Source organism: Corynebacterium kalidii, assembly GCF_022869005.1.
Lineage (GTDB): Bacteria > Actinomycetota > Actinomycetes > Mycobacteriales > Mycobacteriaceae > Corynebacterium > Corynebacterium kalidii.
This window is the reverse complement of the sequence record NZ_JALIEA010000012.1, coordinates 343236-400284: the sequence shown is the minus strand read 5'-3', so window position 1 is coordinate 400284 and position 57049 is coordinate 343236. Positions and strand designations below refer to the sequence as shown.

Genomic DNA, 57049 nt, shown 5'->3' with positions numbered 1-57049 from the left:
CGCCCCCGAGCACGATGAGCTCCGGGTCGAGGATCTCCTGCACCGCGGACAGCCCGCGCCCGAGCCACAGGGCGAAGTCGTCGATGACCTCCTTCGCCAGCGGGTCACCGTCACGGGCGAGCCGGACCACGCTCCGCCCGGTGATCTCCTCCGGTCGCGAATGGAAGATCCCGGCCAGCATGCTGTCCGGGTGGCGCCCGGTGGCGATGTACTCCAGCGCCGTGGTCTCCAGGGCACTCCCCGAGCAGTACCGCTCCAGGCAGCCCCGCTTACCGCACGGGCACGCGCGGCCGCCGGGCACGACGGTCAGGTGACCGAACTCCGGGGCCGTCCCGTACGCCCCACGGTAGAGGGCCCCGTCGTGCACCAGGGCGCCCCCGATCCCGGTGCCGACGGCGAAGAGGACCCAGGTGTCCGCCTCCTGGCCGGGGCCCAGGATCTGCTCCCCCCAGGCCGCGGCGTTCGCGTCATGCTCCAGGACCACCGGGAGTCCGAGCCGGTGGGACAGCCTGGTGCGCACGTCACGGTCGCGCCACGGCAGGTGCGGGGCGAAACGGACCCGCTGCTGGTCGCCGGTGATGAAGCCGGCGACGGCGAGCCCCACCGCACTGACCGTGTGCCGTTGCCGAAGGGTGCCGACGGCATGCGCGATCGCCGTCTCGAGTGAGTCGACCGTGGACGGGGTGGGGAGCTGCTCGACGTCGAGCACCTTCCCGGCCCGGTCGACCACCGCAGCACGGAGATTGGTCCCCCCGATGTCGATGCCGATGGTCAGTTGCGTCACTTGCTCCTCCTGTACCTCGCGCGCCGGTGTCCCGGCACAACCTGTCCAGGCTATCGGTCACACCCGCCAGTTCCAACTGTGCCGACCCGGACGGCGGGCGTCACCGTCGAGCACCGCCTCCAGCTGGGCCCCCAGGACGTCCCAGTTCCACGCGTCCCGGACGTAGGCCTGTCCCGCCAGGGAATAGCGACGGGCGCGCTCCGTGTCGCCGAGGAGCGCCGACACGGTGTCGACGACGGCGGTGAGGTCCCCGCCGTCGACGACATCGCCGGTCACCCCGTCCTGCACCGTCTCGGGGGCGCCTCCGCCGGATCCCGCGACCGTCGGGACCCCGCACGCCTGGGCCTCGAGGAACACGATCCCGAGCCCCTCGACGCTGAACCCCCCGCCCTGGGTCCGCACCGGCATCGCGAACACGTCACCGGCGCAGAAGTGCGCGACGAGCTCGTCGTAGTCGACGGGACCGGTGAGGGTGACCCGGTCCGAGACGCCGAGTTCGGCCGCCCGCGCGGCCAACGTCCGGGCGTAGTCGCCTGGTCCGACGATCACCAGGTGCGCCGCGGGCTCCTTCCCGAGGATCCCCGGCATCGCCTCGACGAGGGTGTCCTGCCCCTTCCGCGGCACGACGCGCGACACGCACACGACGACACGACGGTCGGAGACACCGAGCCGGGCGCGGATCCGCTCCCTCCCGTCGGGGTCCGGGCGGAACACCGAGGTGTCCACGCCGCCGGGCATCGGCTCCCACGCCACGTCCGGCCCGAAGGCCGAGGCGAACCTGCCGCGTGCGTACCGGGACACGTACGTCAGGCAGTCCGTCTGCCGGCCGATCCGACGCAGCACACCGCGGCCGCCGGGGACCATCGACCACCCGACCTCGTGCCCGTGGGTGGAGGCGACGATCCGTCGGGCACCGGCCCGGCGGGCGGCACCGGCGAGCAGCCCCAGGGGCGTCGACGAGCCGAACCAGACGGTGTCGATCCCCCGCTCCCGGATGATCGATGCCATCCGTCGTGCGGTGGCGACGGTGGGCAGCATGACCGACCGCGGCCACCGGACGACGTCGAACGGGAGGCCGGCGTCGTAAGCCGCCGCGTCCGACGCGTCCTGGGTCGAGGCGAAGACGGTGAGCCGGCCCGGCTGACGGCGTTCCAGTTCCGCGCAGTAGTCGCGCAGGTAGCTCTGGATCCCGCCGACCGTCGGCGGAAAGTCGTTGGTGACGAGGAGAACCCTGGAACCCACGGTGGAGACGCCTGCCCCTAGTAGCGGGCGGCGCCGGCGAACGGCATGCTGTCGACGCTGACGACCTGGACGGGAATACCGTAGTCGGAGGCGTGGACGATCTTGCCGTCACCGATGTACATCCCGACGTGCGTCACGCCCGGGTAGAAACCGACGATGTCGCCCGGCTGGAGCGCGTCGCGGGAGACCGACGTCCCTCCCGCCACCTGGGCCGAGGAGGTGCGTGGCACCGACACGCCGATCTGCTGGTAGGCCCAGTACATCAGACCGGAGCAGTCGAAGGCGTCCGGACCGGTGGCGCCCCACGAATACGGGGAGCCGAGCTTGCCCATCGCCGCACCGACGGCGCCGCCGGCCTCGGTGACCGAGCCGAGGAACTCCTCGACGTCAACGTCGATCGGACCGTTGCGGTCCACCCAGCGCTGCTTCTGCTCGGGGCTGAGACCGTCCACCGCCGTGGAGATCTCCTTCTTCATGCCGTCGAGCAGGCCGATCCGCTCGTCGAGGTCCGCCTGGCGCGCCTCGACCTGCTTCAACTGGAAGTCCGCCGTCACCTTCGAGCGGTTCGCGCGGGACTCGAGGTCGGCCGCCTGCCGCAGACCGTCCTGGAACGAGGAGAGGGTGTTCGTACGGTCGGCGTTCAAGGCGCTGGCGAAGGCACGGCGGTCGATGGCGTCCTGCGGACTCCGGGAGCCGGCGACCGCCGAGACCGGGTCGATGACGGCACCACGGTAGAGGGACCGGGACAGTTCCGTGACGGGGCCGCGGTTGGCCTCGACCTCGGCGCGGGCACGCTGCGCCTCGCCCGCGTAGTACTCGGCAGCGCGGTTCGCGCGGTCCAGCGAGGCGCGGAGGTCGTCGAGGGTGCGGGAGTTCTCCTGCACCTCGTCGCTGGCTTCCTGGGCCTGACGGGACACCGTGGCGAGCCGTTCCAGCAGGCCGTCGGCGTCGTCCGGGAGGGGTGAGGTGTCGACGGCGTCGGCGTCGGCGCCGGCGGACGGCGCGGGGCCCGACGGGTCGGCGGCGACGACGGACGTCGAGGCCACGGTCAGTGCCACTGCGGTGCCGATACCGGCGACGAAACGGACCGACGTACCGACGTCGGACCGGCGGGACCCGAAGGCGCGCAACATGCTCACTGTCTCTGAAACCTCTTCGCTCGTGTCTCTACACAACATCGTTATACTGCCACAACTGAGCAGCGGAGACGTACTCGGACACACGACACGCCCCGTGGAAAGGCACCCCGCGTCGGGGGCCACGTCACCGGGGCGTCACGGGCGGTCTGACGTCCTAGAAGCGGACCGCGTTGTTGACCGGCATGTAGTGCAGGTCGTTGACCTGGACCGGCGAACCCTCGTTGAGCGCGTGGACGATCTTGCCGCCGCCGATGTAGATACCCACGTGCGATGCGCCGGAGTAGTAGGAGACGACGTCGCCGGGCTGCAGTGCGTCCAGGGAGACCGGGGTGCCGGAGGCGGCCTGTGCACCGGAGGTACGCGGGATGGACTTGCCGACCTGCTGGTGTGCCCAGGTGGTCAGGCCGGAGCAGTCGAAGGCGTTGGGGCCGGCGGCACCCCAGGCGTAGGGGGCACCCTGCTTCGACAGGGCGGCGTCAGCGATCTTCTGGCCGACGCTGTTCGGCGCGGCGCTCGGGGCGCTGCCGTCGGCGGCGGGGACGGCCGCCTGGCCGGCTGCCGCGAGGAAGGGGTCCACGTCCACGTGCTGCTTGGCGAAGTCGACGGCCTCGTTCGGGACATCGACGCTGATGTCGGTGTTCGGAACCTGGACAGTGACGGCCTGTGCGGTGGCAGGCAGGGCGATGACGGCGCCCATGCCCACTGCGGCGACGGCGACTGCGTTGCGGCGGGAGTGGTCCTTCTTCATACGGTGCTTGCCCATGAGGGTTGTAGCCTTTCCTGATTGCTGTCGGGGAGCCGGGAACGTCACGTCGCTCCCCTTAAGGTCACGAGAAGATTACGAAACGTCGCGAATCTTGTCCAGCCACGAGACCGTGATCTCGCCGTGAGCGCTTCGTTATCCAACCGTTATCGAATCGCGACCAAAGCTTGACCGGGTCCGCCCTTCCGGACCGCGCCCACCTTGCCGAAGCCCGTCACCTGCAGAGATGCTGGACGCGAAGGCCGTCCGCGACGGTCACGACATCCGGACGTCCACCCCGGGAGAAATGATATTGTGATTCCCATCACATCCAGGTCGTCCCCGGGCGTGTCCACCTCAGAAGTCACACCAGTCCCGTCCTACTCCCCCACTGCGGAGCCTCCGTGTCCGGCCCACCCCGTAGACTCCGTGACTGTGGCAACCACACTTCAACGACGCCTCGACGCTGCGCTGGCAGACAGCGTCATCATCGACTGCGAGACGACCGGCCTGGACCCCGAGGGCGCCCGGATCATCGAGATCGCGGCCCTGCACGTCCACGAGGGCCGTCCGGTGGCCGAGTTCCACTCGTTCGTCGACCCCGGGCTTCCCGTCCCCCGGGAGATCACGGACCTCACCGGGATCACCTCCGACGACGTCGAGGGCCAACCGGCCTTCGCCGACATCCTCGACGCGGTGACTCCTCTGGTGTCGGGACGGACGGTCGTGGGCCATAACGTCGCCTTCGACATCGCCTTCGTCGCGGCGGAGTGCCGCCGTAGCGGCACCCCGAGCCCATTGGAGACCACCGACGTGGTCTGCACGGCCACTGCGGCCCGCTCGCTGATCCCCCGGGAGCGGGTCGGCCGCTACCGTCTCGCCACCCTGGCCGAGCGGCTCGACCTCGAACACCGTCCCGCCCACCGTGCGGCCGACGACGCGCTCGCCACGGCGGACCTGCTGGCGTACCTGCGCAGCATCTCCGGTTAGACAGAGAGACACCCCGCCTCCCCACCGCCGTGCTGGCGGCGGGGAGGCGGGGTGTCAGCCTCGGAGGGCGGGATCAGGGGTTCTGGTGTCCCTCGTCACCGAGCTGGCGACGGTTCTCCTCCTGGAGACGCAGCAGCATCTCCTTGTGCTCGTGCTCGTTCGCTTCCTCGATCTTCTCGACCTGGGCGACGATGTCCTCGGGATCCGGGGTGAACAGCGAGCCACGGCCGGGCTGGCCGGCGAACCCGAGCTGGTTGAGGCGCCGCGGAACCTGGGTTCCGGCGTACTCCAGCGGGATCGGGTGGCCGTGCTCGTCCACCGGTCCGAGGGGCTGGTGCACCTCGATGAACCCGCCGGACGGCAGCTGCTTGATCGTACCGGTCTCGATACCGTGCTCCAGCACCTCGCGGTCCGCACGCTGCAGGCCGAGGCAGATCCGGTAAGTGACGAAGTACGCGATCGGGGGCAGCAGGATGAACCCGATACGGCCGATCCAGGTCATCGCGTTCAGCGAGATGTGGAAGTACACCGCGACATGGTCGTTACCACCGGAGATCGTGAGGATCGCGTACGAGACCAGTGCCATGACACCCAGCGAGGTGCGGACCGGCACGTCACGCGGACGCTGCAGCAGGTTGTGGTGCGCCGTGTCCTTCGTGAAGCGCTGCTCGATCCAGGGGTAGGCGAACAGCAGCATCACGAGGATACCGAGCAGGATCGCGACCCAGAACACCGCCGGGATCGTGTAACTGCCGATGTAGAGCTCCCAGGCCGGCATAATACGCGCGGCACCGTCCGTCCACAGCATGTAGATGTCAGGCTGCGAACCTGCCGACACCTGCGACGGGTTGTACGGCCCCAGGTTCCAGATCGCGTTGATCTGGAAAACACCGGCCAGCAGTGCCACGAAACCGAAGGTGATCAGGCCGAATGCCATGGAGTGCACGGCGAACACCGGGATCACACGGGCACCGACGACGTTGCGCTCGGTACGGCCCGGTCCGGGGAACTGGGTGTGCTTCTGGTACCAGACCAGTGCCAGGTGCGCAGCGATCAGCGCCAGCAGGATGGCCGGGATCAGCAGCACGTGGGCGATGTAGAGGCGCGGGATGATGATGTCGCCCGGGAAGTCGCCGGCGAACATGATCCAGTGCAGCCAGGTGCCGATGATCGGCAGCCCGATGATGATCGCGGACATGATGCGCAGGCCGACGCCCGACAGCAGGTCGTCCGGCAGGGAGTAGCCCATGAAGCCCTCGGCGACGGACAGCAGCAGCAGGACGCAGCCGATGACCCAGTTCGCCTCACGCGGCTTGCGGAACGCACCGGTGAAGAAGATGCGCATCATGTGGACCATGATCGACACCGCGAACAGCAGCGCCGCCCAGTGGTGCACCTGGCGGATGAAGAGTCCGCCACGAACCTCGAACGAGATGTTCAGTGCCGTTTCGTAGGCGCGGGACATCTCCACGCCGTTGAGCGGCGCGTAGGCACCCTGGTAGATGACCTTCGACAGGGAGGGGTCGAAGAACAGGGTGAGGTAGACACCCGACAGCAGCAGGATGATGAAGGAGTAGAGCGCGATCTCACCGAGCATGAAGGACCAGTGGCTCGGGAAGACCTTGTTCATCTGCTTCCGCAGCCCACTTGCAGCGGTGTAGCGCTCATCGAAGTTGTTGGCCGCCTGGGCCAGGTGGGAAGGCTTTGTGGATGTGCTCATGACTGACGCTCCCAGAAGGCAGGGCCGACGGGCTCGACGAAGTTCTTGTCCGCGTACAGGAACCCGTCCTCATCGACGTTGATGGACAGCTCGGGCAGGGCACGTGCAGCCGGACCGAACACCGGCTTACCCCAGTGCAGTGCATCGAACTGCGACTGGTGGCACGGGCAGAGGATACGGTTGGTCTGCTGCTCATACAGCGAGGTGGGGCAGCCGATGTGGGTGCAGATCTTCGAGTAGGCGTAGTAGTCGCCGTAGTGGAAGTCCTCCTGGCCCTCACGCTGGACCGCCTTGAGGGCGTCGGCATGACGCAGGCGGATCAGCATGACCGCGTTGCGGGAACCGTGGATCGAGTGCATCTGCTCCTCGTACACGTCTCGCGAGGGATCGAAGTTGTCGTGGTCGTTGACCATGTCTTCGGTCATCGGGAACACGGTCTCCATCGCACCGGCGTCGAGGTCCTCCGGGCGGACCCGGATCAGGCGGTTGACACCCTGGGTGCTCCAGTGGCCGTGGTGCTCCTCGGCGATGGCACCGGTGTCGCGCCCGAGGTAGACCTTCTCGCCCTTCTCGACGAGGGTCCACCCGGTGGTCCACAGCGTGCCGTCGCCGTCGATGCCCATGGCACGCGGCTTCCAGGGGTTCTTGACGATACCGCCGAGGGGAAGCGCGATGGCCACGCCGGCCAGGGCGACGCCTGCGCCACCCAGACCCATGAGGACCTTGCGGCGACCCAGGGTGGAGGTCTTCCACGCGTCGTTGAGCAGAGCCGTCATCGTGCGACGGTCGACCTCGTCCGACGGTCCGTCGTGACGCTTCTGGACCGCGATCTCCTCGGGGATGAACTTCTTGGAGAACTGGACCGCGCCGATACCGAGGGTGATGATCGACAGACCCGAGGTGACACCCAGCAGCGGGGTGTAGATGGTGTACAGCCAGAGGCCGTCCTCCGCCAGGTGCTTGTACTCCCACGGCCAGAACAGGTAGACCGCGATGAACGCGAGGCCGAAGATGACCGACAGTGCCCACCAGAAGCCGATACCGCGGGCGGCACGCTTCTCGGCCGGGTCGCCCTCGACCGGGAAACGCTCCTTGCGGTATGCGACGGTGACGCCGTCCATCTCGGTACCGAGACGGGCGAGCTCATCGTCGCTCATGCGCTTGATCTCTTCTTCAGAGTAGCTGCTCTTGATCTCACTCATGAACGGGTTCCAATCCACATGGCCGTGCCGATGAGCACGACGATCCCGACGATCCACATCAACATGCCCTCACTGACCGGGCCGAGGCCACCGAGACCGAGGCCACCGGGGTTCGGGCTCTCCTTGGTCGACTTGATGAAGGCGATGATGTCCTTCTTCTCGTCGGCGGTGAGCTGACGGTCCGAGAACTTGGGCATGTTCTGCGGGCCGGTGAGCATCGCCTGGTAGATCTCCTGCTCGTTGGCGGCATCCAGGTTCGGCGCGTACTTACCGCCGGACAGGGCGCCACCACGGCCAGTGAAGTTGTGGCACGACGCGCAGTTCAGACGGAAGAGATCGGAACCACGGGACACGTCGGCGGGGTCGATCTCGCCGTTGTTGTTGTGCGAACCGCGCAGCGACTCCATGGCGATGGTGCCGTCGTCGTTCTTGACGATCCCGGGGCCACCGCCGTTGGCGTTGACGTAGGCGGCGAGCGCCAGCGTCTGTGCCTCGTTGAAGCGGGCGTCCTTGCGGTCGGCCTGCGCCTCGTTACGCTTCATCGGCATACGGCCGGAGTGCACCTGGAAGTACACCGCGCCCTCGCCGACACCGACCAGGGACGGACCGCGGTCCTCGACACCCTGGAGGTTCGCACCGTGGCAGGTGATGCAGGCGACCTCGTAGATGTCCTGGCCCTGGTTGATCATCGACTGCGCGTCCTGCTGCGCGGTCGCGGACTGCGGATCCGGGGTGAAGGCCTGGGCGACCAGGCCGGCACCGGTCAGGCCGAGCACGAGCGCGAGCGCTCCAGCCATGGTCCGGCGCAGCTTACGTCGGGTACGACGTTTCTTGCCTGTTGCGGATGCCGGGGCGGAGTCCACCACCGGGTTCTCCCCCTCGGGAGTTGGATTGTTCGTATCCATCTTGTTCCCTTAACTCGTCATTTGGAAGGCGATGGGCTTAACGGCCGACCGTCACACATCGGCCCGTCCGGCCTACTGGATGAAGTAAATGGTGATCCACAGTCCGATCCACACGACGTCGACGAAGTGCCAGTAGTACGACACCACGACGGCGGCGGTGGCCTGGGCCGGCGTGAACTTCGACTTCACCGTCCGGAGCAGGACCACGACGAAAGCCAGCACGCCGGCGAGGACGTGTGCCCCATGGAAGCCGGTGGTGATGTAGAACACCGACCCGTAGACGCTGCTCGAGATCGTGGTGCCGTGCTGCACAAGGTGGATGTACTCGTAGGTCTGCCCGGCGAGGAAGATCGCGCCGAGGACGACCGTGAGTGCGTACCACTTGCGCAGACCGAACACGTCGCCACGCTCTGCGGCGAACACGCCCCACTGGGCCGTGAACGACGACGACACCAGAATCACGGTGATCGCCAGAGCGAACGGCACGTTCAGCTCGGTCGGCTCGGAGGGCCAGTTTCCGTTCGAGTTCGCCTTAGAGACGAAGTACATCGCGAACAGGCCCGCGAAGAACATCAATTCCTGGGACAGGAACACAATCGTGCCGACGCTGACCATGTTCGGTCGGTTCAGCGTCACGGCACGCTGCGGTGCTGCCATGCTTTGGTTTCCAACTGCGCTCGTCACGCGTACAAGTATGACGGACCCTGGCCGCCGAGTCGATTCGCAACCCCGACAAGATCCAGGCTTTCTGCAAAACCCCTGGTAGTCGCTTCACGTTTCCTGGCAACTCACCACAAACGGGGTTAGCCGGGAACTCTTGCCCGGGAAATACGACGGGCCAGTGTCTGTGCAGGTCGCCCGTCCGCCGGCCCGCCACTCCCCCGTCCCGGCGGCCAGCTCCGCCGGGCGTAGCCACCCCCGTTCGGGGGTCTGTCCTCCCGGCATTCCCCGGGGCCCCGGAACCGGCCCCACTTCCCTACCGCGGATTCTACCTGGGCGGCCACAGCCGGACGAATCCACCGCCGCCCCTGCCCCCGGGCCACACTCCGCCGGTCAGTGGCCGTCAGAGCCGTAATAGGATGGACAGCGTCCACACGCGCCCGCCCACGGGCCCCGGACACCGACACCCAACTTCGAGAGGACGACACCGATGCCGGACGAGCTGAGGCTGACCACCCCGGACCATATCGCCCCACTGGGCTCCGACCGACTGCCGGGGAGCTACTTCACCTGGCCGGGTGTGCTCGACCGCATCGGCCGGCACGAGGAGCTCAGCGAGTCGCAGATCACCTGGGCCGTCAGCCGGATCATGGAGGGCGGCGCCACCGACGCGCAGCTCGCCGCGTTCGCCTTCGGGCTCCGGGTCAAGGGCATCACCGCCGCGGAGCTCTCCGCCGCCGCGTCGGCGATGCGCGCCTACGCCACCCCCGTCGACTTCAGCGACATCCCCGACGCCGTCGACATCGTCGGGACCGGTGGCGACGGCCACCACACGGTGAACATCTCCACGATGGCCTCCTTCGTCGTCGCCGCCACCGGGGTACCGGTGGTCAAGCACGGCAACCGCGCCGCGTCGTCGAAGTGCGGCGGGGCGGACGTGCTCGAGGTGCTCGGGCTGGACATCGACCGGTCCCCCGAGACCATCCACGACGACGCCCTACGCACCGGCTTCGCCTTCATGTTCGCCAAGACCTACCATCCCGCGATGCGCTTCGCCGGGCCGGTGCGCTCCGAGTTGGCCGTCCCGACCCTGTTCAACCTGCTCGGACCGATGACCAACCCGGCCGGCCCGAAGTTCGGGCTCATCGGCTGCGCGTTCCGGGACATGATGCCGATCATGGGCGGCGCCTTCGCCCACCAGGGCGTCCGGGCGCTCATCGTCCGCGGGCTCGACGGCATGGACGAGATCAGCGTCTGCGCCCCGACGGAGGTCGTCACGGTGGACGAGTCGGGGCGCACCGGTGAGTTCACCATCAACCCGCGGACCTTCGGGCTGGATGTCTACGACGACGACGCACTCAAGGGCGGTGACCCCCGGTACAACGCCGATATCGCCCGGAAACTCATGGCCGGGGAACTCAGCGGCGCAATCAAGGACGCTGTCTTGATCAACGCGGCTGCCGCCTTGACCGCCGTCCACGGCTGGGAGGGCGACGACCTGAAGTCCGCCCTCGCGACCCAGCTCGCCGTCGCACGCGAGGCCCTGGAGTCCGGCGCCGCCGAGCGGAAGATGTACGACATCGTCAGCCTCTGAGCCTTCACCACGGCGCCTCACAGGGCGCCACACACACGAAGAAGCCCCCGCGAGGAAGATGCGGGGGCTTGTCCGGTGGTGCATCCGCCGTCTGCGGTGTGGGGACGGCGGTGTGGTGCTACTCCTTCTCCGGCGGGAGACCGTACTGGAGGTTGAGCATCGTGGTGGACCAGATGAGCATCGCAGCACCCAGCAGGATCACCCAGATCAGGAAGAAGGCGATACCGTAGCCCATGATCACGATGGCCATCGACATGATGAAGGGCCAGCCGGAGTGGGGCGAGAAGAACCCGAGCACACCTGCGCCGTCCTCGATCTCCGCTTCCTCCCAGTCCTTCGGCTCGATGTCGGCCTTGGAGTTGGTGAGGTGGAAGTACACGCCGAGGAAGAGCGTCAGCAGCGTCGCCAGGACAAGCCCGGTCCCGCCTGCCCACTCGATACCCTGCTGGTTCGCGCCGTCGTTGAGCTGTGCCGTGGCGTAGAAGTACACGACCGTCATCAGCGTGAGGAACAGTGCCAGTCCGTACATCAACTTGGCTGTCTGCCGCATTGTCGTCTCCTAGTGTCTCTTCGCCGGCTTAGGCGGAACGGTCGATGAAGTTGTCACCCTCGACTCCCCGGGTGGCCTCGCGGCCGGGGAGGAAAGGCTGGGTGGACGTGGCGTAGGGGTCCTCGCCGATCTCCGCCAACGCCTCGGCGTTGCTGGCCTCCGGGTTGGCCTCGCGGTACGCCAGGTACGCCGCGAAGTTCTCCGGGCTCACGGCACGGACCTCGAAGTTCATCATCGCGTGGTAGGTACCGCACATCTCGGCACAGCGCCCGACGAAGGCACCCTCACTGTCGATGCCCTCGATCTGGAACCGACGCTCGGACTGGTTCGCCTCCGGGTGCGGGAACACGTCGCGCTTGAAGAGGAACTCAGGGACCCAGAAGGAGTGGATCACGTCAGAAGACGCGAGGTTGAACTCGATCGGGGTGTTCGTCGGCAGGACGAGCACCGGGACCTCCTCGGAGGTACCGAGGGTCTCGATCTTGTCGTAGTTCAGGTAGGTGAAGTCCTCCGACGACTTTCCGTGGATCGGGCCGACGGCCTGGCCGTGCCCACCACGGTCGTCCTGCGGCACCGCGGCGTTCGCCTCGGCGGCCTCGGAACGCTCCGCGTCCTCGCCCACGTACTCCTGGCCGTCCTGGGTGAGGTCGCCGCTGACGTTGCCGTAGCCGAACTTCCAGTTCCACTGGTAGGCGGTGACGTCGACGGTGACCTGGGGGTCCTTGTCCAGGGCCGTGACCTTGTCCTGGGTCTGCACCGTGAAGAAGAACAGGCCCATCACGATCAGCACCGGGATCACGGTCAACGTCAGCTCGAGGGGGACGTTGTACGCCGTCTGCCGGGGGAACTCCGACTTGCCCTTCTTGGCCGCCCGCTTGTCGCTGTCGCGGAAGATGACCAGGAACATGAGCGCCCACATGATGATGCCGATAATCCAGGCGACGACCCAGGTCCACACCCAGAAGTTACCCATGGACTGGGACTCCGGGGTGATTCCTTCGGGCCATCCCATGCGCAGGGCATGGAAGAATCCGTTGTCGGGGGGTGCGACATCGCAGCCGACCAGGGCAAGGGAACCGAGTCCCAGCACTCCGGCGAGGCCGATCTTGCGACCTCTTCCGTGAACTTTTCGCTGTACCACGCGAGTATGCCTTCCTCAATCACACGTCGTGTTCATCGGGGCCACCGGGTCCGTCGCCTGCAGAGGACGGACACCAGCCCCGTGTCATCTTCCGACAATAGTGCATGGAGGGGGATGCCCCCGCATCATGCACACCATTGTGATTCTCTGTCGGCCCTATTCGGGGTTGCTGGACGCCGCCTGAGGAGCACACCACCGTCCGGCATGTCCCGTCTGGGTCGGCGCGACCTCGACGAGTAGTCTTGTGTGCTTACGCACGCGGCCGGCGGTCCACCGTCTCGTCACCCCTCCCCGGGGGCCAGACACGCCGGCCCCCGACGACACTTACGGAGATGATCCCAGAGCACATGTGTGGACTTCTTGGAATTCTGACCGCCCAGGGTGACGCCCCCCGCTTCGTGGACACCACCGCACGTGCACTCCCCTGCATGCGGCACCGTGGCCCCGACGAGGACGGCACCTGGAACGACGACGACGTCGTCTTCGGGTTCAACCGCCTGTCGATCATCGACCTCGAGCACTCGCACCAGCCCCTGCAGTGGGGTCCGTCCGGCGAACCGGACCGCTACTCGATGACCTTCAACGGCGAGATCTACAACTACCTCGAGCTGCGCGAGGAGCTGCGCGCCGAGGGCTACGAGTTCGCCACCTCCGGGGACTCCGAGACGATCGTCGTCGGCTTCCACCACTGGGGTTCGGACGTGGTCAACCACCTGCGCGGCATGTTCGCCTTCGCGGTGTGGGACTCCGTCGAACGGACCATGTTCCTGGCCCGTGACCCCTTCGGCATCAAGCCGCTGTTCTACGCGACGACCGACGCCGGCACGGTGTTCAGCAGCGAGAAGAAGTCGATCCTGGCCATGGCCCAGGACATCGGTCTCGGCCTGGGCCTTGACGACAGGGCCATCGCCCACTACACCGACCTCCAGTACGTCCCGGAGCCCGAGACCCTGCACGCCGGCGTCCGTCGTCTGGAGTCCGGCTGCCACGCCACCCTGCGCCCCGGCGACGAAGTCACCGCCGTTCGCTACTTCGAGCCGACGTTCCCGGTCACCCCGGTACCGTCGGGCCAGGAGAACGCGCTCTTCACCCGGATCGCCGACGCGCTGCAGGACTCGGTCGCCAAGCACATGCGTGCCGACGTCACCGTCGGGTCCTTCCTGTCCGGGGGCATCGACTCCACCGCCATCGCCTCCCTGGCCAAGCAGCACAACCCGGACCTGATCACCTTCACCACCGGTTTCGAGCGCGAGGGCTACTCGGAGGTCGACGTCGCCGCGGAGTCCGCCGCGGCGATCGGCGTGGAGCACGTCGTCAAGGTCGTCTCCCCCGAGGAGTTCGCCGCCGCCGTCCCCAAGATCATCTGGTACCTCGACGACCCGGTCGCCGACCCGGCACTGGTGCCGTTGTACTTCGTGGCCGCCGAGGCCCGGAAGCACGTCAAGGTGGTGCTGTCCGGCGAGGGTGCCGACGAGTTGTTCGGCGGGTACACGATCTACAAGGAACCCCTGTCGCTGGCCCCGTTCGAGAAGGTCCCCTCCCCGATCAAGAAGGTGCTCCGCACGCTGGGTGACGCACTGCCGGACGGCGTGCGCGGCAAGTCGCTGCTGCAGCGAGGCACCACCCCCATGGAGGAGCGCTACTACGGCAACGCACGGTCCTTCAACTACGAGCAGCTGGAGCGGGTCCTGCGCATCGCCCGACCGGAGTGGGACCACCGCGAGGTGACCGCACCGGTCTACGCCAAGTCACGGGACATGGACCCGGTGTCGCGGATGCAGCACCTCGACATGTTCACCTGGCTGCGGGGCGACATCCTGGTCAAGGCCGACAAGATCACCATGGCCAACTCGCTGGAGCTGCGTGTGCCGTTCCTCGACCGCGTGGTCTTCGACGTCGCCCGCACCATCCCCCACGAGCTCAAGGTCGGTAACGGCACCACCAAGTACGCCCTGCGGCGTGCCCTGGAGCTCATCGTCCCGGAACACGTCATCAACCGGAAGAAGCTCGGCTTCCCGGTGCCCCTGCGCCACTGGCTCGCCGGCGACGAGCTCTACGACTGGGCGAGGAAGAACATCGAGGACTCGGCCACCGACCACATCTTCGACAAGGCACAGGTCCTGGCGATGCTGGACGAGCACCGGGTGTCCATGAACTCCGGGTCGGGCCCCGACCACTCCCGGCGCCTGTGGACCGTCATCGCCTTCATGATCTGGCACGGTATCTTCGTCGAACACCGGATCACCCCCGACATCGACGAGCGGGACTACCCCGTCCAGCTCTGAGTCGTCCACCGACGACAGAACTCCCCGTCCCTGTCAGTCCAGGGGCGGGGAGTTCTCGTCTCTCCGGTGACGGTCGGGGACGGTCAGCTGAAGGAGTCGCCGCAGGCGCAGGAACCGCCGGCGTTCGGGTTGTCGATGGTGAACCCCTGGGACTCGATGGTGTCGGAGAAATCGATCTTCGCACCGGTCAGGTACGGGGCGGACATCTTGTCCACGACGAGACGGACGCCCTCGACCTCGTCGACGAGGTCGCCGTCCAGCGTACGGTCGTCGAAAAAGAGCTGGTAACGCAGGCCGGCGCAGCCACCCGGCTGGACGGCGATACGCAGGGCCAGATCGTCCCGGCCCTCCTGTGCGAGCAGCCCGGCGGCCTTCCCGGCAGCGGCGCTGGTCAGTTCGACGCCGGTGGACTTCTCGGCGGTTGCCTCGGCAGCAGTCATCGTTTCCTCCTCGGTAATGCGGATATGCCCAAACTACTCGTGTAGAACCATGAAATCCAGTGATCTATTCCCGACAGGCTCACCCTCGTTGGTCCCCCTGTCCACCGGTGCTCTAGCCTGTGAGGTGTGAAACTCCCGTGGAAGAAAGACGATGACAGTGCCGCCGCCGACAGCGACGTCACCGCTGCAGCCAACCCGGTCGACGAGGGCGACGCCGGGCACACGCCGAAGGGCTACACCCCCAAGAAGGGACGGCCGACGCCGAAGCGCAACGAGGTCGAGCGCGCCACCGGTGTCCGCCGCGTCCACTACGACGCCCCGCTGACGCCGAAGGAGGCCCGCCAGCGCCGCAAGGACGTCAAGAACTCCATGTCCAAGGAGGAGTTCAAGGAGGCCAAGCGCAAGCAGCGGGAGGAGGCCGCCGAGGCCCGGCGCAAGGCCAACGACCGGATGATGGCCGGTGACCCCGCCTACCTGCTGGCCAGGGACCAGGGCAAGGAGAAGCTCTTCGTCCGCAACTACGTGGACTCCCACCGCTACCTGATGAACTACTTCCTGCCTATCGCGCTGGTCGTGGTCGTCGTCATGATCCTCGGTACGCGTATGCCGGCGGTCGCCAACTACCTCAGCCTGTTCATGCTCGTCGTGATCGTCATCCTGGTGATCGAGGGCCTCTTCCTCGGCAGGAAGGTCAACCGGCTCGTCAACGAGCGGTTCCCGGACAACTCCTTCGGGAAGTGGGCCATCGGGTTCTACTCGTTCACCCGTGCCACCATGATCCGCAAGATGCGCACCCCCGCTCCCCAGGTGAATATCGGCGACGCGGTCTGATGGTCACCCGTCCGGTTCTGCAGCGTCTCGGCGAATGGGCCAGTGCCACCGGTTGTGCCGGGGCCCTGGGCAGCGACCGGGACTCCGGGGGGCGTCCGGAACTCCTCGTCACCGCGGCGGACCACGCTGTCGCCGCTCCGGTGTCGGGCCCACTGAGCCCGGTGTCGACCCTGCCGTGGGGACACGGCAGTGCCGAGGCCGCCCGGATCAACGACGGGGAGTCACCGCTGTGTTCCCTCGCTGCACGGCAGGGCGTCGGCGTCACCGTCACCGAATTCCCCTACTCCAGGGAATCCGACGCACCACCGTCCAGCCGGGTGGACGAGGGGCGCGAGGCCGCCGACGGCGTCGCCGACGCCGGTACCCCCCTGCTGCTCACCGGCACCCTCGGCACGGGAGCGACCACGACGGCGGCAGCGGTCGTCGGGGTCCTGTGCAACATCGAGCCGGTGAAGGTCGTCGGGAAGGGCGGCGGTTCCCGGGGGATCACCGACGAGCAGTGGAAACACAAGACCGTCGCCATCCGTGACCTGATGTTCCGCGCCCGCCCCTACCGTCGCCGACCGGTCGACGCGACCGCCGCCACCGAGATCCTCGACATCCTCGGGTCACCGGACCTGGCTTTCACCGCCGGTCTGCTGGCACAGTCCGCCACCCGTCGCACACCTGTCGTCCTCGACGGAGTCAGCGGACTCGCCGCCGGGCTGCTCGCCGACGCCCTCACCCCGGGGGCGTCACGTTGGTGGCTGCTACCGGACATCCCCACGGAACCGGGCGCCGCGGCGGCGGCCCGTCGCCTGTCCCTGCAGCCGGTCGTCGACCACCCGCTCGGCGCACCGGCCGCGGCCTCCGGACTTGTCCTGCTGCCCCTCCTGGACGCCGCCGTGACGCTCACCCCGCAGGACTGACCGCCCGGCGCCTTAGGCGTCGACCAGCGTGTGGTTCCAGGAGTGGGTGTCCGCGCCGGTCCCCCGCTGGATGCCGGTGAGGCGCTCCCGCAGACGCATGGTGATCTCCCCGGGGCGTCCGCCGTTGATCCGGAACTCCCCGGTGCGGTCCTTCACGGTGCCCACCGGGGTGATGACGGCGGCGGTCCCGCAGGCGAACGCCTCGGTCATCTCCCCCGACGCCGCCGTCGACCGCCACTCGTCGACCGTGAAGCGGCGTTCCGTGACCGTCAGCCCCTCGTCGGCGGCGAGCTGCAGCAGGGAGTCGCGGGTGACCCCCGGCAGCAGGGAGCCGGAGAGTTCCGGGGTGACCAGTTCGTCCGGCCCGCCGTCCTGCCCACGGAGGACGAACGCCAGGTTCATCCCGCCCATCTCCTCGATGTAGGTGTGGTCCGCGGCGTCCAGCCACACGACCTGGTCGCAACCCTGCTTCTCCGCGTAGGACTGCGCTGCCAGGGACGCCGCGTAGTTCCCCGCGAACTTCGCGGCACCGGTGCCGCCCGGGGCCGCCCGGACGTACTCCGTGGACAGCCACACGCTGACCGGGGTGACCCCGCCCTTGAAGTAGGCGCCGGCCGGCGAGGCGATGACGTAGTAGCTGTAGCTCTGCGACGGGTGCACGCCCAGGCCCACCTCGGTGGAGATGATGAAGGGGCGCAGGTAGAGCGCCTCCTCGCCGCCGGAGGCGGGGACCCAGTCCCGGTCGGCGTCGACGAGCTGGCTCAACGACTCCAGGAAGAGGTCCTCGGGGACCTCCGGCATGGCGATACGCCGGGCGGAGGAGCGGATCCGCTCGGCGTTCTTCTCCGGGCGGAACGTGGCGATCGACCCGTCCGGCTGGCGGTACGCCTTGAGTCCCTCGAAGATGGCCTGACCGTAGTGCAGCACCGACGTCGCCGGGTCCATGGGGATCGGGGCGTAGGGGACGAGCCGCGCGTCGTGCCAGCCGGCGTCCTCGGTCCAGTCGACGACCACCATATGGTCGGTGAAGTACCTGCCGAAACCGGGGTTCGCGAGGATCTCGGCGATGCGCTCGGGCGGTGTCGGGTTCCCCGTCAAGGTACGGGTGAAGGTGGCGGACGAGGAGTTGGCGGGCGCGGAATCAGACATGGCCTGTATCTTAGACCCGTCGGTGCCGGTCCGGAACAGGAGCCCGGCAGGACCGCCGACGACGATCCCGAACAACCTTGAGGTGAGCGATGACATCCGCAGGACTGCCCAGGGGCACCATGCCTCCGCTGGAACTTCTCACGGACGCTATGGACACTACGGACGCCACGGCGGTCACGTCCGTCGCCGGTGTCGCCGGCACGGAGGTCGACGTCCTGGTCGTCCCGGCGTTCTCCGGCGAGAACGGGATCGAACTGTCGCTGGCGCCGGCGTCACCGCCCGACACCCCCGCCCTGTTCACCAGGGAGACCCAGGTCGCGCTCTGGAAGGCCCTTGTCGAGCTCGGGGCGCGCGGGCGCGCGGGCGAGACCCACCTGCTCCCCGCCGTCCCCGGCGTCTCCGCGACCCGCCTGCTCGTCGTCGGGCTCGGGGACGCCGACGCGCTGACCGACGAGGGGCTACGCGCCGCGGCCGGCACCGCGTCGCGTGCACTCGGACGGCTCCCCCGCTCCCGGTTCAGCGGCGACGTGACGGCACTGAGCCTGCTCGGCACGCTGGGCACCGGTCCGGCGACCGAGGGCCACGGGTTGGGCAGCTACACCTACCGCGGGACGAACGGCGGTGAGGACGGGGACGGTGACGGGGACCACCCGCGCCTGGCACGGATCCTCATCGCCCCGCCCGCCTCCCCGACGGCGGCGAAGGCCGCCGCCACCGACTTCGCCCGGGCCTGCGTCGCCATCGAGGCGGTCACCTGCGCCCGCGACCTCGTCAATGCGCCGGCGAACCTCCTTTACCCCGACAGCTACGCACGGGTGATCGCCGACCTCGGCTCCCGGGCGGGCCTCGAGGTGGAGATCCTGGACGAGCAACAGCTCAACGAGGAAGGCTTCGGTGCGCTCGTCGGCGTCGGCCAGGGGTCGCCGCGTCCACCCCGCCTGGTGCGTGTGACTTACCGGCCGGAGGACGCCGACACCACCGAACCGCCCCACGTCGCACTGGTCGGCAAGGGGGTCACGTTCGACACCGGCGGGATCTCCCTGAAGCCGTCGCCCCACATGGGCAACATGATCTCCGACATGGGCGGCTCGGCCGCCGTGGTCGCCGCCGTCATCGCCGCCTCGGAGCTCGACCTCCCGGTCTCGGTGACGGCCACGGTGCCGCTGGCGGAGAACATGCCGGACGGCACCGCGGTGCGCCCGGGGGACGTGTTGCGCCACTACGGGGGCCTGACCACCGAGGTCCTCAACACCGACGCCGAGGGGCGTCTGATCCTCGGCGACGCCATCGTCCGCGCCTGCGAGGACGACCCCGACTACCTCGTGGAGACCGCGACCCTGACCGGCGCGCAGGTCCGGGCCCTCGGGGACAGGACGCCCGCCGTCATGGGCACACCCGGTTTCCGCGACCGGGTGGCCTCGCTGTCACGCGACGCCGGCGAGGGCGCCTGGTCGATGCCGTTGCCGGCGGAACTCGCCGACGAGATCCGGTCCGACGTGGCCGACCTGCGCAACATCCCGAAGAAGAGCTGGGGAGGCATGGCCGCCGCCGGACACTACCTCGCCGCCTTCGTCCCCGAGGGCCTGCCCTGGGTCCACATCGACGTCGCCGGCCCGGCCTACAACACCGGTTCGCCGCACGGCTACACCCCGCGGCGCGCCACGGGAGTCCCCGTACGCACGCTCATCGCCGTTCTCGAGGACATCGCCGCGGAATCCACGGCGTAGGCGGCCCACCTACCGCCCGGGCTGTTCCCCTGACTCCCCGGCCGCCCGCCGCTGCTCGAACCTGGCGCGACGTTCCTGCTGTTCCAGGCGTTTACGGATGATCCGGTCCCGTTCGATCCGGTCCCGCATCCGCTGCGGGTAACCGGTCTTCTCGGCGTCGTGGAGCCGCACGCCGGTCGCCGCGGCGACGTCGTCGATCCCCCGTGGACCGCCGATACGCCGGCGCGTCCACTCCCCGGTGGCGTCGACGAACACGACGGACATCTCGTTGACCAACGTCTCCGGTTCGACGAACCCCTCCACACCCTGGCGCTGCGCAGCCCACCGGCGCAGGTAGTCGAGGTCGGCGGACCGTGCCCGCCCGCCCGGGGCCCGCGGAGGACGGGGGCCGGAGCGACGGGATCGACCGAATAAGTTGAACACCCCACCGATTCTAAGCGATTCTGCGACGGCACCGCGATCAGTCGACGGCGGCGGGCACACCCCGACCCCCTACGGCAGGACCACGGCGACAGCGGTATCATAGGTAGTATTCGGTCAGAGACCATATTCTCTGCTTGCTCTGCGTACTGCGGACCGATCCCCGTACTCCACATCTGTACCCCGTCGTTTAATAGGAGCTTCAACACCATGGCGCACTCCGTCGAAATGCCCGAGCTGGGCGAATCCGTCACAGAAGGCACTGTCACCCAGTGGCTGAAGAAGGTCGGCGACACCGTGGAGGTCGACGAACCGTTGCTCGAGGTCTCCACGGACAAGGTCGACACGGAGATCCCGTCTCCGGTGGCCGGAGTCCTGCTGAAGATCATCGCGGACGAGGACGAGACCGTCGACGTCGGCGCCGTGATCGCCGAGATCGGCGACGAAGGCGAGGAGAGCAGCAGCTCCGACTCCTCCGACTCCTCCGCCGCCGAGCCGGCTGAGTCGACTGAGTCGACTGAGTCCGCCGAGGAAGCCGCGTCCTCCGACGACGACAACACCGGTGCCGCCCAAGCACCCGCCTCCTCCGGTGGCGGAGCCGCCACCGACGTGACAATGCCCGAGCTCGGCGAGTCCGTCACCGAAGGCACCATCACGCAGTGGCTGAAGAAGGTCGGCGACGAGATCGAGGTCGACGAGCCCCTGCTCGAGGTCTCCACGGACAAGGTCGACACCGAGGTCCCCTCCCCCGTCGCAGGTACGCTGCTCGAGATCCTCGCCGACGAGGACGACACCATCGACGTCGGTGGCGTGATCGCCCGCGTGGGTGACGCCAACGCCGCACCGCAGGCGGCCGCAGAAGAGCCGGCGGCCGAGCCGGCGCAGGAAGAGACCGCACCGGAGCCCGCACCGGCCGAGCAGCCGAAGCAGGAGAAAGTCGAGAAGACCGAGGCGGTCGAGAAGCCGGCCTCCTCCGACGCCGGTGAGCCCTCCGAGGGCAACCTCCCCTACGTCACCCCGCTGGTGCGCAAGCTCGCGGAGAAGCACGGCGTGGACCTGTCCACGGTCGAGGGCACCGGCGTCGGCGGACGCATCCGCAAGCAGGACGTCCTCGCCGCCGCCGACGGTGGCTCCGCGAAGGAGTCCGCTCCGGCACCGGCCAAGGGTGTCGACCCGGAGAAGGCCGCGCTGCGCGGGACCACCCAGAAGGTCAACCGCATCCGTGCGATCACGGCGAAGACCACCCTGGAGTCCCTCCACGGCGCCGCACAGCTCACCCAGGTCCACGAGGTCGACATGACCCACGTCGCCGAGCTGCGCAAGGAGTCCAAGGCCGCGTTCCAGGACAAGCACGGCCTGAACCTCACCTTCCTGCCGTTCTTCGCCAAGGCCGTCGTCGAGGCACTCGTGGCACACCCGAACGTCAACGCCTCCTACAACGCCGACACCCAGGAGATGACCTACCACGGCAAGGTCAACCTCGGCATCGCCGTCGACACCAAGGACGGCCTGCTGTCCCCGGTGATCCACGATGCACAGGACATGTCCCTGCCTGAGCTGGCCGCGGCCATCGCCGACATCGCCGACCGCGCCCGGAACAAGAAGCTCAAGCCGAACGACATCACCGGCGGCACCTTCACCATCACCAACATCGGCTCCGAAGGCGCGCTCACCGACACGCCGATCCTCGTCCCGCCGCAGGCCGCGATGATCGGCACCGGCGCGATCCGCAAGCGCCCTGTCGTGATCACCGAGGACGGCTCGGACAGCATCGCGATCCGCAGCATGGTCTACCTGCCGATGACCTACGACCACCAGGTCATCGACGGTGCGGACGCCGGCCGGTTCCTGACCACCGTCAAGGACCGCCTCGAGAACAGCGACTTCTCCTCCGACCTGGAGATCTGAGAAGCCTAACCGCCCGTCCTCTACCCCGCCACCGCGATTCCGCGGTGGCGGGGTAGAGTCGTTAGGTATGGGATATCAGCACGGATCCATCCGGACCTCGGACGCCCCGGTCGTCGTCGAGGACCTCGGCACGGTGGACTACCTGACCACCTGGGACAGACAGGCCGACCTGGCACGCCGGCGCGCCGACGGGCAGATCGACGACACCGTCCTGCTGCTGCAGCACCCGCCGACCTACACGGCGGGCAAACGGACCCAGCCGGAGGACCTGCCCACCAACGGCCTACCCGTCGTCGACGTCGACCGCGGCGGCCGGATCACCTGGCACGGGCCGGGCCAGCTCGTGGCCTACCCGATCGTCAAACTCGACGACCCCATCGACGTCGTGGACTATGTCCGGCGTATCGAGGAGGCCGTCCTAGCGACGTGCCGCGAGGTCGGTCTCGACGCCGTGGGGCGGGTACCCGGCCGCTCAGGGGTCTGGCTGCCCGCCGGGCTGCGGCGCGGCGAGCTGCTCCCCGCCCGCAAGGTCGCCGCCGTCGGTATCCGGGTGACCCGCGGTGTCACCATGCACGGCGTCGCACTGAACTGCGACAACAGCCTGGAGTACTACGACCACATCGTGCCGTGCGGCCTGGCCGATACCGGGGTGACCACCCTGTCCGAGGAACTGGGCACACCGGTCAGCGTGTCCGACGTGACCGGGATCTTCACCGGTCACCTCCTCGCCGCCCTCGACGGCGACCTGGAGATGTCGGGCAACGACGTCCCCGAGGAGCTCGCCCACGGCGCCGTATCGCCCTGATCAGGCGTTTTTCCCGGCATCTCCGTGCCGGAAGGCGGTTAGCGTCACTGAACGATGCAGCGTAGGGTGGGTGCCGTGACTGTGACATCAGACGGACGACGACTTCTCCGCATCGAGGCGAAGAACTCCCAGACCCCCATCGAGCAGAAGCCACGCTGGATCCGCACCCAGGCCAAGATGGGCCCGGAATACCGCGACATGAAGAACCGTGTCGCCGGCGCCGGGCTCCACACGGTCTGCCAGGAAGCCGGTTGCCCCAACATCCACGAATGCTGGGAGGAACGCGAGGCCTCCTTCCTCATCGGCGGCGATACCTGCTCGCGTCGGTGCGACTTCTGCCAGATCAAGTCCGGCAAGCCCACCCCCCTGGACCGTGACGAGCCCCGCCGGGTCGCCGAGAACATCCGCGAGATGGACCTGCGCTACGCCACGATCACCGGTGTCACCCGCGACGACCTCGACGACGAAGGCGCCTGGCTGTACGCCGAGATCGTGCGCAAGGTCCACGAGCTCAACCCGAACACCGGCGTCGAGAACCTGACCCCGGACTTCTCCGGGAAGCCGGACCTGCTCGCCGAGGTCTTCGAGGCACGTCCCGAGGTCTTCGCCCACAACCTGGAGACCGTCCCCCGTATCTTCAAGCGGATCCGGCCGGCGTTCCGCTACGAGCGCTCCCTGGAGGTCATCCGTGCCGCGCGTGACTTCGGGCTGGTCACCAAGTCGAACCTCATCCTCGGCATGGGCGAGACCGCCGAGGAGGTCCGCTCGTCGCTGACCGACCTGAAGGACGCCGGCTGCGACATCATCACCATCACCCAGTACCTGCGTCCGACCTCCATGCACCACCCGATCGAGCGGTGGGTCAAACCCGAGGAGTTCATGGAGCACTCCGACTTCGCCAAGGACCTCGGCTTCGGCGCGGTCATGTCCGGACCGTTGGTCCGCTCGTCCTACCGCTCGGGCCGGCTGTACGCCGAGGCCAAGGCCGCCCGCGGTGAGGAGTTGCCGGAGAACCTGCGTCACCTCGGCGAGACGTTGGGCTCGACCACCAGCCAGGAGGCCAGCACCCTGCTCGACAAGTACGGCCCCTCCGCGGACACGCCGGTCTCGTCCGCACGCTGACAGTCCCCCACGCGCCCGTGGCGGACGTCGTTGCCGACCGCGGGGCACCGATGTTCTAAGGTAGGCGGTATGGCGAAGGATCCCCGGGAGAAAGAAAACAAGCGGCTCGAGAAGGCCGCCAAGAAGTCACGGCGTAAGCAGACGCGAGGCCAGATGTGGCAGGCCTTCCAGATGCAGCGCAAGAAGGACAAGAAGCTCATCCCCTACATGCTGCTGGGGCTGCTTGTCCCGGTCGCGGTGATGCTTGCCCTGAGCCTGCTGTTCGGCTGGTGGTGGCTGAACCTCATCGTCGGTATCGCCGTCGGTGTGATGGTCGCGTTCTGGATCTTCTCCCGCCGCCTGCAGGCCGGGGTGTACGACCAGATCGAAGGCGAGGCAGGTGCCGCCGGGTGGGCCCTGCAGAACCTCCGCGACGGTGTCGGGGTCAAGTGGATCACCGAGACCGCGGTGGCCTCGAACACGCACATGGACGCCGTGCACCGTGTCGTCGGCGTCCCCGGCGTGGTGCTCGTCGGTGAAGGCAGCCGGCACCGCCTGAAGCCGATGATGGCGCAGGAGCGCAAGCGTCTCGCCCGGATCCTGGGTAACACCCCGATCTACGACGTGTACATCGGCGACGGTGACGACGAGGTGCCGATCCGCAAGCTGCAGAACCACCTGGTCCGTCTGCCCCGCAACATCAAGAAGAACCAGGTCGACGCGCTCAACAGCAAGGTGGAGTCGATCGCCCGGCTGCACTCGCGTGAATCGATGCTCCCGAAGGGGCCGATGCCCCGCAACGCCGCGAATCCGGCCGGTATCAACCGCCGTGCACGTCGCGCCGCGCAGCGCAACAAGAAGGGCTGACGTCCGACGCTCCTCTGCCCTCCCCGGGCGCCCGGCCGAACAAGGCCAGGCGCCCGGGGTTTTTCATGGCCGCAGACCGGTGGCCACGCTCCCCCTCCCCCGACGGGCGACTACCGGGTGCGGATCACCGCGGTGCCGGTGGCACGGTCGTGCATCCCGCGGCTGTCGGTGTCCTGGATCAGCGGCGGGAACAGGAAGACGGTGAACACCGTACGCACCACGGCGCGGAGGAGACCGACCCGCTGCGAGGGATCGTCCACCCGGGCCACGCCGATGCCCATCACCGCGTGGCCGGGCGACTGGCCGAACAACCACACGGTCACGATCCGCCAGATGACCCACACCATCAGCACGACCGTCGACGTCCCGCCGAGGGCGTCGGTCATCTGGGTCACGAAGAACGCGATGCCGTAGCAGATCAACCAGTCGACCAGCAGCGCGAGCACCCGGGGGAAGATCGTGGCGATCGAACCCGGACCGGACGCCGGCAGCCCCAGCAGCTTGCCGGGGTACGAGCTCAGGTCATGCGGGTCCTCGTACTGGCCGGGGACCTGTGGCCCCTCCAACCAGCTCGGCTGCCGGGCCCGTTCCTCCCGCAGCCCCTTCCGCTGCTGTCGGCGGTCGTCCCCTGTGCCACTCTTCTTCTGCGGTTTCGCCATGATCCCCAAGCGTACCGGCCCCGTGTTCGACCCCCAATTTCGTCCCGGGGCACCCCACCGGTGCACACCCGCGGGCCACTGCCCGTATCCTTGGGTTCAGGCCCCGTCGGGGGATTACCGGAATCCACCGGGTGCCGGGTGGATACACACCGGTAACATTGGATTGACACCAGGGCAACAACCCCGCATTAGGGTTGTTAACGACGCACCCGGCAGGGTGAATCCCCTCGTGAGACAACGAGACAACGAGTTGGGTCGAACATGACTGCAAGGAGTCCAGAAGTGGCATTGAAGACGGCCGAAGAGGTCACCAAGTACATCGCGGACAACGACATCGAGTTCGTTGACGTCCGTTTCACGGACGTACCCGGCACGGAGCAGCACTTCACCATCCCGGCCGCCGCCTTCGACGAGGATGCCATCGAGACCGGTCTGGCGTTCGACGGTTCCTCGGTGCGTGGATTCACCACCATCGACGAATCCGACATGAACCTGCTGCCCGACCTCGCCACCGCCACGATCGACCCCTTCCGCAAGGCGAAGACGTTGAACGTGAAGTTCTTCGTCCACGACCCGTTCACCCGTGAGCCGTTCTCGCGCGACCCCCGCAATGTCGCGCGGAAGGCCGAGGAGTACCTCACCTCGACCGGTATCGCCGACACCTGCAACTTCGGTATGGAGGCGGAGTTCTACCTCTTCGACAAGGTCCGTTACTCCGTCGAGCAGAACTCCTCCTTCTTCGAGGTCGACTCCAACGAGGGCTGGTGGAACCGCGGCAAGGAGACCAACACCGACGGCACCCCCAACACCGCCTACAAGACCCGTGTCAAGGGCGGCTACTTCCCGGTCCCGCCGTACGACCAGACCGTGGACGTGCGCGACGAGATGGTGCGCCACCTCGCCGCCTCCGGCTATGACCTCGAGCGTTTCCACCACGAGGTCGGTACCGGTGGCCAGCAGGAGATCAACTACAAGTTCAACACGCTGCTGCACGCGGCGGACGACCTGCAGTCGTTCAAGTACATCGTCAAGAACACCGCCGCCGCCCACGGCAAGTCCGCCACGTTCATGCCCAAGCCGCTGGCCGGCGACAACGGGTCGGGCATGCACGCCCACCAGTCGCTGTGGAAGGACGGCAAGCCGCTGTTCCACGACGAGGCCGGCTACGCGGGCCTGTCCGACCTGGCCCGCTACTACATCGGCGGTATCCTGCACCACGCCGGTGCAGTCCTGGCGTTCACCAACCCCACGCTGAACTCGTACCACCGCCTGGTGCCGGGCTTCGAGGCACCGATCAACCTGGTGTACTCGCAGCGTAACCGCTCCGCTGCGGTGCGTATCCCGATCACCGGGTCGAACCCGAAGGCCAAGCGTCTGGAGTTCCGCGCACCGGACCCCTCGGGCAACCCGTACCTGGGTATGGCCGCGATGATGCTCGCGGGGCTCGACGGCATCAAGAACCGTATCGAGCCCCACGCCCCGGTGGACAAGGACCTCTACGAGCTTCCCCCGGAGGAGGCCGCCAGCATCCCGACGGCGCCGACCTCCCTGGAGGCCGCGCTGCAGGCCCTCGAGGACGACAACGACTTCCTCACCGAGGGCGGTGTCTTCACCGACGACCTGCTGGAGACCTACGTCGCCTACAAGTACGACAACGAGATCGCCCCTGCCCGGCTGCGCCCGACGCCGCAGGAGTTCGAGCTCTACTACGACTGCTGACCACCGGGTCGCCCCGTAGGATGGCCGGACCCCCTCCACCTTCTCTCCGGAGGTGGCGGAGTCCCGTGTCGTCGGGGCGGGGTCAGCTGTAGGTGTGGAGCGCGTTGTCCAGCAGCGCACTGGGGGTCTCGGTGAGTGCACCGGAAGCGACGCCGGCACCCCTGGCTTCCAGCTCACCGCCGTAGAGCTGCCGGAATCCGGTCAGCGCGGCGGCGTAGTGGCTGACGGCGGTCTCGTAGGTGACTCCGATACCTCCGTGCAGCTGGACGGATTCCTCGGCCACGACCCTGGCCTGGCGCGCCAGGAAGACGAAGGAGTCGAGCGCGGCGGTCTCCAGCTCCTCCAGGGACAGGCCCTCGGTCTGTGCCATCGCCGCGGCCCACAGGGCGGTGGACCGGGCGAGTTCGACGTCCGCGTACAGCTGCGCGGCCCGGTGCTTGAGCACCTGGAAACTGTTCAGGGTCACACCGAACTGCTTCCTGACCTTGAGGTACTCCGCCGTCTGGTCCATCGCGGTGCCCATGAGTCCCACGGCCCGGCCGCCCTGGACCACCCGCGCCAGCGCCACGGCGCGCCGGAGGGCCCGGTCGGCGTCCCCGGTACCGGCACCGAGCCGCTCGGCCGGTGCGTCGCGGAAGGTGACCCGGCCGGTGTGTGCCCATTCCGCGTCCCGGTGCACGGTCACGTCCACCCCGTCCCCCGCATGGACGAGGTAGACGCCGGGGGTGCCGTCCTCCACCGCGGTGACGAGGAAGGCGTCCATGTCCCCGGGGGCGGCGACCGCGCGCTTCTCACCGCTGATCCGCCCGTCGGTCACACCGGTGGTCCGGGGGTCGGTCCACCCGGTGCCCGGTTCGGCGTGGGCGAGGGTGATGAGCTTCTCCCCGGCGGCCAGCGGCGGCAGCCACGCGGCCTTCTGGTCCCCGGTCGCCAGGTCCTGCAGCAGCCAGGCCGGGACGTAGGCCAGGTCGGTGAGCTGTTCGGGTGCCGCGAGCTCGCCCAGCGCCCCGGCCGCCGCGTAGGCTTCACCGACCCCGGCGCCGGCACCGCCGTACTCCTCGTCGACGACCAGTGCGGTCACCCCGAGCTCCGCGGCCCGGTTCCACAGGTCGCGCCGGAACTCCAGCGCACCCTCGGGCGCCTCTGCCCCGGTGGTGGGGTCACCGTCTGCACCGGCGAACACGCCGCGGACGGAGTCGGCCAGCATCCGCTGCTCGTCTGTCAGGGAAAGATCCATGGTCGTTACGCTCCTAGAGTCCGAGAATGGCCTTGGCGACGACGTTCGCCTGGACCTCGTTGCTGCCTCCGTAGATGGAGACCTTGCGGTTGTTCAGGTACCCGACGACCGCGTCGCCGGAGTCACCGCCGGTGATCTCCACCGCATCGCTGCCGAGGGCCTCGACGGCCAGGTCGTGGAGTTCCTGGAGGATCCGGCTGCCCTCGATCTTCAGCATCGACGACACGGGGCTTGGTCGGCCGTCCCTACTGGCGGCCGTGACGCGCAGCTGCGTGGCCTCGACCGCGCGCAGTCGCAGCTTCACGTCGTAGAGCCGGTCGCGGAAGAGCGGGTCGTCGATGACGCGTCGCCCGGCGCGGGTCTGCTGCGCCGCCGTCTCGACGAGCTCGGCGTAGAGGCGCTGGCTGCTCCCGACCTGGGTGATCCCGTCGCGCTCGTTACCCAGGAGGAACTTCGCGTACGTCCAGCCCTTGTTCTCCTCGCCCACGAGGTTGCCCACGGGGATCCGGACGTCCGTGAAGAAGAACTCGTTGACCTCCACCGATCCGTCGATCAGCCGGATCGGACGGCGCTCGATCCCGGGGGTGTCCATGTCGACCAGCAGGAAGGAGATGCCCTGCTGCGGCTTCGGTGCCGCCGGGTCGGTCCGCGCGAGAAGGAACATCCAGTCGCCGTGCTGGCCGAGGGTGGTCCACGTCTTCTGCCCGTTGACCACGTAGTGGTCCCCGTCGCGGACGGCGGTGGTCTTCAGCCCGGCCAGGTCGGAACCGGCGCCGGGCTCCGAGAACCCCTGGGACCACCAGATGTCCAGGTTCGCGGTCTTCGCCAGGAAGCGCTCCTTGAGGGCGTCACTGCCGAATGCCGCGATGACGGGGCCCACCATGCCGGTGTTGAAGGCGAGGGGTTCGGGGATGCCGGCGCGCTGCAGTTCGTTGGTGTAGATGTGCCGCTGGATCGACGTCCAGTCGCGGCCGCCGTACTCGACCGGCCAGTGCGGCACGGCGACTCCGTGGCTGTTGAGGATGCGCTGGGAGGTCACGATGTCGTCGCGGGTGACGTGACCGGCACGGACCCGGGCCCGGACGTCGGCGGGGACGTCGGCGAATATACGGCGGAGTTCGTCGCGGAAGGCGACGTCCCCCTCGGAAAGCTCGAGATGCACGGGAACCTCTCATCCATGGTGTGGTCCAGGTCACTGTCTGGTACTGCTGGTGTCACACACTACCCCTCCGGCTCCTGCCCCGGTCCGGGAGGTGGGTGAGGTGGGTCAGGAATAGCGGGACGGGTGCGCCTGTTGTGCAGACCAGACACCGACCACGAACCACCTTTCCCGAAGGAGAACCGAGCATGACGGACACACCAGGTACGACGAGCATTCTCATCATCGGGGGCCACGGCAAAGTGGGGCTCCTCGCGGCACCGAAACTGGTCGAGGCGGGATTCTCGGTGACCTCCCTGGTCCGGGACCCCGCCCAGGTCGGCGACATCGAGTCGCTGGGCGCCACGGCCCTGGTCGAGGACGTCACCCAGGTGACCCCGGCCGGCTGGGACGAGATCCTGGGCCGCTTCGACGTGGTCGTGTGGACCGCCGGCAACGGTGGCCGTGGCGGCCCGGAGGTGACCTACGCGGTCGACCGCGACGCCGCCCTGGCCGTCGTCGACTCCCTCGAACGACTCAGGGACACCGGCGCCGCAGGCACGGCGCCGCGCTACCTCAACGTCTCCTACGCCGGGGCACGGGACCACACCGTCCCCCGGGACGACAGCTTCTTCCCCTACGCCGACGCCAAGAAGACCGTCGACGACCGGCTCGTCGGCACCACGGGACTGGACTACCTGATCCTGGGCCCGGCGGCGCTCACCGACGAGCCGTCCGACGGCGCCGCCGCGTACACACCGGACCTCGACCGGTCGCAGGCGCACACCTCACGTGAGCTCGTCGCCGACGTCATCGTCGAGTTCGCCCGCCGGGACACCCTCCCCGACGACCGGACCGTCGACTTCGTCGACGGGACCTCCCCCGTCAGCGAGCTCTGAGCCGCCCGTCCTTCAGCTGGGCCGCCAGCTCCGCGGACGCGGCCCCGGGGTCGTCGGCACCGGTGATCGCACGGACCACCACGGCACGCCGGGCGCCGGCCTCGATCACCTCCGGCAGGGTGTGGCGGTCCACCCCGCCGATGGCGAACCACACCTTGGCCGACCGCCCCGCCGTGCCGGCGTCGCCGAGCATCGCGGCGGTCTGCGACACGAGCCCCAGTCCGGTCGCCGCGCGGCCGGGTTTCGTCGGCGTCTCCCACACCGGCCCGGTGCAGAAGTAGTCCAGCTCCGGGTCGTCGATCGCGGCCTGCGCCTGGTCCGGTGAATGGGTGGACAGGCCCAGGACGACATCCGGCCCGAGCAGCGCCCTGGCCTGCGCCACGGACAGGTCGTCCTGCCCCACGTGCAGCACGTCGGCGCCCACCAGCGCCGCGATGTCCGCTCGGTCGTTGACCGCGAACAGCTTCCCGTGCTCGGCGGCGACCTCGGCGAGCACCTCGATCGCCGTGATCTCGTCGCAGGTGTCGAGGGTCTTGTCACGCAACTGGACCACGTCCACTCCCCCGTCGTACACGGCGTGCAGGAACTCGCGGAGGTCGCCCTGCTCCCGGCGCGCCGGCGTGCACAGGTACAGCGACGCCTGCCGCAGGAGGTCGCGCCGCCGGTTCCCGGTGGCGGTGGCTGTGGCTGGATTTGTGGCGGGGGCGTCCGGAAGCTGCAGTGGGTCCATATGATGTGATGGTAGTTGCTACGCGAACTACGGGAGCCCCCGACACCGGGGCTGAGAGGACCGGGGCCACCGGTCGACCGTCGACACCTGATGCGGATCATGCCGCCGGAGGAAAGAACGCCAATGTCCCGACAGTCCCAACGAATCGTCGTCGGCGCCGGAGTCGCCGGGCTCAGCGCGGCCTGGTACCTGCGGCAGGCCGGGGACACCGTCACCGTCGTGGACCCTGACCCGGGGCACGGGGCCAGCCACGCCGCGGCCGGCATGATCGCCGCGGTCAGCGAGGTGGTCCACCAGCATGACCGGATCCGGCCGCTGATGCTCGCCTCGGCGGCGGCCTACCCGGATTTCGTCGCCGGCCTCGAGCGGGCCGTCGGACACCCGGTCGGTTACCGGTCCACCGCGACCCTGGCAGTGGGTGCCACCCCCGGGGACGTGGCCGCCTTCCGGGACCTCGCCGACGTCCAGCGTGACGCCGGGATGACGGTGGAGGGCCTGACCGTCCGGCAGACCCGCCGCCTGGAGCCCGCCCTCGCCCCGGGGATCGCCGGCGGGTTCCTCATCGACGACGACCACCAGGTCAATCCGCGGACCCTCCTGCACGCCCTCACCGAGGCGGTGTGCGCCCCGTCCGGTGACACCGGCCCCCAGGGCACGATCCTCACCGAGCGCGTCGTGTCCGTCCTCCGCGAGGGGGACACCGTCACCGGAGTCCGGCTCGCCGACGGCAGGGTGCTGGAGGCCGACAGCACCGTCCTGTGCCCCGGGACCGCCCTCGACGGGATCGACGGGCTGCCCGAGGCCGCGTCGGTGGACCTGCGCCCGGTGCACGGCGACATCCTGCGGGCCCGGGTGAAACCGGGGCGTCCGGCATTGCTGGACCGGACCGTCCGCGGGCTCGTCGACGGACGGGCCGTGTACCTGGTCCCCCGGGCCGACGGGGAGGTCGTGATCGGGGCCACCGAACGCGAGGACGGTTTCGACGGTGTCTCCCTCGAGGGGGTTCACCAGCTGCTCCGGGACGCGCAGATCCTCGTCCCCGGCGCCGCCGACCTGGAGCTCACCGAGATCCTGGCGCGTGCCCGCCCCGGGACGCCGGACGACCTGCCCTACCTCGGCACCGTCCCGGGCGTGGACGGGGTCGTGGTCTCCACCGGCTACTCACGGCACGGGGTGCTGCTCGCGCCGTTGTGCGCCAGACTCGCCGCCCTGCTGGCCTCCGGGGCCCCTCCGGAACACCGTGCGCCGCAGGACGACCACCTACTCACCACCACGTCCCTGGAAAGGACACCATGAGCGACACCATGCCGGACACCATGCCGACCACAGTCAGAGTCAACGGGGAGGAACGCCCCGTGACCGCGTCCACGACCGTCGGCGACATCGTGCACGAGGTCACCGGCCAGAATCCGGAGTCCGGGGAGCTGGGACTCGCCGTGGCCCTCGACGCCGCGATCGTCCCGCGCAGCCGCTGGGCGACCACCGGTGTCCACGACGGGGCGGAGATCGAGATCATCACCGCCATGCAGGGAGGCTGAGCACTGTGACGACAGGGACGACAGGGACGACAGGAACACCCGGCTTCACCGTCGGCAGCTCCACGCTGGATTCGCGGCTGATCATGGGCACGGGCGGGGCCACGTCGCTGGAGGTGCTGGAGCACGCCCTCGTGGCGTCCGGGACCTCGATGACCACCGTGGCGCTGCGCCGGTTCGACCCCACCACCGGGACGTCGTTGTTCGGTCTCCTCGACCGGCTCGGCATCGACGTCCTGCCGAACACCGCGGGGTGCTACACCGCACGCGACGCGCTGCTCACCGCCCGGTTGGGTCGTGAGGCACTCGGTACCGACCGGGTGAAACTGGAGATCCTCGCCGACGACCGTACGCTGCTGCCCGACGTCATCGAACTGGTCGACGCGACCGAGGAACTCACCGCCGACGGGTTCGAGGTCTACGCCTACACCTCGGACGACCCGGCGACCGCACGGCACCTGGAGGCCGCCGGGGCGGTGGCGGTGATGCCCCTGGGCTCGCCCATCGGCACCGGGCTGGGGATCCTCAACCCCCACAACATCGAGCTGATCTGCGACCGGGCCTCGGTGCCGGTGATCCTCGACGCCGGGATCGGCACCGCCTCCGACGCCGCCCAGGCCATGGAGCTCGGCTGCGACGGGGTCCTGCTCGCCAGTGCGGTGACCCGGGCAGCGGACCCCACCGCCATGGCCACGGCGATGCGTCACGCCGTCGAGGCCGGACGGCTCGCCCGCGGCGCCGGACGTATCCCCCGGCGTCCGTGGACGCAGGGTGCGTTGGCGTCGTCGACGCCGGACGGCCTGATCGCGGCCACCGGCGGCCCCGAGGCGGCACTGTGACCGGCCCGCTGTCGACCCCACTCGTCGACCCCGGCGACGAGCTCACCCCCGGGGAACTGTCGCGCTACGCCCGCCACCTCACCCTCGAGCAGGTGGGGCTGACCGGACAACGCCGGTTGAAGAACGCCCGCGTCCTCGTCGTCGGGGCGGGTGGGCTGGGGTCCCCGGCGCTGCAGTACCTCGCCGCGGCCGGGGTCGGCACCCTCGGGATCGTCGACGACGACACCGTCGACGTGACCAACCTGCAACGGCAGGTCATCCACGGTGTCGGTTCGGTCGGGACCCTCAAGGTCGACTCCGCCGCCGACGCCGTCGCCCGGATCAACCCGCTGGTGACCGTGGAACGGCACGCCGTGCGGCTCGACGCCGACAGCGTCGTCGACCTCGTCGCCGGCTACGACCTGGTGTTGGACGGGGCCGACAACTTCGCCACCCGCTACCTCGTCTCCGACGCCTGCACCCTGACCTCCACCCCCTGCGTCTGGGGGTCGGTGCTGCGCTTCGAGGGGCGGGTGTCGGTCTTCTGCTCGGGCCCGTCACACGACGGGGTGACCTACCGTGACCTGCACCCCGATCCGCCGCCACCGGGCCTCGTCCCGAGTTGCGCCGCCGGCGGCGTGGTCGGCGCCGTGCCGGGGACGATCGGGGCACTGATGGGCACCGAGGCGGTGAAGCTGATCACCGGCTGCGGCACCCCACTGTACGGCCGGCTGCTGCTCCACGACGGTCTCGCCATGACCTTCCGCGAGCTCCGGGTCTCCGTCGACTCCGACGCCCCGCCGGTGACCGGGGTCCGGGACATGACACAGGCGTGCGGGGTCCCCGGCCACCCGACCGTGGCGCCCGGGGACCTGGCTGCCCGGATGCGTGCCGGCGCTGTCCTCGTCGACGTGCGCGACGACTGGGAGCGCGACATCGTCAGCATCCCGGGGGCCGTCGCCGTGCCCCTGGCCGACCTGGAGGAACGGGGGGCAGCGGCCCTGCCCGCCGTCGCGCGGGGCAGTGACGTCGTCTTCCACTGCAAGTCCGGGGCGCGGTCGGCGCAGGCGATGGACGCCGTGGCGTCCCATTTCGCCGCACGGGAGGAGAACGCCGCACACCTGGACGGCGGGATCCTCGCCTGGGTCCGGCAGGTCCAGCCGGGGGCCGCGACCTACTGACCGGTCGCCCGGCTGGCTTCGGCGGCGCGCCACCGTTGCATCGTCACCCGGCTGACCAGCAGACCGATGAACCCGATGCCCCAGACCACGCCGAGGGCGCACCAGGCGGTCCGGAAGTCCGACCAGGTGTAGTCCCCGCCGTCGGAGACGGCGTCGAGGACGAAACCGGCCGCCTGTGCAGCGACCATGGCCGCGAGGAACCCGCCCATGTTCGACAGGCCGGTCGCTGTGGCGGTGAACCTCCGGTCGACCTCCTCCCGGACGGTGTCGAACCCGTAGTTGGCCGCCGGCGCCAGGCCCGGCACGATGACGTTGACCACCGCCACCGCCACGAGTGAGCGCGGATCCGGTGAGGCGAAGAACACCACCCAGGACACGGCCACGGCCAGGGTCGCCACGATGACGACCTCGGGGCGGCGCCTGCCCGCACGCGCGGAAATCACGCCCAGCACCGGGCCGACGAGCACGCTGACGACCATGTTCAGCACGAGGATCCCCGAGGCCTCGGACTCGCTGAGCCCCATCCCCAGCGTCATCAGGGGAACGCCCCACAACAGGGTGAACACGATCTGGCTCATCAGCGTGAAGTGGATGAAGAACCCCAGCCAGCACGCCGGGTGCCGCACGACGAACGCCAGGGCCGCACCGACCGACGGGCCACGTCCGGCCCGCTTCCCGCCTGCCGCGGCCGGGGGCTCCTGCGCATCCGGTGTCTCCGGGGAGTCGGCGACGACGACCCAGGCCAGCAGCGCGACCAGCACGCTGCCGGCCCCCAGCGAGACGAACGCGGTCGACCAGCCCTGCGAATGCAGCAGCATCGAGAACGGGACGGCGGACATGAACTGCCCGACATAGCCCAGTCCACCGGTGAGCTGGGTGAACACCGGGGTCTTGCGGATCGGTATCCACGCCGGCAGGATCCGCATGACCGACAGGAACGCCGTGGCGTCGGCGGTGCCGACGATCACCCTGGCCAGGATCGCCACCGGATACGACGACGTCAGCCCCAGCAGCACCTGGCCGACCCCCATCAGGAGCGCGCCGACGACCAGCATACGTCGCGCACCGAAGCGGTCGATCAGCATACCCATCGGGATCTGCACACAGGCGTACACCCCGACCTGCACCGACGTGAACACCGCGAGCCGGGACGCGTCGATCTGGAAGTGCTCGAGCGCCGGCACCCCGGCGACCCCCATCGACGTCCTGCCCGTGATCGCCAGGATGTACGCGACGACACCGGCGGACCACACCATCAGCGCACGCCGGCTGAGACGGTCAGAAGGAACAGATGCTTTCGCAGTGGAGTCAGGCACGTGTCCCCACACTAGACCCCGGCACCACCGGTGCCACCAGACACCCCGGTCAGAGCAGGGACAGTATCCCGCGGACCAGGACCGTCACCCCGCCCAGCGCCGCCATCGCCACGGCGAGCCGCCGGGCCTTCTCCCGCTCGATCCGACGGCTGATCACCATTCCCGCGGCGATCCCGATGACCATCGCCACCACAGCGGCCGACCAGATCCCCCAGGGTTGGGCGGAGATGTCCCCGGCCGAGGTGAGGTACTTGATGCTGAAGCTGACCAGGCCGGAGACGATGAACAGCGGCTGCAGCGTCGCGGAGAACGTCCGTTGGTCCCACCGCGACGCCTGGGCGTAGACCGTGATCACCGGCCCGGCGACCCCCGCCACGGTGTTGCTGAACCCTCCGACCACACCGGAGACCACCGCCGGTAGCCTGCCCGACGCCCGGGGGACGACACGTCGCCCGAAGGTGGTGACACCCAGCGCCGTCAACAGCAGGACCCCGACCACGACCTGCAGGACCGCCGGTGAGACGAGGTGGACGAGCCAGGCACCGGGCACGGCCCCGAGGACCATCACCGAGCCGATCAGCGCGAACTTCCCCCAGTCGACGTTCCTGCGCACGGTGACGGTCGACATCGCCGCGTTGACCGCCGCAATCGCGTTGATGACCATGATGCCTTCGACAGGCCCGATCGCGATGCTCAGCACCGGCCCGCCGATCAGCCCGACGCCCATACCGGACACCCGCTGCATGCACGCACCGACGAGCACCGTGGCGAAAACCAGGATCATAAGTTCCATCAGGAACAATCTATACGCCGCACGCACCGCCCCCGGTGGGCGGGCCACCGAGGTGCCGACGGCCTCGGATATGATGCATGCCTGTGACATCCACGAGTTCAGCGGCCGCGCACCGTCCCCTGCCCCGGCGACGGTGGCCGGCCCATCCCGCGGTGGTCGCCGTCGGCTGGGTCATCGCCCACCTGGTCCCGGTCGCCTGGATCATGTCGGCCGGGACCTCCACCGGCGACATCCGCTACTACTTCCGGGGGCTCACCGGCGCCGAGGCCGGCGCGATGGACGAGTACCCCGAGGTCGGGACGTGGCCGGCGCGGGTCGTGGAGCTGGTGACCTCCCTCGGTGGGGCCGGGACCGACGAGGACACCTTCGTCACGGGGTTCGTGGCCCTGTCGGTCCTGGTCTCCGGCATCTTCACCTGGTGCCTGTGGCGCGCCGTCCGGCACACGGGCAGCTGGCCGGTGTGGTTCTGGATCCTCTTCGCCGGGGTGTCCGGGCCGATCTTCCTCACCCGTCTCGACATCTTCCCTGGACTGCTCGTGGCCGGCTACGCCGCGCTGTTGTTCGCGGGCTCACGGCGGTCACGACGGTCACGGTCTGGCTGGTCAGGATGGTCGGCACGCGCGGCGACGGCGCTGCTGGCCGCGGCGACGATGATGAAGCTCTGGCCGGGTGTACTGGGGGCGGCGCTGGTCGGCGGGTTCCGCAGGGCGTCGACGTGGGTCCGGGTCTGCTGGTTCTTCGGGTCCCTGGCGGTGCTGTGCGTGGTCGTCGCGGTGTCCGGCGGTGTCGACCGGCTGCTCTCCCCGTTGACGTACCAGGGCGACCGCGGTCTGCAGGTGGAGTCGATCGCGGCCACGCCGTGGGTGCTCGCCGCCGCCCTGCACCGGATCGTGGACGGTCCCGCCGGTGCACCGGTCCCCTGGTCGATCACCTACGCGGAGTCCAAGAGCTACGAGATCTCCGGCCCCGGTACCGGGGTCACGCTGACGGTGCTGACGGTCCTGACGGCGGCGACGATCCTCGCCGCGGTGGTCTGGGCACTGCGTCGGCTGGTCCGCGACGACTGGACGCCCGTGCGTGCGGTGTCGTTCAGCGTGGCCCTGATCATGCTGATCATCGTGACCAACAAGGTCTTCTCCCCCCAGTACCTGGTGTGGGTGGCCCCGGTGGTGGCCGTGGCGCTGGTGGTGGCCCGGCGCCCGGTGGTCACGCTGATCTCCGTGGAGATCCTGGTGACGGCCCTGCTGACCACCATGGTGTACCCGGTGTTCTACGACTGGCTGATCGCCAACCCGCCCTACGAGGTCGCGGTCGTCGCCCTGCTGCTGCGCAATGTGGCGGTCGTGGTCCTCGCCGTCACGTGCGTGCGGTGGGCGTTCAGTCCTGCCGGACCGTCGGACCGTCCGGTGCCGGCAGGCGTCGGGAACGAAGCCGGCTGACCAGGTCCCCGGCGTCCGCGGCGGCGAGGTCACGCCCCGCCATCGACACCGGTCCGGGTACCAGGTCGAACCGCACCCCGGCCAGGCCCAGCATGTTCTGCACGGGGCCACGCCGGTAGCTGAGTTCCTGGATATGGGCCGGGGAGACCACCGCCACGGCCCGCCGGAGGGCCCCGTGGTGGCAGACCACCGCGGTCAACGGGCCGTCGCCACCGTCTCCGCTGACCAGGGTGGTGCCCTGGCGGGTGCGGTCGACCGGGGACACCCACCGGGCGGACCGCGGGCTCAGGTAGGTCCGGGTGCCCGGGTAGCCGGTGCGGTCCCGTCCCTCCGGGTGCGCCACCGCGCTGACCTCCCGGCCGTCCAGCGGGGAAAGCACCTCGAGGACGTGGAGCGCCAGCGACAGGTCACCGACCGGCAGGACGGTGGTCGTCGATCCCCCGGACCCGGACCTCGACTCCGCACCGTAGCCGGCCACGTCCACGCGGACCCGCCACCATCCCAGGATCCGCCACACGACCGGCTGGGACACCTCGACGGCGTGGATACGGGCCAACGGCACCGACTGGCGTCGACGTTCGGTCAGGCCGAAGGTGATGCCCAGGACGTCCCCGTCGAGGGTGGCGGTGAACCGCCAGCTGGTGTTCAGCACACCCCAGGCCCACGGCACCGCGCCGAGCAGGATCGGCACCAGGACCGCCGGTCCCGCAGGGGTGGCGAGGGCGATGACGGCACCCGCCACCGCCAGTACGGTGGCCCCGGACAGCGCGGCCGCCACCAGGGAGCGGGTGACGGGGATGGTCGGGACCACCCGGCGCGTGTCGGTGTGGGCGGCTTCGTCCGGTGCCGGGCACCGGGTGGGTCCCGGGTCGTCGGCGTCGCCGGGCACACCGTGGACCATGCCCAGCAGGTGGGCCCGGAGGTCCTCGGCGTCCCGGCGCCGTAGGTACTCCACCGCCACGGAGCTGCCCGACCCGCCGGCGGTCTCCACGCGGACGCCGGCGAGGCGGAAGAGCCGCGGCGCCAACGGCTCCACCAGGTCGACGGTCTGCACGCGGTCGAACCGCGCCGTGCGCAACTGCCTCGATACCACCCCGCGGCGTACCGCGATCTCCTCACCGTCGACCCGGTAGCCCGTGGCCCGCCACCAGGGCAGGGAGACGACCCACCCGAGGAGGAACACGACGGGGACGGCCACCAGCACCGCCACCACGACAAGCGCCGTCGGCAACGGTGAGTCGTCCAGCAGGTCCCACAGGAGCCGTAACGTCTCGACCTGTTGGGCGGCGAGGATGGCGACGAGACCGACGAGGACGGCCCACATCCGGAGCAGGGGGCTCAGCGGGTGGACGCGCCTCCAGGCGCCGTCGGCCCCTGTGTCGGCCCCTGTGTCGGCCCCTGTGTCCGCCCCTGTGTCGCTCACAGCCCGCTCATCCTCTCGCGCGCGGCGACGGCGAGCCGGTCCCGCAATGCGTCGGCGTCGGCGGCGTCCAACCCCACCACCGTGGAGTCACTCGTCGAGGACGCGGTGTGGAGCTTCACCCGTTTGAGCCCGAACGCCCGTTCCACCGGCCCGGAGGTAACGTCGACGTACTGGATGCGGCCGTAGGGAACGACGGTGAACGTCCGCCACAGGCGTCCCTTGGTGATCAGCAGTTCGTCACCTGTCTCCAGCCACCGTTTCCGCGACGCCTGGGCAGGGATGAGCCAAAGCTGCCAGACGAGCACGACCACCAGCACCGCGGCCACCGCCCACAGCACCGTCGACACCGTGCCGGAGGTGACCAGGGCGCCGACGGCCGCGGCCACCACGGCGATGACCGTCCACGGCAGGTCGGAGACGAACCGGGCGGGGACGTAGCGTCCGCACACCGGGTGCATCGAGTCGGGCAGGACAGGCGGTGTGCCGGGGGTGGGGTCGACCATGACCCCAGTGTCGCACAGGGGTACCCCGCGTCAGAGCGCCAGGACCTGCCGGACGGCGGAGCGGGCCTCGTCGACGTAGCCGCCACCGAACACGGCGGCGTGGAGGAACAGCACGTGCAGCCGGTGCAGCGGCAGCAGTTCACGCCAGCCGGGCGGCAGCTCCGCCGCCTCCGCGTAGGAGTCGAGGATCCGCTCGAGGTGCGGGGCGCCGAACATGGTGAGGAAACCCAGGTCGGTGAGCCCGTGCCCGCCGTGGGCCGACGGGTCGACCAGCACCGCCCCCTGGGCCGACCACATCACGTTGCCGGACCACAGGTCCCCGTGCAGCCGCGCCGGCGGGCGCCCGTCGTCGAAGTCGCCGGCGACGAGACGGGCGAGCAACCGGCCGGTCCCCGGGACGCCTCCGGTGACCCGGCGTTCCAGCGGCGCGAGCACCACCTCGGCGTAGTAGGAGCCCCAGGTGCGGTGCGAGGCCAGCGGCAGGTCCAGCAACCGGTCGTTCGGGCCCTGGTAGCCCGCCCCGGCCCAGCCGCGGGGCCCGGCACCGAATGCCGCGGCACCGCAGGAGTGGGTGACGGCGAGGCGGCGGCCGAAGTCCTCGGCGGCCGACTCGTCCGGCGGGACGGGGACCACCCGCCGCAGGACCAGGTCACCGGCCTGTTCGGTGGGAGTCTCCGGGGAGCGGACTCCGGCGACCGCCACACCACCCTGGGCGGTGGCCTCCTCCAGCCAGTCGAGGCAGGTGTGCTCCCACGCCCCCGGCCGCCCCGGATTGTGCTTGGTGAAGCCCGTCGCGTCGACCAGCCTGGGGAACGTGGTGAACATCAGCGGCGCCAGCGGGTACGCCGGGTCGTCAGGGGTGTGGTCGGCGGTACCGAGCGGGAGCCACCGGGCGTCGGCGATCTCGGCGGCGACGACCGGGGTGACCCCCGCTCCCCCGGTGTCGCCGGTGTAGAGGAAGAGGTCCGCCGTCACCGACAACCCCGCCTCGTTGGCCGCCGGCGCGGTGAACGTGCCGAGGGCCTCGAGCGCGTCCGCGGGGACGTGGACCCCGGTCTCCTCGGCGACTTCACGCACCGCGGCGTCACGGGCGGTCTCGCCCGGCTCAGGTTTCCCACCGGGGTACTGGTGGAGCCGGGTGCCGTGCTTGCGGACGGTCAGTACCTCGCAGCCGCCCGCGGCCCCGGGCGCGTCCCGGAGGAAGGCGACCGCGCTGACCCGCACCGTGCCGCCGCTCACCGGAGCGCGCGGCGGATCGTCGACACCGTCACCGCACAGCCGCTGTCGGCGTCGCGCTCCGGGTAGCCACGGCAGACGTCCGCGCCGTGCTGCATCATCAACAGCAGCGCCACGCTGAGTTCCTCGGACAACTGCTCGAGGGCCTCCTCGTCGCGCACGACGGCGAGCACCGCGTCCTGCAGCATCCGCGGGTCCCGGCCGGTCACCCCGGGCTCCGGGCAGGCACGGCACACGTACAGCCGCAGGTAGGCGTGCGCGACCAGCGCGACGACATTACCGCCGTCCCCGTCCTCCTGGAGCTCGCCGATGTGCCGGCGGAACTGGAGCATCGAGGGCATGGTCACGTGCCGGTCCCGCCACCGGGCGGTCGCGTGGGCCCGGTCGAGCGCCCTGGAGAACTGGTCCGTGGCGGCCGACAGTGCCGAGCACAGGGTCACCACCGGCACGGGGGCCGAGGTGGCCGACGCCGCCGACATCTCCGACAGGGCCGAGCGCAGGATCCGCAGGCCCTCCCAGTGCTGTTCGAGATAGGCCGCCCGCCCGGCGAACGGCAGTGTGCCGTCCCCCATCCGCCGGAAGACCGTCGAGCGACGGACGCAGTCCAGGGCGGAGTCGCCGGCCGCCTCCAGGACACCGGCGACGTGTGCCTCGTCGAGCGCGGACCGGTCGCCGGCACAGGTGCCGGCGTTGGCGTTGGCGTTGGAAAACTGCTGCACGTCATTCACCGTCCTCGGGTCCAGGGTCACCGCCATCCACTCAGGCGCATATGTCGTGAGCCTACCCTAATCGATCTGAGTGGGCCAGCGTATGGCCGACCGTACCCGCCGTCGGCGTCAGTCGCCGAACTCCGCGTCGGTGACCTCCTCACCCCAGAACACCCTGTCGACCACCCGTCGCGCGCGCCGGGTGCTCTTCAGGTAGTCGTCGAGGAAGCCCTGCGAGTCCTCGGGATCCCAGTTCGCCGCCGCCGCGATGTGGACCAGCTGTGGCCCCGGGGCCGGAAGCTGGTCGCGACGTTTCGCGTCGGCGAGGATGATCGCGTTGCGCGCACGGGTGGCCACGATCCATGCCTCCCGGAGCGTGTCGACGTCCGCCTCGGACAACAGCCCGGCGACCCGGATCTCCTCGAGGACCTGCAGTGTGGAGGTGTTGTGCAGGTCGGCGATCCGGTGGCAGTTCTGCATCGTGAGCAGCTGGACGGTCCACTCGATGTCGGTGAGGCCGCCGCGACCGAGCTTGGTGTGGGTGTAGCGGTCCGCACCGCGCGGCAGGCGTTCGCCGTCGACGCGTGCCTTCATGCGCCGCACCTGCTGGACGGTCGCCCGATCGACACCGCCCTCGGGATAGCGGAATTCGTCGATGGTGCGCAGGAAACGGATCCCGAGGTCCTTGTCCCCGGCGATCCACGTCGCCCGCAGCAGCGCCTGGTACTCCCAGATCTCGCCCCACCGCTCGTAGTAGGCGCGGTAGGACTCCAGCGTCCGCACCGTCGGACCGCTGCGCCCCTCGGGACGCAGATTCAGGTCCACCTCCAGCGGAGGGTCCTGCGACGGGCGTGACAGCCGGGTCCGCAGCCGCTTGGCGATGCCGCTGGCCCAGGTCACCGCATCCTGGTCGGTGCCGGGTTCACCGTCGCCGTCCTCGTCCACGGCGTCCGCACGGTCCATCTCCTCCGGGACGGGTTCGCAGACGAACATCACGTCCGCGTCGGAGCCGTAGCTCAGCTCCGCGCCCCCGAGCCGACCCATGCCGATCACGCTGATCAGGGCGGGGGCGTTGCGGTGGTGTTCGTCCTCCCACGCGCGGACCTCCGCACGCAGCGCGGCCTCCAGCACCGCGTTCCAGATCAACGACAGTGACCGGCACACCTCCTGGGTGTCGATGAGCCCGAGCAGGTCCGCCGAGGCGATCTTCGCCAGTTCCGTCCGACGCAGCGACCGGGCGACGGCGATCGCTGCGTCGGGGTCCCGGTGGCGCCCTGCCGCGGCGACGAGGGAGTGGCTGCGCACCGACGCGTCGTCCTCCAGCAGCTTCGGACCGTTGGCCCCGTCGGAGAGCATGCGCACCGCCTCCGGCGACGCGATGAACAGGTTCGCGGTGTACGGCGAGGTCCCGAGGATACGCATCAGGCGTTTGCCCACGATGTTCTCGTCGCGCAGCAACCTGAGGAACCAGGAACGGTCGAACGCCGCCTCGGACAACTTGCGGTACGCCAGCAGCCCCGCATCGGGGTCGACGGTGTCCGACAACCACTCCATCAACGACGGGAGGATCATCGCCTGGATACGGTCCTTGCGCGTCGTGCCCGAGACCAGCGCCGACAGGTGGTCCATCGCCCGCGACGGGTGCAGGTAGCCCAACGCCGCCAGCTGACGCTCCGCCGCCTCGGGGGTGAGACGCAGCGCATCGACCGGCATGGTGACCACCGACGACAGCAGCGGGCGGTAGAACAACTTGTTGTGCAGCTGCCGGATCTGGTTGCTGACACGGCGCACCTTCGCCGACAGGGCTGCGTCCGCCCCCTCCTGCCCTTCCCCACGCACCCCTGCGGTGCGCGCCAGGCGGAGACGCCCGGCCTCGTCGTCCTCCTCGGGCAGCGCGTGGGTGCGGCGCAGGTGCTCCAGCTGCAGCCGGTGCTCCAGCAGCCGCATGTACTCGTAGCAGGCGATCAGGATCTGACCGTCCTCGCGACCGACGTAACCGCCGTCGACCAGCGCGTTGAGCGCCTGGACGGTGGAACGGACGCGCAACGACTCGTCGACCCGGCCGTGCACCATCTGGAGCAGCTGGATGGCGAACTCCACGTCACGCAGCCCACCGGGGCCCAGCTTCAGCTCCCGCGGGATCAGGTGGTCGGGGACATTGTCGATCACCCGACGCCGCATCGCCTGCACGTCCGCGACGAAGTCCTCCCGTTCCGCGGCGCTCCACACCATCGGGGCGAGTTGGGCGACGTACTCACGGCCCAGTTCCAGGTCCCCGGTCATCGGACGGGCCTTGAGCAGCGCCTGGAACTCCCACGTCGACGCCCACCGACGGTAGTAGGTCAGGTGCGACTCCAACGTCCGCACCAGCGCGCCGTGCCGGCCCTCGGGACGCAGCGCCGCGTCGACCTCGAAGAACACCCGGCACCCGATGTTGATGAACTCGCCGGCCAACCGCGTGGTCTGGGCGTCGGCCGGCTCGGCGACGAGGATGACGTCCACGTCCGAGATGTAGTTGAGTTCCCGGGCGCCGCATTTCCCCATCGCCACGACCGACAGTTTCGCCGGCACGGGCCCGGACGGGTACACCGTGGCCACCGCCACCGCCAGCGCCGCGGTGAGCGCAGCGTCCGCCGCGTCCGCCAGGCGTGCGGTGAGGACCTCGAACTCCAGTGGCTCCGCATCCGGCGCCGGCGTCCGTCCACCGAAGGTGTCCGCCAGGTCGATGGCGGCGATCCGGGCGAGGATCGTCCGGTAGGCGGTACGCATCGCCCGGTCAGCGTCCACACCGGTCACCGTGGCCCGGAAGAACAGGGAGTCCTCCTCGTGGCCCTCCACCTGCTCGGCACCCACCGCGGCGGTGAGCGCCTCCATGATCTCCCCCCTGCTCGGCAGCTCGCCGGCGAGTTCGGGCCAGATCCCCGGGTTGGCGACGACATGGTCGCCCAGCAGGGTCGAGCCGCCGAGCAGGGCGAGCAGCCGCACCCGGAACACCGGGTCCGAGTCGATCGTCGCCAGCAACGCGGCCGTGGACGTGTCGCCGTCGGCCTCCCGGTCGAGGGCCTCCACCAGGCGGACCACGGCGTTCAACGCCCGGTCCGGGTCACCCGTGGACGCCAGCACGGCGAGGACGTCCCGGTGACCCTCGTCGTCCCAGCCGAGCCTGGCGAGGTCCTCCCCCGCCGAAGGCCTGGTCAGGCCCAACGACACCGGGGACGGGACTCGACGACGGGCGGTTCGCGGTTGATACACCGGGGACTCATCTCCTGGGCTGGGGCATCGTGGCAGAAGCACTGGACTCCGACCCATCGTAGTGGATCGACGGCCGCGTGCCCGGCCATTGCCGGGGCCGCGACCAACGGAGGGCCCGCTCGATCGTGACGCACGTGACGCATACGTCACGGCGCTCACCCGGCGTCACCCAGGCCCACCGTGCGGGTTCGACAGCGGCATGTTCGTCCTGCGTCCGGTCGAGCGTGGCGAAGGTGATCGCACGAGTGCTCTCCAGGTGGCCGCGACACAGTGTCACGACCTCGATGGGCGCGCCTGATGGCCGTCGTCCCGTCGGGACACCTGAACAATGTTTACGCGTCATCTCCGTTAAGTAATCTGAGTGCATGTCCGACGAGAAGAAACACGATGTCGTAGAGCCGCTGTCTGTGGCTTCCGTTACCGGCGGCTTCTACTTCGCGTATTGCATCGTCACGGGAACAGGAAACATCGCCCTCGCCGCGATCGCGTGTGCCACCCTGGCTGCCGGCATATTTGTCGGAAATTGGTCCGGCTCATGGGCTGGCCGCATAGTCGGCGCAGCCCTTGCGGTGGCCGCCATCGCGGCGACCGTATCCCTGACGTAGCGATTCATGGACATGACTGATTCCCCCGCAACTGTCGGAGCTTCGGGTACAGAGTACCGCGCACAGGGGCGGCGGGGCGGGTGCTCACCACCCCACGGCGACGGGCACTAGGGGGAGGATCATCATGAGCATCGCTGCGAGACTGAGCGCAAACACGCCCACAAAGCGCCGGCGAGCGCGCGTGTGCAGCCACTGGAGGTCTTCAATGTTCAGATCGTCAAGCGCGCCCGGACCTCGTAGGTGCAGGTTAAGCGCCATAATATCGTTCTGCGAGCGGTTCGCATCGCGGATGATGACGATGAAGACCGGCAACAACGGCAAGAAACCCCAGCCTCCGCTACTGATGACGTTGACGACGAATCCTACGGGAGCAAGGGCTACAAAGAGGACCGGGTCCATGCTCGGCCGGTATATCAGGCCGTAACCCCGGACTAGCCGCTGGTACCTCTCTTTGCTGCGGGCCACTGAACCCCTCTTATCCTTCCCCCGCGGACCGTCCGCAGACTGTGCCGTCATGCTGAGCCGGGGCCCTGCATCTCCGGTATGTTCCACGGCCGACCTGCGGAATATTCAGCACGGCCCGGGATGGTTGACCGGAGAAAGTCAAGCGCCCCACCTCCGCCCCAGGCGACTATCCGGCGGGTCGAGCTACGGCCTCAGGGTGGTGGACTGGGGGCATCCTTACGCGCCGACCCCGGCGCGCTTCCACAGGAGTACGGCCGCCAGTGTGTGTCTCCCCCAGTAGGCTTCCCCACTCGAATCGACAGAGAACCCACTGGTCAGAACGATTTCCCGTCCCGAACAGGTCTAGAACTCGAGGTTGTGCGCCAGCTCCCAGGGCGTGACCTGCGCCTGGTAGGACTTCCATTCCTGCCACTTGTTGCGCAGGAAGTACTCGAAGACATGCTCCCCGAGAGCATCGGCCACGAGCTCGGACTTCTCCATCTCACGCAACGCGAGGTCCAGGTCGGTGGGCAGGTCCTTGTACCCCATCGCCATGCGCTCCCGGCGCGTCATACCGGCGACGTCCTCCTCCACCGGCGGGTGCAGCTCATAACCGTCGCGGATCCCCTTGAGCCCCGCGGCGAGCAGCACCGCGTAGGTCAGGTAGGGGTTCGACCCGGAGTCCGGGGTCCGTATCTCCACCCGACGCGACGACGGCTTGTGCACCGTGTACATCGGAACACGGATCATCGCCGACCGGTTCGAGGCACCCCACGTCGCCGCCGTCGGTGCTTCTGCCCCACTGGTCAGGCGCTTGTAGGAGTTCACCCACTGGTTGGTCACCGCCGAGATCTCCGGGGCGTGCTCCAGGATCCCCGCGATGAACGACTTGGCCGTCGCCGACAGGTAGAACTGGTCGTCCGGGTCGTGGAAGGCGTTGTTCTCGCCCTCGAACAACGACATGTGGGTGTGCATCGCCGACCCGGGGTACTTGTCGAAGGGCTTCGGCATGAACGTGGCCCGCACGTTGTTGCGGGTGGCGACCTGCTTGATCATGTACCGGAAGCTCATCACGTTGTCCGCCATCGACAGGGCGTCGGCGAACCTCAGGTCGATCTCCTGCTGGCCCGGGCCTGCCTCATGGTGGGAGAACTCCACGGAGATACCCATCGACTCCAGCGCCGAGATCGCGTCCTGACGGAACAACGGTGCGGCGTCGGTGACCGCCTGGTCGAAGTACCCGCCGGTGTCCGCCGGTACCGGACGGCCGTCCGGACCGTCGCCGTTCTTGAGCAGGAAGAACTCGATCTCGGGGTGGACGTAGCAGGAGAACCCCTCGTCGGCGGCCCGGTTGAGCTGCCGCCGCAGCACCTGGCGCGGGTCGGCCCAGCTCGGCTCACCGTCGGGCATGGCGATGTCACAGAACATCCGGGCGGTGAGCACCTGGTTGTCACCACCGGCGGTGTCCAGCGGCAGGATCTGGAAGGTGGACGGGTCCGGCTTGGCGATCGTGTCCGACTCCACCACCCGCGAGAAGCCCTCGATGGAGGAACCGTCGAAACCGATGCCTTCGGCGAAGGCGCCCTCCAGCTCCGCAGGGGCGACGGCGACCGACTTCAGGTAGCCCTGGACGTCCGTGAACCACAGACGGACGAAGCGGATGTCCCGCTCCTCGAGGGTGCGGAGGACGTATTCCTGTTGGCGACTCATGGGCACCATCGTAACTCCCGCCCCGACCGGCAGCCCCTTTTTCCGGGCCCGGTGGACCGGTTGTTACACATCGTTAACACCTGGACGTCTGACGTGGCACAATGTCGTGACATGGCTGACAAGACTGAGAGCACCGGATACCTCGCCCCCACGCGCCAGGTTCGCATCGGCGACCTGCGAAAGCGCAAGGGGACCGACCAGAAGTGGGCGATGCTCACCGCCTACGACTACTCCACGGCACGCGCGTTCTCCGCGGCCGGTGTCGAGTGCCTCCTGGTCGGCGATTCCGCCGCGAACGTGGTCTTCGGCTACCCCCAGACCCAGCAGATCAGCCTGGACGAGATGATCTACATCGCCGCCGCCGTCGTCCGCGGTGCCGGCAACGCACTGGTGATCGCCGACCTCCCCTTCGGCACCTATGAAGCCTCCGACGAGCAGGCCGTGCGGTCTGCCGCGGAGATGATGCGCCGCTCCGGCGCCGCGATGGTCAAGATCGAGGGCGGTGTGCGTATGGCACCGCGGATCCGGGCCCTGGTGGCCGCCGGCATCCCCGTGTGCGCGCACATCGGTTTCACCCCGCAGTCGGTCAACGCCCTGTCGGGGTTCAAGGTCCAGGGCCGTGGTGAAGGGGCCGAGCAGCTACTCGCCGACACCCGGGCGGTGGCGGACGCCGGTGCGGACTTCGTGGTCCTGGAGATGGTCCCGGCCGATGTCGCGGCGCAGGCCACCGAGGCCGTCGACATCCCCACGGTCGGTATCGGCGCCGGCCCGCACACCGACGCACAGGTGCTGGTCTGGCACGACATCGCCGCCCTGCCGGCCGACGGGCACCGCCCGAAGTTCGCCAAGCAGTGGGCCCAGGTCGGGGCCGATCTCACCGCCGCCGCGGCGTCCTACAAGCGTGAAGTCGCCGAAGGGAACTTCCCCGCGGAGGAGCACTGCTTCTAGGCTGCCAGGCGGTCAGACTGTCAGGCGGTCAGTCCTCGTCCCACTCCTCGGCGGCCTTCGTCCGTTCCCTGGCGATCTCCAGGGCGTGTGCCGCCTCCTCACGGGACGCGTACGGGCCCATCCGGTTGTCCCATCCAGAGGTCTTCCCCTGGGTGACCTCTCCGCTTGCGGTGTCGAAGTACCACTCTTGTTCGCTCATGGCTCCCGAGTATAGTACCGCCGGGGCCTAAAGGCCGGACCTCCGGACCGCGGGGGTACAGGGGTGCCGAGAGGGCCTGTGAGCCGGATTCTGTTCCGCGCCGCGGGTGTGCACGGCACGACCCCGCACGCGATGGCGATCATCCATCTGGGTCAGCCGTCGCCGACTGCCTCAAGCGGTCTACCTGCCCCTTGGCCGGCGAGCAACCGACGGGGCACGGCCGCACCGTGGTCCTCGCGAGGAGGAACGGTCGCGGCCACTTGACCTTGCTCCCGGTGGGGTTTACCAAGCTGCGCCGGTCACCCGGCACACTGGTGCGCTCTTACCGCACCGTTTCACCCTTACCCCGGTGCCCCGGACGAATCCGGGCCACCGGGGCGGTCTGTTTTCTGTGGCACTAGCCCGCGGGTCACCCCGGGTTGCCGTTAACAACCACCGTGCTCTGTGGAGTCCGGACTTTCCTCGACGCCGGGCGGACGCCGGCACAGGTGCAGACGTGGTCCCCGGCACCGCGATCACCCGGCCCTCTCGACGGCTCCAACTCTAGCACCTGTCCATGCCGTCGGGCGGGACCGGGACCGTCACCTCAGGTAGTGGGTGTCGTTGACCTCACGCACCATCGAATGGCCCGGGTAGAACTCCACGACCGACAGACCGGCCAGGTCCAGGTGCAGGGTGGAGTACATCGCCGAGGGGACCTGCAGCGCCGCGCGCAGGATCGCCTTGATCGGCGACACGTGACTGACCACCAGGACGGTGCCCGCCCCCGCGAGGTCCTCGACCAGGGCACTGCACCGGTCCTCCACCTGGCTCATGCTCTCGCCGCCGAGGGTGGGCACGGTGGTGTCACCGACCCAGGCCGCATGCTCCTCGGGCCACCGGCGGTGCACCTCGTCGAAGGTCAGCCCCTCCCACCGGCCGAAGTCGGTCTCGATGAGGTTCTCGTCGGTGTCGACGTCCAGTCCCAACGACCCCGCGGCCGCCTCCGCGGTCTGCCGGGTCCGGGTCAACGGCGAGCTGATGATCCGTCCGATCCCCTCCCCCGCGTCCTGCCGGGACGCAAGGTAGGCCGCCGCCCGCCGAGCCTGCTCGTGGCCCAGGTCAGTGAGCTCCGGGTCGCTGCGCCCGGAGAACACCCCGGCCGCCGACATCGCGGTCTGCCCGTGTCGCAGCAGCAGGATACGCACCGGGTCGCCCCGGTCACCGATCCACCCCGGGGTGGCCCGACGCTCCGCCACGTCAGCCCTCCGTGCCCGGCAGCAGCATCGTGCCGCACTCCGGGCAGCCCGCCGGTGCGTCGGCCGGTGCCTCCAGGACCTCCGTCAGCGACGCCCGGTCCAGCCCCATGAAACAGGCCCGGCACACCGCGCCCGACAGGACAGCCGCTCCGACGCCGTTCTCCTTCTCCGCCCGCTCGTAACGGCGCAGGACGGGATCCGGGAGGTCGGCGCGCAGAGCCGTCGAATGCTCCTGCAGGGAGTCGCACTGCCCGGACAGTTCACGCTCCCGCGACTCCTGCCGACGCCGTGCGTCGTCGAGGGCGGTGAGCGCCTGCTCCAACGCCCGCGAGGCACCGCTGGCACTGCCGGCACTGTCCGCCGCGGCACGACGGGCGCGCTCCTCCGACTCGATCGCCTGCTCCACCTCCGCCAGACGACGCTCGGCGACGGCCAGGTCGTGGCTGAGGTCACGGCGTCGTTCCACGTCCACGACCGTCTTGAGGCCGGCGATGTCGTCGCGCCGACGGGCCCGGAGCTTCGCCGCGTCCTGCTGCATGCGCTGCAGCCGTCCCTCGTCCTCGGCGACCGCCTGGTCGGCTGCGACGCGGGCGCGCCGTGCCGCAGCGACCTCCTGCTCACGGCGTCGGACCTCCTCGCCCTCGCGGACCTCGGCGAGCTGTGCGTCGACGCTGCGCCACCGGGCGTCGACGTTGACCAGGTCGGTCAGTACGGTACGTACCGGCCGCGTCGGACGATGCGGTGCGGCGAAGAACTCAGACACGGGAAATCCCTCCGGACTGCGGTGACGGGGCGTGGACGGTCCACGGATCGGTGCGTACGTCGATGACCTCCGTGGTGAGACGGGGGTCCGCCGCGGCGATGATCTCGGCGGCCTGCGAGCACCACGGGAACTCGCTGGCCCAGTGGGCCGTGTCGATGACCGCGCACCCGCCGGCACGCAGATGTTCGTCGACCGGGTGGTGACGCAGGTCGGAGGTCACGAAACAGTCGACGTCAAGTCCCTGGACCGTGCCCAGGAAGCTGTCGCCTGACCCGGACGACACCGCCACCCGGCGGATGACCCGGTCGGGGTCGCCGGCGGCCCGCACACCCCACCGGGTCGCGGGCAACCGCTCGGCCACCCGAGCGGTGAACTCGCGCAGGGTCATCGGGGTATCCAGCTCGCCGACCCGTCCGATACCGAAGGCCCGCCCCGGGTCCTGTGCCACCCCGACGGTCTCGGTGACGTCGTAGGCGGGCTCCTCGTAGGGGTGTGCCGACAGCAGGGCGTCCAACACCGCCGCACGACGCCGCCGCGGTGCGACGAACTCCACGCGACGCTCCGCCACGCGTTCCAGGTCCCCCGGGCGTCCGGTGTACGGCGAGGCCGTGGCCCCGGGCCGGAACTGTCCGGTCACCGGGAAGTCGAAGGAGCACTCCGTGTACAGGTCGTCCGCCGTCCCGCCACCGGCGGCGAAGACCGCGGACTTCACCGACTCCGCGTCGGCCTCCGGGACGGTGAACCCCCACCGGTCGAGCTCCGGTGGCCCGGACTCCCCGCGGGCAGCGCGCACCGCCGTCGCCGCCGCCGGCGACGACGGGCCCAGCGGTGCCCCCGGAGTGACCCCGAGCAGCTCCGCCAACCGGTCGTTGACCCCGGGCCGGGCCGCGTCGGCACTGGTGTGCGCCGAGTACAGCGCGATACCCTCCCGGATCAGCCGGTGCACGATCCTGCCCTTCGGATGGTCGGCCGGCACCCCGGTGACCCCACGCATCAGCAGCGGATGGTGCACCAGCAGGACGTCGGCGCCGCGTGCCACCGCCTCCTCCACGACCGCGTCGGTGCAGTCCAGCGCCACCATGACGCGGCGGGCCGGCGCCGTCGGGTCGCCGCACACCAGTCCGCAGGCGTCCCACGACTCCGCCAGTTGCGGCGGGTAGGCCCGCTCGATGACCGCCACGACGTCAGCGACGGTGGCGTCGGGACCTGCCGCTGTACTCGCCTGTTCACGTGCTCGTGTACTCACACCGCCCACGATACGTGCCCGAGGGGCGCTGTCACGGCGGGGACACGGCGGGGGACACGTCGAAACGTAATCCACCCCGGTCGTAGCCTGCGGCGCCCGGTTCTGGCACCCTGGGAACCGTGACGGACGCACATGAGCAAGCAGCTAACGGCAGCAGGACTCTCCTTGTCGACGTCGACGGCACTCTCGTCGACTCCTACCCCGGCATTCGGTCGAGTTTCCTTCGTGCACTCGAGGACAACGACGTGCCGGTCCCCGGGGAGGACCTGCTCCGCCTGATCGCCGGTCCGCCGATGGTCGACACCCTGCGTGGCCTGGGCCTGGACGGCGAGACGCTCGAGGCGACCGTGGCCAGCTACCGCGAACACTACGACGGTGGCGGCTGGCTGGAGGCGGCCCCGTTCCCCGGGGTCGAGGACCTGCTGCGCTCATGGAAGGACCGGGGGTACGTCCTCGCCACCGCGACGTCGAAGTCGCTGAGCTCGGCGACCCGGCTGCTCAAGCACTTCGACCTCTACGACTACTTCGACGTCATCGCCACCGCCTCCGACGACGGCACCCGCCGGGCGAAGGACGCGGTGGTCGCCTATGCGCTGGAACAGCTCGGCGCCCCGGGCGGGCCGGTGACCCCCGCCGCGGACGGGGGTCCGTCGCACCGCGACAACCTGCTGATGATCGGCGACCGGATCCACGACGTCGACGGTGCACGCGCCTACGGTATCCGCACGGCGCTCGTCGACTGGGGCTACGGCATCCGGGACGAGCACAAGAAGGCCGACTATTCGGTGGCCGACGCCGCCGAGCTCGGCCGGCTGGTGGAGGACTGGTCCGATGAACGTCCCCACATCTGTGTGGTGTGCACCGGGAACATCTGCCGTTCCCCGATGGGTGAGATCATGCTGCGGCAGGCTCTGGTGGACGCCGGCATCGACGAGGACGTCCGCCTGAACTCCTGCGGCACCGACGGCTGGCATGTCGGGGAGGCCGCCGACCCGCGGGCGGTGTCACGCCTGCGTCGGGACGGGTTCAACGGGTCCGGACACCGGGCCGCCCAGTTCGGCCCCGAGCACCGGGACGCCGACCTCTTCCTGGTCATGACCGCGGCCCACCTCAAGGCGCTGGTCAAGCAAGGCGTCGCAGAGGACCGGATCGCCCTGTTCCGCAGCTTCGGCCCGGCCGGCGACAAGGAGGTCGAGGACCCCTACTACGGCGACAAGGACGGCTTCGCCGAGGTCTCGCGGCAGCTCGCCGAAGCGATCCCCGGGGTGGTCGACTGGGCGCAGAGCCGGGTGGCCGAGCGGCGCTGACACGCACTGAGACGCGCTGACACCCGGGGGACGGTGTCAGCGCAGATCGAACTCCGTGGAGTCCAGGGTGCCGTGCCGGGAGCACGTCGCCGTCCACCCGTGCGGGGTGACCTGGGCGACGGTGCGCCGTCCACAGTCCGCACAGTACCGCGGGACGTCGAGACCAGCCTTCTGCGCCGGCGAATACACGACGGTCTCGCCACGCCCGAGGTCGGCACCGGTGTACGGGTCGAAGGGGCCGGTACCGCGGTCAGACACTGCGGCTCAGCACCTTGATCGGCAGGTTCAGCCGTCCGACCGTGTCCAGGTCGTCCTCGGCGGGACGTCCGAGGGTGGTCAGGTAGTTACCCACGATCACACCGTTGATACCGCCGGTCAGCCCCTGCTCCAGGCCAAAGTCGCCGAGGGTGAGCTCCCGGCCACCGGCGAAGCGCAGCGTGGTGGCCGGCATCGCCAGGCGGAACATGCCGACCGCCCGCAGGGCGTCCTTCCCGTCCATCACCGGCATGTCGGCGAACGGGGTCCCGGGACGGGGGTCCAGGAAGTTCAGCGGAACCTCGTGGGGGTCGAGCTCCGCCAGCTGGACGGCAAACTCGGCGCGCTGCTCCACCGACTCCCCCATCCCGATGATCCCACCGCAGCAGACCTCGATACCGGCGTCCTTGACGAGCATCATCGTCTCCCGACGTTCCTCCCACGTGTGGGTCGTCACGACCTCCGGGAAGTAGCTACGGGCGGTCTCGAGATTGTGGTTGTAGCGGTGCACGCCCACGGCCTTGAGACGGTCGACCTGCTCCGGGGTGAGGATACCCACCGAGACAGCGACGTCGATCCCCTCGACATTGGCGTAGATCTCCTCGACCGCCTGCTCGAGCTGGTTCATGAGGTTCTCGTCCGGCCCCTTGACCGCGGCGACGATGCAGAATTCGGTGGCGCCGGTCTTGGCGGTCTGGCGTGCCTGTTCGATGAGCTGCGCGATGTCGAGCTTCGTGGAGCGCACCGGGGACTCGAAGAGCCCCGACTGTGAGCAGAAGTGGCAGTCCTCCGGACAGCCCCCGGTCTTCAGGCTGACGATGCCCTCGATCTCGACCTCTTCACCGCACCAGCGCACGCGGACCTCGTGGGCCAGGGCGAGGAGGTCGGGGATGCTGTCGTCAGGGAGGTCGAGGATCCGGGTGAGGTCGTCGTAGTCGAGACCGCGCCCTTCACCGAGGACCTGGGCACGTGCCTTCGCAAGAATGTTGTCCATGGACACACCCTAACTTGAACACCGTACAAGTTCCACCATAAAACTAGAACCGGTCTAAATCCGGACTAGAACCGATCCTGGTCCCGGGCGTTCCGCTTCTCGTGGAAACGGGTCCGGGTCCCGCCGTAACGGTCCTCGAGCTTGCTGGCCCGCGACCGTGTCGCCGGAGCCTCCGGCACATCAGTGGCGTCCGACGCTCCCGGAGCGCCGTGGACCTCCCCCGCCCCCGTCGCCGCGACCTCGTCCCTACGCCGACGGCGCTCCCGCACCTCCGCCCACACGAAGTACGCCAGCCCCAGGGGGACCATCACACCGAAGGCGATCCACTGGAGTCCGTACGACAGGTAGGGACCCGCATCGAGGTTGGGCAACTCCCGGGCCGACAACTCACCACCGGGGTCCGCCACCGGCACCGACGCCTCGTCAAGCTGCACGTAGTCGGCGGCCAGGTCGACATCCACCGCGTCCCCGACCATCGCGGTGTTCATGCTGTAGACCTGAAGCCTGCCGTCCGCGGTCATCGGCGGGTTGTTCGGCGGCGCCTCCGACATCCGGACGAAACCGGTCACCGTCACCGGCGTCGACACCGCCGCGGGGATACTCGGTGCCGCCGTCCCGTCCACCGGGTGCGCCCAACCGCGGTTGACCAGCACCGTCAGCCCGTCGTCGAGACGGAACGGGGTCAGCGCGTGATAGGCCGGCTGCCCGTCGACCGGCCGGTTCCGCAACAGCACCTCGTCGTCCGCGAGGAAGCGACCCTGCAGCTCCACGCGGGTCCACTCGCTCTTCTCCCCGGCACTGGCGCCGTCCCCCGGCAGCACCTCCGCCGCCGGCACCGGGTCTGCCTCCAACCCTGCCCGGAGCCGGTCGTTGAACTCGTGGGTGTCGCGGTTCTTCCCCAGCTGCCACGGCGCCAGGACCGTGAACGCGACGTAGGCGAACAACACCGCCACCACGGCGGTGATGACCCACCCCGGGGTGAGGAACGACCGCCAACCGGTCCGACGTCGCTGAACTTCCCCGGCAGACGGAGAACGACCGGACAAGGAGGCGGACCCACGCTCAGGAACTGACTCAGACACCTTTCCGAGTCTAGTACCGTAGGTACCCCCCGGGACAGTCGACAGAAACTCCTGCCCGCACCTACCGCTGGCCGCCCCGACGCCGAATGCCGAACCAGCCTCCGAGCACGACCACAGCCGTCGGCGTCATTCGACGCGACGTCAGCGACGAGGGTCCACTCATCACCGGCGACAAGGATCTCCCGATTTGCACCGGTCATGTCGGGAACACCGCCATGACCGGCGAGGGACACCCCGGTATCCGCCACACCTGCGGAGACACTCCCAGCAACCTGACTGTGCAGGCAAAAGAGGCCGGAACGGAGCAGTGTCTAGCGTTCAGAACGCCGTCAGAATCTCCCCACCGCCGGGCCGGATGACCACCGTGTGCTCGGAGTGTGCTGCACGTGACCCATCAACGGTAACAACAGTCCACCCGTCGTCGCCGACATCCACCCGGCTCGTGCCAGCGAACCACGGTTCGATGGCGAACGTCATCCCCTCCTCCAGCTTCAAGCCACGGTGCGCCTTACCCACGTTCGGAATAACCAGGTCACCGTGCATGTGCCGTCCAATATCATGGC

54 protein-coding genes, 1 other RNA gene, 1 pseudogene and 1 riboswitch (2 of these 57 only partly in view) are annotated in these 57049 nt (G+C 69.2%); of the genes and pseudogenes, 20 read left to right on the top strand and 36 right to left on the bottom strand.

Translation table 11 applies throughout. From position 1 onward, the window contains the following. From MUN33_RS07640 to MUN33_RS07625, 4 genes are all read right to left on the bottom strand, one after another. Positions 1-784: the 5' portion of an ROK family protein gene (locus MUN33_RS07640; RefSeq protein ID WP_244804299.1), read on the bottom strand. Its footprint begins 188 nt before the window's first position; the window shows 784 of its 972 coding nt (coding positions 1-784); it begins with the start codon at positions 782-784; its stop codon lies off the left edge, out of view. A gap of 57 nt (positions 785-841) precedes the next feature. Then, the gene (locus MUN33_RS07635; protein WP_244804298.1) at positions 842-2026 is read right to left on the bottom strand and encodes a glycosyltransferase family 4 protein; all 1185 of its coding nucleotides are present in this window, start codon (positions 2024-2026) and stop codon (positions 842-844) included. Between the two features lie 17 nt (positions 2027-2043). Next, positions 2044-3159, bottom strand: a complete 1116-nt coding sequence (locus MUN33_RS07630) for an NlpC/P60 family protein (protein ID WP_244804436.1) — start codon at positions 3157-3159, stop codon at positions 2044-2046. 160 nt (positions 3160-3319) lie between these two features. Next, entirely contained in the window at positions 3320-3928 is a 609-nt protein-coding gene (locus tag MUN33_RS07625) for a C40 family peptidase (protein WP_244804297.1), read from the bottom strand. A 414-nt stretch (positions 3929-4342) separates the two neighbouring features. Between MUN33_RS07625 and MUN33_RS07620 the strand changes: the two genes are divergently transcribed. Then, positions 4343-4897, top strand: coding sequence for a 3'-5' exonuclease (locus MUN33_RS07620; protein WP_244804296.1), 555 nt, complete (start codon positions 4343-4345; stop codon positions 4895-4897). A gap of 73 nt (positions 4898-4970) precedes the next feature. Here the strand turns inward: MUN33_RS07620 and qcrB are convergent, their stop codons facing one another. The 4 genes from qcrB to ctaE all read right to left on the bottom strand — a co-directional run bounded on the left by qcrB (position 4971) and on the right by ctaE (position 9408). Then, positions 4971-6617: a cytochrome bc1 complex cytochrome b subunit gene (qcrB, locus tag MUN33_RS07615; protein WP_244804295.1), complete on the bottom strand. Its 1647-nt coding sequence runs from the start codon at positions 6615-6617 to the stop codon at positions 4971-4973. Next, on the bottom strand, positions 6614-7819 hold the full coding sequence (qcrA, locus tag MUN33_RS07610; RefSeq protein WP_244804294.1) for a cytochrome bc1 complex Rieske iron-sulfur subunit: 1206 nt from the start codon (positions 7817-7819) through the stop codon (positions 6614-6616). Before qcrA ends, qcrB begins: the two co-directional genes overlap by 4 nt. Then, positions 7816-8724 carry a cytochrome bc1 complex diheme cytochrome c subunit gene (gene qcrC / locus MUN33_RS07605; RefSeq protein WP_244804293.1) on the bottom strand — a complete coding sequence of 303 codons (909 nt, stop codon included), beginning with the start codon at positions 8722-8724 and terminating at the stop codon, positions 7816-7818. Before qcrC ends, qcrA begins: the two co-directional genes overlap by 4 nt. Positions 8725-8796: 72 nt before the next feature. Further along, positions 8797-9408 (bottom strand): aa3-type cytochrome oxidase subunit III, encoded by a 612-nt coding sequence (gene ctaE, locus MUN33_RS07600; RefSeq protein WP_244804292.1) that lies wholly within the window; start codon positions 9406-9408, stop codon positions 8797-8799. Between the two features lie 478 nt (positions 9409-9886). Here ctaE and trpD point away from each other — a divergent pair, with 478 nt between their 5' ends. Then, positions 9887-10978 (top strand): anthranilate phosphoribosyltransferase, encoded by a 1092-nt coding sequence (gene trpD, locus MUN33_RS07595; RefSeq protein ID WP_439647843.1) that lies wholly within the window; start codon positions 9887-9889, stop codon positions 10976-10978. A gap of 118 nt (positions 10979-11096) precedes the next feature. Here trpD and ctaF read toward each other — a convergent pair whose 3' ends face one another. Next, positions 11097-11528 (bottom strand): aa3-type cytochrome oxidase subunit IV, encoded by a 432-nt coding sequence (gene ctaF / locus MUN33_RS07590; RefSeq protein ID WP_244804290.1) that lies wholly within the window; start codon positions 11526-11528, stop codon positions 11097-11099. A gap of 28 nt (positions 11529-11556) precedes the next feature. Next, a complete protein-coding gene (gene ctaC / locus MUN33_RS07585; protein WP_244804289.1) occupies positions 11557-12669 on the bottom strand; it encodes an aa3-type cytochrome oxidase subunit II in 1113 nt (370 codons plus the stop codon). 347 nt (positions 12670-13016) lie between these two features. Here ctaC and asnB point away from each other — a divergent pair, with 347 nt between their 5' ends. After that, positions 13017-14954 (top strand): asparagine synthase (glutamine-hydrolyzing), encoded by a 1938-nt coding sequence (asnB, locus tag MUN33_RS07580; RefSeq protein WP_244804435.1) that lies wholly within the window; start codon positions 13017-13019, stop codon positions 14952-14954. 83 nt (positions 14955-15037) lie between these two features. Here the strand turns inward: asnB and MUN33_RS07575 are convergent, their stop codons facing one another. Beyond that, the gene (locus MUN33_RS07575) at positions 15038-15394 is read right to left on the bottom strand and encodes a HesB/IscA family protein (RefSeq protein WP_244804288.1); all 357 of its coding nucleotides are present in this window, start codon (positions 15392-15394) and stop codon (positions 15038-15040) included. A gap of 126 nt (positions 15395-15520) precedes the next feature. On the opposite strand from MUN33_RS07575, the gene MUN33_RS07570 reads away from it, so the two are divergent. Further along, positions 15521-16225 (top strand): DUF3043 domain-containing protein, encoded by a 705-nt coding sequence (locus MUN33_RS07570; protein ID WP_244804287.1) that lies wholly within the window; start codon positions 15521-15523, stop codon positions 16223-16225. Next, positions 16225-17133 (top strand): nicotinate-nucleotide--dimethylbenzimidazole phosphoribosyltransferase, encoded by a 909-nt coding sequence (locus tag MUN33_RS07565; RefSeq protein ID WP_244804286.1) that lies wholly within the window; start codon positions 16225-16227, stop codon positions 17131-17133. Before MUN33_RS07570 ends, MUN33_RS07565 begins: the two co-directional genes overlap by 1 nt. A gap of 12 nt (positions 17134-17145) precedes the next feature. Here the strand turns inward: MUN33_RS07565 and MUN33_RS07560 are convergent, their stop codons facing one another. Then, on the bottom strand, positions 17146-18282 hold the full coding sequence (locus MUN33_RS07560) for a branched-chain amino acid aminotransferase (RefSeq protein WP_244804285.1): 1137 nt from the start codon (positions 18280-18282) through the stop codon (positions 17146-17148). Between the two features lie 149 nt (positions 18283-18431). On the opposite strand from MUN33_RS07560, the gene MUN33_RS07555 reads away from it, so the two are divergent. Then, positions 18432-20009, top strand: a complete 1578-nt coding sequence (locus MUN33_RS07555) for a leucyl aminopeptidase (protein WP_244804284.1) — start codon at positions 18432-18434, stop codon at positions 20007-20009. A gap of 9 nt (positions 20010-20018) precedes the next feature. Here the strand turns inward: MUN33_RS07555 and MUN33_RS07550 are convergent, their stop codons facing one another. Beyond that, complete coding sequence (locus tag MUN33_RS07550; protein ID WP_244804283.1) at positions 20019-20432, bottom strand: oxidoreductase; 414 nt, start codon at positions 20430-20432, stop codon at positions 20019-20021. 207 nt (positions 20433-20639) lie between these two features. Between MUN33_RS07550 and sucB the strand changes: the two genes are divergently transcribed. The 4 genes from sucB (at position 20640) to MUN33_RS07530 (ending at position 25110) form a co-directional block, all read left to right on the top strand. Then, positions 20640-22337, top strand: coding sequence for a 2-oxoglutarate dehydrogenase, E2 component, dihydrolipoamide succinyltransferase (sucB, locus tag MUN33_RS07545; RefSeq protein ID WP_244804282.1), 1698 nt, complete (start codon positions 20640-20642; stop codon positions 22335-22337). A 67-nt stretch (positions 22338-22404) separates the two neighbouring features. After that, positions 22405-23142 carry a lipoyl(octanoyl) transferase LipB gene (lipB, locus tag MUN33_RS07540; protein ID WP_244804281.1) on the top strand — a complete coding sequence of 246 codons (738 nt, stop codon included), beginning with the start codon at positions 22405-22407 and terminating at the stop codon, positions 23140-23142. 75 nt (positions 23143-23217) lie between these two features. Then, positions 23218-24264, top strand: coding sequence for a lipoyl synthase (gene lipA / locus MUN33_RS07535; RefSeq protein WP_244804280.1), 1047 nt, complete (start codon positions 23218-23220; stop codon positions 24262-24264). Positions 24265-24333: 69 nt separating this feature from the next. Next, entirely contained in the window at positions 24334-25110 is a 777-nt protein-coding gene (locus MUN33_RS07530) for a DUF4191 domain-containing protein (RefSeq protein WP_244804279.1), read from the top strand. Between the two features lie 110 nt (positions 25111-25220). On the opposite strand, the gene MUN33_RS07525 is transcribed toward MUN33_RS07530, so the two are convergent. Continuing rightward, the gene (locus tag MUN33_RS07525) at positions 25221-25769 is read right to left on the bottom strand and encodes an RDD family protein (RefSeq protein WP_244804278.1); all 549 of its coding nucleotides are present in this window, start codon (positions 25767-25769) and stop codon (positions 25221-25223) included. Positions 25770-26051: 282 nt separating this feature from the next. Here MUN33_RS07525 and glnA point away from each other — a divergent pair, with 282 nt between their 5' ends. Next, a complete protein-coding gene (gene glnA, locus MUN33_RS07520) occupies positions 26052-27488 on the top strand; it encodes a type I glutamate--ammonia ligase (protein WP_244804277.1) in 1437 nt (478 codons plus the stop codon). An 82-nt stretch (positions 27489-27570) separates the two neighbouring features. Here glnA and MUN33_RS07515 read toward each other — a convergent pair whose 3' ends face one another. Together MUN33_RS07515 and MUN33_RS07510 are read right to left on the bottom strand one after the other, a co-directional pair. Continuing rightward, on the bottom strand, positions 27571-28725 hold the full coding sequence (locus MUN33_RS07515; protein WP_244804276.1) for an acyl-CoA dehydrogenase family protein: 1155 nt from the start codon (positions 28723-28725) through the stop codon (positions 27571-27573). A gap of 13 nt (positions 28726-28738) precedes the next feature. After that, entirely contained in the window at positions 28739-29887 is a 1149-nt protein-coding gene (locus tag MUN33_RS07510; protein ID WP_244804275.1) for an acyl-CoA dehydrogenase family protein, read from the bottom strand. A 185-nt stretch (positions 29888-30072) separates the two neighbouring features. Here MUN33_RS07510 and MUN33_RS07505 point away from each other — a divergent pair, with 185 nt between their 5' ends. Further along, complete coding sequence (locus tag MUN33_RS07505) at positions 30073-30762, top strand: NAD(P)H-binding protein (protein WP_244804274.1); 690 nt, start codon at positions 30073-30075, stop codon at positions 30760-30762. On the opposite strand, the gene thiE is transcribed toward MUN33_RS07505, so the two are convergent. Then, the gene (gene thiE / locus MUN33_RS07500; RefSeq protein ID WP_244804273.1) at positions 30749-31492 is read right to left on the bottom strand and encodes a thiamine phosphate synthase; all 744 of its coding nucleotides are present in this window, start codon (positions 31490-31492) and stop codon (positions 30749-30751) included. The genes MUN33_RS07505 and thiE overlap by 14 nt on opposite strands. A 19-nt stretch (positions 31493-31511) precedes the next feature. After that, a riboswitch (TPP riboswitch) is annotated at positions 31512-31623 on the top strand. Between thiE and thiO the strand changes: the two genes are divergently transcribed. From thiO to moeB, 4 genes are all read left to right on the top strand, one after another. Next, positions 31616-32788, top strand: coding sequence for a glycine oxidase ThiO (gene thiO / locus MUN33_RS07495; protein ID WP_244804272.1), 1173 nt, complete (start codon positions 31616-31618; stop codon positions 32786-32788). Its footprint overlaps the riboswitch before it by 8 nt. Further along, positions 32785-33030: a sulfur carrier protein ThiS gene (thiS, locus tag MUN33_RS07490; protein ID WP_244804271.1), complete on the top strand. Its 246-nt coding sequence runs from the start codon at positions 32785-32787 to the stop codon at positions 33028-33030. Before thiO ends, thiS begins: the two co-directional genes overlap by 4 nt. Positions 33031-33035: 5 nt before the next feature. Then, positions 33036-33866 carry a thiazole synthase gene (locus MUN33_RS07485; RefSeq protein WP_369414936.1) on the top strand — a complete coding sequence of 277 codons (831 nt, stop codon included), beginning with the start codon at positions 33036-33038 and terminating at the stop codon, positions 33864-33866. Beyond that, a complete protein-coding gene (gene moeB, locus MUN33_RS07480; RefSeq protein WP_244804270.1) occupies positions 33863-35026 on the top strand; it encodes a molybdopterin-synthase adenylyltransferase MoeB in 1164 nt (387 codons plus the stop codon). Before MUN33_RS07485 ends, moeB begins: the two co-directional genes overlap by 4 nt. Here the strand turns inward: moeB and MUN33_RS07475 are convergent. Continuing rightward, positions 35020-36282: an MFS transporter gene (locus tag MUN33_RS07475; RefSeq protein ID WP_255806676.1), complete on the bottom strand. Its 1263-nt coding sequence runs from the start codon at positions 36280-36282 to the stop codon at positions 35020-35022. The two genes, moeB and MUN33_RS07475, sit on opposite strands and share 7 nt — an antisense overlap. Positions 36283-36391: 109 nt before the next feature. Beyond that, positions 36392-37135 carry a sulfite exporter TauE/SafE family protein gene (locus tag MUN33_RS07470; RefSeq protein WP_244804268.1) on the bottom strand — a complete coding sequence of 248 codons (744 nt, stop codon included), beginning with the start codon at positions 37133-37135 and terminating at the stop codon, positions 36392-36394. Between the two features lie 77 nt (positions 37136-37212). On the opposite strand from MUN33_RS07470, the gene MUN33_RS07465 reads away from it, so the two are divergent. Then, positions 37213-38574, top strand: a complete 1362-nt coding sequence (locus MUN33_RS07465) for a hypothetical protein (protein WP_244804267.1) — start codon at positions 37213-37215, stop codon at positions 38572-38574. Here MUN33_RS07465 and MUN33_RS07460 read toward each other — a convergent pair. The 6 genes and pseudogenes from MUN33_RS07460 to MUN33_RS07435 form a co-directional block, all read right to left on the bottom strand. Next, positions 38513-39997: a PH domain-containing protein gene (locus tag MUN33_RS07460; protein WP_244804266.1), complete on the bottom strand. Its 1485-nt coding sequence runs from the start codon at positions 39995-39997 to the stop codon at positions 38513-38515. The two genes, MUN33_RS07465 and MUN33_RS07460, sit on opposite strands and share 62 nt — an antisense overlap. After that, on the bottom strand, positions 39994-40455 hold the full coding sequence (locus tag MUN33_RS07455; protein WP_244804433.1) for a PH domain-containing protein: 462 nt from the start codon (positions 40453-40455) through the stop codon (positions 39994-39996). Before MUN33_RS07455 ends, MUN33_RS07460 begins: the two co-directional genes overlap by 4 nt. 75 nt (positions 40456-40530) lie before the next feature. Beyond that, positions 40531-41325 (bottom strand): fructosamine kinase family protein, encoded by a 795-nt coding sequence (locus MUN33_RS07450; RefSeq protein WP_244804432.1) that lies wholly within the window; start codon positions 41323-41325, stop codon positions 40531-40533. Between the two features lie 42 nt (positions 41326-41367). After that, positions 41368-41724 (bottom strand): annotated as a pseudogene (locus tag MUN33_RS14290) (NUDIX hydrolase); the annotation flags it as partial. Positions 41725-41735: 11 nt separating this feature from the next. Next, positions 41736-42455 carry a hypothetical protein gene (locus MUN33_RS07440; protein ID WP_244804265.1) on the bottom strand — a complete coding sequence of 240 codons (720 nt, stop codon included), beginning with the start codon at positions 42453-42455 and terminating at the stop codon, positions 41736-41738. Positions 42456-42572: 117 nt separating this feature from the next. Next, positions 42573-45695 (bottom strand): bifunctional [glutamine synthetase] adenylyltransferase/[glutamine synthetase]-adenylyl-L-tyrosine phosphorylase, encoded by a 3123-nt coding sequence (locus MUN33_RS07435; protein WP_244804264.1) that lies wholly within the window; start codon positions 45693-45695, stop codon positions 42573-42575. Between the two features lie 365 nt (positions 45696-46060). On the opposite strand from MUN33_RS07435, the gene MUN33_RS07430 reads away from it, so the two are divergent. Further along, positions 46061-46300 carry a hypothetical protein gene (locus MUN33_RS07430; RefSeq protein ID WP_244804263.1) on the top strand — a complete coding sequence of 80 codons (240 nt, stop codon included), beginning with the start codon at positions 46061-46063 and terminating at the stop codon, positions 46298-46300. An 84-nt stretch (positions 46301-46384) separates the two neighbouring features. On the opposite strand, the gene MUN33_RS07425 is transcribed toward MUN33_RS07430, so the two are convergent. Then, positions 46385-46765 (bottom strand): hypothetical protein, encoded by a 381-nt coding sequence (locus tag MUN33_RS07425; protein WP_244804262.1) that lies wholly within the window; start codon positions 46763-46765, stop codon positions 46385-46387. A gap of 342 nt (positions 46766-47107) precedes the next feature. Then, on the bottom strand, positions 47108-48454 hold the full coding sequence (locus MUN33_RS07420) for a glutamine synthetase family protein (RefSeq protein WP_244804261.1): 1347 nt from the start codon (positions 48452-48454) through the stop codon (positions 47108-47110). 111 nt (positions 48455-48565) lie between these two features. Between MUN33_RS07420 and panB the strand changes: the two genes are divergently transcribed. After that, positions 48566-49402, top strand: a complete 837-nt coding sequence (panB, locus tag MUN33_RS07415; RefSeq protein WP_244804260.1) for a 3-methyl-2-oxobutanoate hydroxymethyltransferase — start codon at positions 48566-48568, stop codon at positions 49400-49402. Between the two features lie 28 nt (positions 49403-49430). Here the strand turns inward: panB and MUN33_RS07410 are convergent, their stop codons facing one another. The 5 genes from MUN33_RS07410 to MUN33_RS07390 form a co-directional block, all read right to left on the bottom strand. Next, on the bottom strand, positions 49431-49601 hold the full coding sequence (locus MUN33_RS07410) for a hypothetical protein (RefSeq protein WP_244804259.1): 171 nt from the start codon (positions 49599-49601) through the stop codon (positions 49431-49433). 63 nt (positions 49602-49664) lie between these two features. Then, an RNA gene (gene rnpB / locus MUN33_RS07405) (RNase P RNA component class A) lies at positions 49665-50132 on the bottom strand. A gap of 50 nt (positions 50133-50182) precedes the next feature. After that, positions 50183-50839, bottom strand: coding sequence for a histidine phosphatase family protein (locus MUN33_RS07400; protein ID WP_244804258.1), 657 nt, complete (start codon positions 50837-50839; stop codon positions 50183-50185). A 1-nt stretch (position 50840) separates the two neighbouring features. Then, positions 50841-51602: a hypothetical protein gene (locus tag MUN33_RS07395; RefSeq protein WP_244804257.1), complete on the bottom strand. Its 762-nt coding sequence runs from the start codon at positions 51600-51602 to the stop codon at positions 50841-50843. Beyond that, the gene (locus tag MUN33_RS07390; protein WP_244804256.1) at positions 51595-52848 is read right to left on the bottom strand and encodes a Nif3-like dinuclear metal center hexameric protein; all 1254 of its coding nucleotides are present in this window, start codon (positions 52846-52848) and stop codon (positions 51595-51597) included. Before MUN33_RS07390 ends, MUN33_RS07395 begins: the two co-directional genes overlap by 8 nt. Positions 52849-52967: 119 nt before the next feature. On the opposite strand from MUN33_RS07390, the gene MUN33_RS07385 reads away from it, so the two are divergent. After that, positions 52968-54155: an arsenate reductase/protein-tyrosine-phosphatase family protein gene (locus MUN33_RS07385; RefSeq protein ID WP_244804255.1), complete on the top strand. Its 1188-nt coding sequence runs from the start codon at positions 52968-52970 to the stop codon at positions 54153-54155. 36 nt (positions 54156-54191) lie between these two features. Here MUN33_RS07385 and bsaP read toward each other — a convergent pair whose 3' ends face one another. The 4 genes from bsaP to map form a co-directional block, all read right to left on the bottom strand. Continuing rightward, entirely contained in the window at positions 54192-54413 is a 222-nt protein-coding gene (gene bsaP / locus MUN33_RS07380) for a biotin synthase auxiliary protein BsaP (protein WP_244804254.1), read from the bottom strand. Continuing rightward, the gene (gene bioB, locus MUN33_RS07375; RefSeq protein WP_244804253.1) at positions 54406-55404 is read right to left on the bottom strand and encodes a biotin synthase BioB; all 999 of its coding nucleotides are present in this window, start codon (positions 55402-55404) and stop codon (positions 54406-54408) included. Before bioB ends, bsaP begins: the two co-directional genes overlap by 8 nt. Before the next feature lie 65 nt (positions 55405-55469). Next, the gene (locus tag MUN33_RS07370; protein ID WP_244804252.1) at positions 55470-56486 is read right to left on the bottom strand and encodes an SURF1 family cytochrome oxidase biogenesis protein; all 1017 of its coding nucleotides are present in this window, start codon (positions 56484-56486) and stop codon (positions 55470-55472) included. A 318-nt stretch (positions 56487-56804) separates the two neighbouring features. Next, on the bottom strand, positions 56805-57049 hold the 3' portion of the coding sequence (map, locus tag MUN33_RS07365; protein WP_244804251.1) for a type I methionyl aminopeptidase. The gene runs 517 nt beyond the window's last position; the window shows 245 of its 762 coding nt (coding positions 518-762); its start codon lies beyond the right edge, outside the window — the gene reads right to left on this strand; the stop codon is at positions 56805-56807.

Excerpts from the sequence above, each read along its gene's own strand:
- MUN33_RS07475 (WP_255806676.1), bottom strand. The coding sequence starts at position 36,282 with ATGGTGTGGTCCGCCGGTGTCGTCGCGTACATCCTGGCGATCACGGGC.
- asnB (WP_244804435.1), top strand. The coding sequence starts at position 13,017 with ATGTGTGGACTTCTTGGAATTCTGACCGCCCAGGGTGACGCCCCCCGC.
- thiO (WP_244804272.1), top strand. The coding sequence starts at position 31,616 with ATGTCCCGACAGTCCCAACGAATCGTCGTCGGCGCCGGAGTCGCCGGG.
- MUN33_RS07560 (WP_244804285.1), bottom strand. The coding sequence starts at position 18,282 with ATGTCTGATTCCGCGCCCGCCAACTCCTCGTCCGCCACCTTCACCCGT.
- MUN33_RS07625 (WP_244804297.1), bottom strand. The coding sequence starts at position 3,928 with ATGGGCAAGCACCGTATGAAGAAGGACCACTCCCGCCGCAACGCAGTC.
- lipB (WP_244804281.1), top strand. The coding sequence starts at position 22,405 with ATGGGATATCAGCACGGATCCATCCGGACCTCGGACGCCCCGGTCGTC.
- MUN33_RS07450 (WP_244804432.1), bottom strand. The coding sequence starts at position 41,325 with ATGTTCACCACGTTCCCCAGGCTGGTCGACGCGACGGGCTTCACCAAG.
- MUN33_RS07455 (WP_244804433.1), bottom strand. The coding sequence starts at position 40,455 with ATGCACCCGGTGTGCGGACGCTACGTCCCCGCCCGGTTCGTCTCCGAC.
- MUN33_RS07465 (WP_244804267.1), top strand. The coding sequence starts at position 37,213 with ATGCCTGTGACATCCACGAGTTCAGCGGCCGCGCACCGTCCCCTGCCC.
- thiS (WP_244804271.1), top strand. The coding sequence starts at position 32,785 with ATGAGCGACACCATGCCGGACACCATGCCGACCACAGTCAGAGTCAAC.
- MUN33_RS07565 (WP_244804286.1), top strand. The coding sequence starts at position 16,225 with ATGGTCACCCGTCCGGTTCTGCAGCGTCTCGGCGAATGGGCCAGTGCC.
- ctaF (WP_244804290.1), bottom strand. The coding sequence starts at position 11,528 with ATGCGGCAGACAGCCAAGTTGATGTACGGACTGGCACTGTTCCTCACG.
- sucB (WP_244804282.1), top strand. The coding sequence starts at position 20,640 with ATGGCGCACTCCGTCGAAATGCCCGAGCTGGGCGAATCCGTCACAGAA.
- MUN33_RS07505 (WP_244804274.1), top strand. The coding sequence starts at position 30,073 with ATGACGGACACACCAGGTACGACGAGCATTCTCATCATCGGGGGCCAC.
- MUN33_RS07555 (WP_244804284.1), top strand. The coding sequence starts at position 18,432 with ATGGACACTACGGACGCCACGGCGGTCACGTCCGTCGCCGGTGTCGCC.
- MUN33_RS07575 (WP_244804288.1), bottom strand. The coding sequence starts at position 15,394 with ATGACTGCTGCCGAGGCAACCGCCGAGAAGTCCACCGGCGTCGAACTG.
- qcrC (WP_244804293.1), bottom strand. The coding sequence starts at position 8,724 with ATGGATACGAACAATCCAACTCCCGAGGGGGAGAACCCGGTGGTGGAC.
- qcrB (WP_244804295.1), bottom strand. The coding sequence starts at position 6,617 with ATGAGCACATCCACAAAGCCTTCCCACCTGGCCCAGGCGGCCAACAAC.
- MUN33_RS07515 (WP_244804276.1), bottom strand. The coding sequence starts at position 28,725 with ATGGATCTTTCCCTGACAGACGAGCAGCGGATGCTGGCCGACTCCGTC.
- MUN33_RS07525 (WP_244804278.1), bottom strand. The coding sequence starts at position 25,769 with ATGGCGAAACCGCAGAAGAAGAGTGGCACAGGGGACGACCGCCGACAG.
- MUN33_RS07530 (WP_244804279.1), top strand. The coding sequence starts at position 24,334 with ATGGCGAAGGATCCCCGGGAGAAAGAAAACAAGCGGCTCGAGAAGGCC.
- bioB (WP_244804253.1), bottom strand. The coding sequence starts at position 55,404 with ATGGACAACATTCTTGCGAAGGCACGTGCCCAGGTCCTCGGTGAAGGG.
- panB (WP_244804260.1), top strand. The coding sequence starts at position 48,566 with ATGGCTGACAAGACTGAGAGCACCGGATACCTCGCCCCCACGCGCCAG.
- MUN33_RS07430 (WP_244804263.1), top strand. The coding sequence starts at position 46,061 with ATGTCCGACGAGAAGAAACACGATGTCGTAGAGCCGCTGTCTGTGGCT.
- MUN33_RS07420 (WP_244804261.1), bottom strand. The coding sequence starts at position 48,454 with ATGAGTCGCCAACAGGAATACGTCCTCCGCACCCTCGAGGAGCGGGAC.
- qcrA (WP_244804294.1), bottom strand. The coding sequence starts at position 7,819 with ATGAGTGAGATCAAGAGCAGCTACTCTGAAGAAGAGATCAAGCGCATG.
- thiE (WP_244804273.1), bottom strand. The coding sequence starts at position 31,492 with ATGGACCCACTGCAGCTTCCGGACGCCCCCGCCACAAATCCAGCCACA.
- MUN33_RS07410 (WP_244804259.1), bottom strand. The coding sequence starts at position 49,601 with ATGAGCGAACAAGAGTGGTACTTCGACACCGCAAGCGGAGAGGTCACC.
- MUN33_RS07470 (WP_244804268.1), bottom strand. The coding sequence starts at position 37,135 with ATGGAACTTATGATCCTGGTTTTCGCCACGGTGCTCGTCGGTGCGTGC.
- MUN33_RS07630 (WP_244804436.1), bottom strand. The coding sequence starts at position 3,159 with ATGTTGCGCGCCTTCGGGTCCCGCCGGTCCGACGTCGGTACGTCGGTC.